The following is a 56,136-nucleotide window of genomic DNA, read 5'->3' on the forward strand; positions in this document are numbered from 1 at the left end:
GCGGATTGCGCTCGGCGCCACGGGGGCTGCGCCATTCGCCTGGAGGTCGACATGCGAGATGCGGCCGACATGCCAGAGTTGGATGAAGATCTTGCCGCCGCGCTCATGGACGCGGTCGGTGACCTTGCGCCAGCCGGCCACCTGGTCTTTGGAATAGATGCCGGGCGTGTCCTGGTAGCCCTGGCCCTGCTGCGAGACCTGGCTCGCTTCGGTGATCAGGAGCCCCGCGGAAGCGCGCTGGCCGTAATAATCGGCCGCGAGCGGACCAGGTACGAACGTGCCGGGCGCAGCACGGTTGCGCGTCAGCGGCGCCATCACCAGGCGATTGGCCAGCGTGATCGGGCCGAGCTTGTAGGAGGCAAACAATTTGGTCGGACGGCTCATGGGAATGCTTCCAGGCAATGAGAGGTCACGAACACTTGTGCATCGCGATAACAGGCGCAAGGGAGGAGCCATACGGAAAGTGCAGGCGAGCTGCGCGGCGAGCTCTGCGCAGCATGGATCATGTGCAAATTCGGCCGCGGCGGCAGATTCGATCTCCTGCCGCAGCCGCTTGCATTGTCGAGGTTAGTTCGCGCCGAGGAAATCGCGCTTGCCGATTTCGACGCCGTTGTGGCGCAAAATGCCATGGGCGGTCGTGGCGTGGAAATAGAAGTTCGGCAGCGAAAACGAGCTCAGGAATTGCTGGCCCTTCATGGTGATGGATTTGTCCGGACCGGCCGGGAAGGTGACGTCCTTGACGTCGGCCCCTTCGAACTGCTCGGGCTTGAACGACTTCACGTAATCGATGGTCTTGGCCAGCCGCTGCTTCAGCTCTGCGAAGCTGGTCTCGGTGTCGGGCGTTGCGGGCACCTCGCTATGGGTGAGCCGGGCACAGCCCTTGGCGGCGAAATCGCTGACGAGCTGGACCTGCTTCGACAGCGGCAGCATGTCCGGAAACAGGCGTGATCCGAGCAGGACGCTGGGGTCGATCTTTTTGGCCGCACAATGTGCCTCCGCCTTGGTGAGCAGGCCGGTGAGGCTGTTCAGGATTTGCAAATAGGCGGGGACGACGGCGTCGTAGAAGGACATGTGATGCTCGCTTCAATGGGAGGGAATCTCAGGAGAAAACCTGAGCGACTCACATGGGAACGTCATGGAAAAATACAATCGCGGAAGCAGCTTGTGCGATGCGAAAATTCTCCTTCGATGGCTCGTGGTGCTTTAGCCGCCACATCTCTCGCTGTCATGCCGCGCGAAGGCGGACGATCCCGTACTCCGAGACGATTGTGATTGGGCAGAGGCGCTGCGGCGTACTGGATGGCCGGCCGGAGCCTGTCATCGGGCTCGCCGAAAAAGGAGACCCGGTGGCGGGGCATGACGGCGAGTTAGGCTCTCTTATCTCACCATGCCCGCCGGCTGCGCCTGCGCCGTGCCGCCGCGCATGCGGGCCAAGAGCTCCGTGGTCGGCCAGGAATCGGCCGGCAGACCGTGCTTGATCTGCATCGCCTTGACGGCCGCGCGGCTCTGCTGGCCCAGCACGCCATCGATCTTGCCGACATTGAAGCCGGCACTCACCAGGAGCTGCTGCAATTCCTTGAGCTCGTTGAACGGCAGCTGCGCCACCGGCGCCGTTGGCTTGCGCATCGGCCGGGCGCCAGCGATGCGCGAGGCGAGATAGCCTGCCGTGGTCGAGTAGATCAGCGAGTTATTCCATTCGGTATAAGCCGCGAAATTCGGGTAGGCCATGAACGCCGGCCCAAAGCGTCCCATCGGCAGCAGCACGGAGGCGGCGAGATTGTCGTTCGGCAGCGGACGTCCGTCAGGGTAGGTGACTCCGAGCTGCGCCCATGTCGAGCGCGGCTCCCGCACGTTGAGATCGGTCTTGTCCCACGGCAGGTTTGGCGGCACCTTGATCTCCTCCAGCCACGGCTCGCCGCGCCGCCACTTCAATCCGTTGGCGATGTAATTCGCGGTCGAGCCGATCACGTCGGCTCCCGAGCGCAATAGGTCGCGCCGCCCGTCGCCGTCATAGTCGACGGCGTAGTTGACGTAATGCACGGGCAGGAACTGCGTCTGCCCGAGCTCACCGGCCCAGGAGCCGATCATCTCGTCGGGATGCAGATCGCCGCGGTCGATGATCTTCAGCGCGGCGATGGTCTCGTTGACGAACATCTCCGAGCGGCGGCAATCATACGCGAGCGACACCAGCGATTTCAGCGTCGGCAGGTTGCCCATGTTGGCGCCGAAATCGCTTTCCAGCCCCCAGAACGCGGCGATGACGGCCGGCGGCACGCCATATTCCTTCTCGGCGCGCGCGAATGCGGCCGCGTATTGCTTGATGTGCTGCTGGCCGTTCTGCATGCGATAGGGCGCGGCCATGCGGCCGGCAAATTCGGTGAAGAGCTGGCCAAACACACGCTGGCCGCGGTCACGGTTCACGATGCCCTGGTCGTAGATGAGATAGGGCGAAGCCTCCGCGATCGTGCGCTGCGATACGCCCGCAGCCATCGCCTGTTGCTTCACGTCGGCCAGGAAGCGATCGAAGCTCGCGCCATTGTGGCACGACGCCGCGCGCGGCGAGGGAGCCTTCGGCACTGCGGGCTTGGCGGGAGGTGGAAGCATTTGGGCCGAGGCGGTGGCGGAGCATGCGAGGAGCGCGACGGCCGCGATCAGAAATCGGGTCTGGACCATGGGGGTTCCGGCGGGGAAGGGGCAGGCGTGGATTCGACAGAAGTCTAGGCGAAGTGATGGCCTCAGGCCATCCTTCCTTGCCGCCCTTTCCATGCCCCGTCAGCCCAGGGAATACGAGCGGGCGTCGCACGAGGCCTAGCCGAACAGCCGCAGCAGCAGCGCCTTGCCGACCGGCAGCGCCCTCACGCCCCGATAGGCCCGAACATATTCGCCGGCATAGAACGCCCTGATCGCATGCACGCGCGTATCCATGCCTTCCTCGAAGCGCACGGCGAATCCATCCGCAGTCCATCGCACCACGATCGCCGCGATCGAGCGGCCATAGATCCGGCATTCGATCGTGCTTCCGGGCGCCGGCCGATCGGGATCGATCAGTCGGGCGCCGGTGATGGAGATGTCGGCGAGCCGCGCGAGATGCGACCGGCCATCCTGGCGCAGCAGGACCGGTTCATTGCGATTGAACCGCTCCGCCTTGCGCTTGCGCGGCTGCTCGATGCAGACGAAGCAGACCACGGTGAGAATGAGCGCGTTGTAAAGGCTCCAGGCCAGCGCCAGTCCGCCATAAGCGATGTTCTCGCCGCGAAGGTGCAGGATGAAGGCATAGGCGATGGCCGAGAGCGTGATGAGAAGGGCGGTGCCATAGAGCCGCAGCAGCGGCCATTCGACGAATCGTCTGTCGCGGTCGCCGCCTTTCGCGGTGACCTTGAATTTGTGACCTTTCGGCTTCAACAGGCCGGCCGCAACCGCCTTGAGCACGGCGGGCGCGGCGATGAGCTGCGAGACGTCCGTCATCATGGCGAGCGAACGGCCGCGCGACAGCCAGGCCATGCTGAGACCATTCCAGACATAGAACGGCAGGAAGACGCGCAATAATTCGGTGAGATCGGCCCGGACCGCCTTGATTCCGAACAGCAGGAACAGCCAGGGCACCACGAGGCCGGCCACCTTCGATGGGTAGACCGCGGCCCAGCTCATGAAGGCGTCGATCAGCGAGAGCCGATCGATCAAGGGCAGCCTTGAGTCCCGCGAGAGTGGTCCGCTGCGGCCGCGCACGATCTGCATCAAGCCGAGACACCAGCGGGCGCGCTGGGTGATGTATTCCTTCAGGCCTTCCGGCGCGAGCCCGATCGTCAGGCGCTCGTTGAGATAGATCGTGTTGAGGCCGCGTTCCTTCAGGCGCAGGGTGACGAGGTAGTCTTCGGTCACCGAGTCAGTCGGAAACCCGCCGATCTGCACCAGTCCGGTATAGCGAATGAGGGATGAGGTGCCGCAGCAAAACGCGACCCCCCAGGCGTCTTTCGCCGGCAGCAGGATGTCGAAGAAGAAGCGTTGCTCGTCGGGCCAGACGTCAGTCGCGGCAAGGTTGGTCTGGATCGGGTCGGGATTGATGAAGTGCTGCGGCGTCTGCACCACGCCGACCGAAGCATCGTCCATGAGCGAGATGGTGCGCGCGAGGAAGTCGGGCCGCGGCACGAAGTCCGCGTCGAGGATGGCCACGAAGTCGGGCCGCTCCGGCAGCGCGCCGACATGCCTGAGCGCATGGTTGATGTTGCCGGCCTTGGCGTGGTGGTTGTCGGGCCGCGTGAGATAATGGCAGCCGAGCTCGCGCGAAAGGCGCCCCAGCCAGGGCCGTCGGCCATCGTCGAGCACCCAGACGCGGTAGTTGCCGTACGCCATGCCGGTCGCGCCGATGATCGTGCGCTCGAGGATCGATCGTTCCTCGTTGTAGGTGCAGATGAAGACGTCGATCAACGGCGCGCGCGGGTCGGTGGCACGGCCATCGATCCTCGCCGCGCCCGTGCGATCGAGCGTCCGGCTCAGGAACAGCAGGGACAACGCGACTGCGACCAGCGAGGCCGCCTCCAGCAGCATGAAGGGATAGCCGATCACCGCATCAACAGTCAGATGCGGCGGCGGGAGCGTCGCCGTGACCCGCCAATAGAGATAGCGCAGCAGCAACGCCACCGACATGACGGCCAGCAGCGAGCGAGCCATCGTGCTGTCGCGCCTGAGCAGCGGCACGATCGCCATGAAGGCGCCGAGCGCAATCAGGCCAGGCGTCAGCGCCGTCGTCACGGCGTGGTCTCATGCCGGGCGAACACGACGCGGCCGGTGCGCCCCACGGTGCAAGCGCGGGCCGCAGCGTCGCGTGATGCCACGGTCACGCGATAGGGCTCCTTGCTCAGCGCATCCGGATTGATCGCGAGATTGGCGGGCGCGCCGGCGGCGCCGGCCAGATTGATCACGGTGCCGGAGATCGGCTCGCCGCCGTCATTCGGCTCGAAGGTGGCGCGGTCGCCGAGCTGCAGGTGGTTGTAGACGTTTTCGGTGACGTTGGCAGTGATGACGGCGCCGCTGCAATCGAGCACCTTGAGCAGGGGCTGGCCGGCCTGCACGTCCTCGCCCGGCGAGGTCATCATCTCCCAGACCCGCCCTGTGACCGGTGTCGTGATGTTGGCCTCTGAGAGATCCGCGAAGCGGACCTCTTCGACGATGAGCTCGTTGGCGAGCCAGGAGATCTCGGTGTCGATTCGTGCGAGGTCGGCTTCGAGGTCGCTGGCGCGCTGGCGCATCTCTTCCTCGCGCTGCACCGAGCTTGGCCGGTCGTTGTAGCTGTCGCCGAGGAACGAGCCGTTCTGTGCCGCGGCGAGCTCCACCTTGGTGGCGTCCAGCCGCTTGCGCGCACCGAGTTCGGTCTGCTGTGACACCGAGAGCTCGCGCGTCAGACGCGCCAGCTCGACGGTCGAAACGTTGCCGGATTTCGCTAGCGAGGAGGCGCGGTCGACGGCGGCGCTGGCCTCGTCGCGCCGCGCGGCGGCCGCCTCGATCGAGGTCTGGATCTCCGCAATGCGCGCCTCGAGCTGGAGCACGCGTCCGTCGCGGAATTGCGTCGCCTGCCGCGCAAGATCCTTTTGTGCGGCCTGGGCCGAGGCAAGCTTGGCAGCAAGGCTCGGCCGCTCGTTTTCAAGGCGCGATTTCTGCCGCCGGAGATCGTCGAGCCGGGTGCGATCGCTGCGCGAATTCACGACGCGCAGGACCACGGTTCCCGCGTCGAGCTTGGTCTGGTCGGTGATGCGCTGCGCAGCTGCCACACGGCCGCCGATCGGCGTACGCAAGGTGACGAGCCGGGAATTCAGCACCGCCTCGACGCTCGAATTCTCCCAGATCGCGCGTAGCGGCAGCCAGCCGAACACTGCGATGATGGCGAGCCCGATGGCAATCTTGGCCCCGCGCCGCAGATGGGGCCAGCGCGGCGGCGGTTCCGGCGCCGTTTGCGCATCGGGCGCGTGGCCGGGCTCGTCATTGGCGAACATCTGCTCGTACAGCGCCTCCTGCAAGCCCTTCGCGTCAGTCTTGCTCTCGTGAGGGGAGGGAGTGGATGCGGGGTCGACGGAAGCGGCGCGTGAGCGGTCCATCATGGCGGTCACCTTGCTGACGGGATGCCAACGGAACCGGTCAATGCACAAGAACCGTGCGCCGTGCCCGGTGAGCGCGGATTAAGCCAATGCTGCGCTTTCCAGGTTGCTAAGCGCCCACGTGTGTTTTTGCGTAAATCTCCGTCAAGGTTTAGGGGCGGGGGAAAGGCTGGCCGCACTGCCATCGATCTGCGGCCGGGCGACGCACGAACCTTGCGGTCACAGGCAGCATTCATACCTCGTTGGAGCCGGCCAGAGGCTCGCCCGCGGCCGCGCCAGGAGACGGCCATGAACTATCTTCGTACCGCAATGCTGCTCGCAGGCCTCACTGCCCTGTTCATGGGCGTGGGGTATCTGATCGGCGGTGCCTCGGGCGCCATGATCGCGCTCGTCATTGCCGCCGCGACCAATCTCTTCACCTACTGGAACTCTGACCGCATGGTGCTCTCGATGTACGGCGCCCATGAGGTCGACCGTGCCAGCGCGCCGGAGTTGGTCGGCCTCGTCGCCGAGCTTGCGGGCCGCGCCGGCCTGCCGATGCCGCGCGTGTTCCTGATGGACGAGGCTCAGCCCAACGCGTTCGCGACCGGCCGCAACCCGGAGAACGCCGCGGTGGCCGTCACCACCGGCCTGGTGAACCAGCTCAGCCGCGAGGAGCTCGCCGGCGTGATCGCGCACGAGCTGGCGCATATCAAACATCACGACACGCTTCTGATGACGATCACCGCGACGATCGCCGGCGCGATCTCTATGCTGGCGCAGTTTGGCATGTTTTTCGGCGGCAATCGCGACAACAACAACGGTCTGGGCATCGTCGGCTCGATCCTGATGATGATCCTTGCCCCGCTCGGCGCCATGCTGGTGCAGATGGCGATCAGCCGCACCCGCGAATATGCCGCCGACAATCTCGGTGCGCGCATCGTGGGACAGCCGATGTGGCTGGCGTCCGCGTTGGTGAAGATCGAGGGCGCCGCGCATCAGGTGCCGAACTTCGAGGCGGAGCGGAATCCCGCGACCGCGCACATGTTCATCATCAATCCGCTGTCGGGCCACGGCGTCGACAATCTGTTCGCCACGCATCCCTCGACCCAGAACCGCATCGCGGCGCTTCAACAGCTCGCGGCCGAACTCGGCGCGCGGTCAGCGCCGTCGCTCGGCGCTAACGAGAACTATCCGCCGCGAAGCCCGTGGGGCCGCTCCTCTTCGCGCGGTCCTTGGGGCTGATGCGGCACACCGGCTGGAAATTGCGCTCTGTTTTGTGACCTGGCGCACACAGGATCCCCGGCGCCGGTGTTAACATCCCGGCGAGACCACTTCTTCGAAAGGGGATGCGTGACCGGCCCTCTGCCGGTCACCGTCGAAGATGACCAGAGCTGCCGTACCATTGCTGATCGTCCTTTGCGTGCTTATTGGGCTGTCCACGCACATGGTCGTCAATTGCGGCGACGAGGACGATCCCGACATCTGCTCGGCCGTGATCGGCTTCTCGCCGCTGCGCGGCTCGCTGATCGCGTTCGCCTATGAGGGGCGCGGACGGATCGCGCTGCGCCATGGCGACTTCAGGCGGGCGATCGCCGATTTCGATGAGGCCATCCATCTCAATCCCAACCGCGCCTCACTCTATCGAGACCGCGCGCTGGCGCGCCGGCAGAACGGTGATCTGGAGCTTGCGATTGCGGATTATGACGAGGCGATCGCGCATGACCCCAAGCTCGCCGCGCCCTATCACCAGCGCGGTCTCGCGCTCGCCGCCAAAGGCGATCTCGACCGCGCCATCCTGAGCTACAACACGGCGGTCCGCCTCGACCCCTCGGACGCGCAGGCCCGCCTCGACCGCGGCTTTGCATTCCTCGCCCGCGGCCAGACCGACGACGCACGGGCCGATTTCGAGGCCGCGCTGGCGCTGCCGCCCGGCAAGGACGGCCGCACCCATGAGGCGGCACGTGCCAAGCTCGCCGAACTCGCCAGCGCCGAGCCGACTCGGCTCGCCGCGCCGAGAAGGTGAGCTGATTACTTCGCCTTCTTGGCTTTGGCCTTCTTCGCCTTCGCAGCCTTCTTCACCGGCTTCTCCTTCGCCGTCTTCTCCACCTTTGCCGCGGCCGGCGTGCTGGCGGCGAGGCGCATGGCGCGGGCGTAGCTGTCGGCGACGTTGTCCGCGGACATCTGGAGGCGCTTGGCGGCGGCGGTGGCCTGCTCCAGGGTGGCCTTGGCCATCATCTTGAAGCGGTCGCTGGTCTCCTTGCCCTTGGCCTTGGCGGCAAGGCCCTTGAAGCGATCCCGCCGCTGCTTGGCGCGGGTCATCAGGCCCGTATGCAGTTGTCTGGCCAGTTGCCGGATCACGACATCCAGGTCGGCGTCCGCCATGTTGTTCTATCCCCTTCGAAAACAATATCGATGCGGGCGGGACTATGCAGATCGGCCCCCACCTTGGCAATTCCCGCTGAGCCGCCATCCGCAGCTTCCGGTTTACAAAACAAAAAAGCCGCGCATTTTGCGCGGCTCTGATGTCATCTGGCGCAGGAAGCGCGACGTCAGCCTCACTTCAGCGAGGCGACCGGACCGCTTGGGGCTGCAGGGTCGGGGTCGAAGCCGAACACGCCGACCAGGTATTTGTAATAGTCCGGCAACTTTTCCTTGAGCGCCTCGCGAGACTTCGGATCGTGGAATTCGCTCTTGCCGGCCAGGAAGATGCTCGCGGTCACGGCAAAGAACTCCATGGGATTCTTCATCGCATAGGATTCCCTGGGCAGCAGGTCCTTGGACTTGGCCAGGACGTAATAGGCGATCACGCCCTTGTTGGCGTAGCCGTCCGGCAACAGCCGCGCGTGGTAGGCATGCAGGAGCTCGTGCAGCAGCACAGCGTCCTTCTCGTAACGCATCATGTCGGGCCGCAGCATGATCACGCCGAGCCCCGAATCGACCGCGAGATCGACCGCATTCGGATTGGTCCAGCGCTGCTTGTCCGGATCCCAGACCGTCAGCGTCCGGGGAGCGCTGCGCTGGATGTCCGGTGTGACCCTGCCGTAGCAGGCGGTCGCGGCACCTTCGTCGAGGCAGGCCAGCTCGCTCGCGACGATCGGAACGGTGTGGAAGAAGCGCAGCACGCGCGGCGACAGGCCGACGCCTTCGACCACGTCGATCTGGCTCTTCAGATTGCTGGTGAGCTTGTCGACATCCTTGCGGTCGCGATTCTCGGACAAATCGAACATGTAGCCGCGGTAGCTCTGGAAGCCCGGCGGCAGCGGCTGCGCTGCGTCAGTCGACGCATCGAGCGATCCGGCAATGGATGGATTGGCGAAGAGCGCGCCGACGATGGTTGCGGTCAGCAGCAACGCAATGCGCATGATGAACCCCCTGATCTCACCTCGCCCGGCAGGATAAGCCACCGTTGTTCGCGAAACGTGAGTGGGGCAAGACTAAGGCACCGATGTTGAGGCGTGCTTAATCCTTGGTTGCAGATCGCGGCGTCGGATTAGGGCGAGGTTAACCAAGCGTGGATCGGCGGCGCGCTTCGGCGTAACATCCACTCCGGGCACCAGGCCCTTACATCAGTAGCCGGAAGGAGGATGTCATGTATGCCGCCATCCGTCAGGCCAAGGCGAAAAGCGGGAGCGCTGAAGAGCTGGCGCGCCGCATCAAGGACGGCGCCGTCCCGATCATCAGCGACGTCGATGGTTTCCGCGCTTATTACGTCGTCTATGCCGGCGACGACACGGTGACCGCGATCTCGATCTTCGACAAGTTCGAACAGGCGGAGGAGGCGAACCGGCGCGCGATCGCCTGGATCGAGAAGGATCTGGCTCCGCTGCTCGCGGGACATGCGAGCGCTGCGGCCGGGCCGGTGATCGTGCATACGCTGGCGTAGGCGGCGGGGCGCGTTAGAGCTCTATCTTCAACTGGCATGCCCCGCCTTCGCGGGCGACGACAGGAGGACGTGGCGCGCGCCATTGGCCAAATGCACCCTGCGCCCCACTGCTCCCGGCTTCACAATTCCCGTGCATTCGAGAAGGCGAAACTCGACACCCGCCGCGTCGTCTCATCCAGGATCAGGGTGCGCGTGATCGGCGGCTCGGCACGCTGGGCGCAGTTTTCGCGCTCACAGAGACGGCAGTTGACGCCGATCGGCGTGCCCTCGGTCTTCTCCAGGTCGATGCCCGCAGCGTAGGTCAGGCGCGCGGCGTGACGGATCTCGCAGCCGAGGCCGATGGCGAAACGCGGTTGCGGCAGCGGGTGCGGCGCGACGGGGCGGCGCACCATCTGCGCGATCGAGAAATAGCGCGTGCCATCGGGAAGCTCGATCACCTGCTTGAGCAGGCGGTCCGGCGTGTCGAAGGTCGAGTGCACGTTCCACAAGGGGCAGGTGCCGCCGAATTTGGAGAACGGGAACGTGCCGGAGGAGAAGCGCTTCGAGACGTTGCCGGCATTGTCGACGCGCAAGAGAAAGAACGGAATGCCGCGCGCGTTGGGCCGCTGCAGAGTGGTGAGGCGGTGGCAGACCTGCTCGAAACCGGAATTGAAGCGCTGCGCCAGCACCTGGATGTCGTAATTGAGCGCCTCGGCCGCGGCGAGGAACGCCGGGTAGGGCATCATGACGGCGGCTGCAAAATAATTGCCGAGCGTGATGCGGAACAGCCGCCGCGGCGCGTCGTCGAGCGGGCCGGATCGGCCGATGATAGTCTCGAAATGCTGCGCGCATTCACCTAAGCCGAGCTGGAAGGCGAGCTGGAACGCACGGCCGGGCGGGTCGACCAGCTCGGAGATCAGGAGCTGACGGCGATGGCGATCGAACCGCCGCAGCGTCTCGCGCATCACGTCGACGGGCATGATGCGGGTCTGGATCGAATGCTTTTCGCGCAAGCGCGCGGCCAGCGCCGCGTAGAGCCCTTCGGCCGGCACGTTCAGCTCATCGCGAAGGTTTTCCGCGGCCTGCTCCAGCTCCGGGAAATAGTTGCGATTGGCCTCGATCAGTTCGCGTACGCGCTCGACCGGATTGGCCTCATAACGCGTGCCGACGTCGCGGTCGGCCATTTGCGCGGCCGCCAGCGTCTCGCCCTGGCGCGCTTCGGTATAGGCGGCATAGAGCCGTTGCAGCGCATGAGTCACGCCGGGGCAAAGCTCGGCGAGGTCGCGCAGCTCCTGCTTGGGCACGTCGATCTGGCGGAACAAGGGATCGGAGAAGATTTCGTTGAGCTCGGCGAAGAAGCGGTCCTCATCGGCAGTGGCGAGGTCGCGCAGGTCGAGGTCATAGGTCTCGGCCAGCCGCAGCAGGATCTGCGCGGTCACCGGGCGCTGGTTGCGCTCGATCAGGTTGACATAGCTCGGCGAGATCGAGAGCCCCTCGGCGATCTGGGTCTGCGACAGCCCCAATTGCTGCCGGATCCTCCGAAAGCGCGGGCCGACGAACAGTTTCTTCCCGGAGAACAGTTTCTTCCCGGAATCGACGGGCATTTCTCAGGACTCCGTAGGCATCAAGGACAGTCTTGATGACCTATAATTTACAAAATTTACAAAGTAACATGTATTACATGTTCTTATGTTACATGACATCACCAATAAGAAACAAGCCATCTATACGAAGTTTCTGTTTTCGCGTTTAGCTCCTGACACGCATTTCGCAATGCATTGTCAAGAATGTCGATGGCTCGCCATCGACCGCGAAAGGATCAGGCACATGAACTATCAGCCCCGCGGCATCAGCACCCTCCTGCGCCCGGCTTCGTATCAGAGCGAGATCGAGGCGGCTCAGGCGCTCCTTGAGACCCAGCCGACCTGGAACGGGGTGAAGGCCGAGGCCGTCGCACGCATGCGCCTGCAGAACCGTTTCAAGACCGGCCTCGATATCGCCCGCTACACCGCCGCGCTGATGCGGGCCGACATGGCCGCCTATGACGGCGACCCCACCAAGTACACCCAGTCGCTCGGCTGCTGGCACGGCTTCATCGCGCAGCAGAAGCTGATCTCGGTCAAGAAGCACTTTGGCAAGACCGATCGCACCTACCTGTATTTGTCGGGCTGGATGATCGCCGCGCTGCGCTCCGAGTTCGGCCCGCTGCCCGACCAGTCGATGCACGAGAAGACCTCGGTGCCCGCCCTGATCGAGGAGCTCTACACTTTCCTGCGCCAGGCCGACTCGCGCGAGCTCAACGATATCTTCCGCGCGCTCGACAAGGCCCGCAAGGAAGGCGACAAGGTCAGGGAGAAGGAGCTGATCGAGAAGATCGACAACTTCCAGACCCATGTCGTGCCCGTCATCGCCGACATCGACGCCGGCTTCGGCAATGCGGAGGCGACCTATCTGCTTGCCAAGAAGATGATCGAAGCGGGCGCCTGCGCGCTCCAGATCGAGAACCAGGTCTCCGACGAGAAGCAGTGCGGCCACCAGGACGGCAAGGTCACCGTGCCGCATGACGTCTTCCTCGCGAAGATCCGCGCCTGCCGCCACGCCTTCCTCGAGCTCGGCGTCGAAGACGGCGTCGTCGTGACCCGCACCGACTCGCTCGGCGCCGGCTTGACGCAGCAGATCGCCGTCAGCCACAGGCCCGGCGACATCGGCGACCAGTACAACAGCTTCCTGGATTGCGAGGAAGTGACGGCGGAGAACGCCAGGAACGGCGACGTCATCATCAACCGCAACGGCAAGATGATGCGTCCGAAGCGGCTGCCCTCCAACCTCTACCAGTTCCGCCCGGGCACCGGCGAAGACCGCTGCGTACTGGACTGTATCACCTCGCTTCAGAACGGCGCCGACCTGCTCTGGATCGAGACCGAGAAGCCGCATATCGAGCAGATCGCCAAGATGGTCGACCGCATCCGCAAGGTGGTTCCGAACGCGAAGCTGGCCTACAACAACTCGCCGTCGTTCAACTGGACCCTCAACTTCCGTTGGCAGGTCTACGATGCGATGAAGGAAGCCGGCAAGGACGTCAGCCAGTACAACCGTGCCGAGCTGATGAAGGCGGAATATGACGACACGCCGCTGGCGAAGGAAGCCGACGAGCGCATCCGCACCTTCCAGGCGGATTCGGCCAAGCGTGCCGGCATCTTCCACCATCTGATCACGTTGCCGACCTATCACACGGCGGCGCTGTCGACCGACAATCTGGCGCGGGAATACTTCGGCGAGCAGGGCATGCTCGGCTACGTCAAGAACGTCCAGCGCGCCGAGATCCGTCAGGGCATCGCCTGCGTGAAGCATCAGAACATGGCCGGCTCCGATATCGGCGACGACCACAAGGAGTACTTCGCCGGCGAAGCTGCCCTGAAGGCGGGCGGCGCCCACAACACGATGAACCAGTTCGGCTAACGCATCACGCACTTCGACAGGAGACTGACATGACCAAAGGCAGCAATTTCTGGGTGATCGGCGGCGAGTTCGGTTCGATGAACTTCCACAAGCTCGTGGAAGGCTCGGCTCAGGTCAAAGGTCCGTTCAAGACCCGCAAGGAAGCCGAAGACTGCTGGCGCGAGGTGTCGGAAGAGAGCCGCTACAAGGCCGGCGTCCGCTTCTCCATCGTGGAGGAGCCTTCGCGGGTCTCGGCCTAAGGATTCCGGCTGCCGATCTAACTAAGAAGACGTCCAAGGACGGATGGTCCCATCCAGGCCTTAGCCTGGGTGGGATCGTCTGTTTTTGGCACAGGTGAAACGTCTGTGGGCGCCGTAAGTATCTGGAATTGTGGACCCTTTGCGGGCGCTGTGGTTGCTGATAGGTTAATTCCCGTGTTTGAGGACGAGGCCGACAATGTCAGAGCCCGAAACCAGCGGGATTCATCCCAGCCAGCCGCGCCCGGTGCGGCTGCGCGATGCACTGTTGCGCGCCCGGATCGAGGCCGCCGACCGGACCGGCGTGGTCGTCGACCTCAGAGATGCCGAGGTGGCCCGGCTGGAGATCCTCAACGACGCGCTCGATCCTCTGTTCGCGCAGGTGCCGGAGCAGATCGAGCTGTTCGACCGTGGCATCAGCCAGGGCGATACGCCGAGGCTCTGGATCGACGTCGTCGCCCACATCTTGATGGGGCGTGACAAGCGGATGTACCGCTTCGTCCAGGACACCCGCTTCGGCCGCATCGTGCTCGCCGAATCGCACGACACCGCCGTTATCGTCGAGGCCGTCACCGACTATGTCGCGCGCCGCATGATCGAGCGCGAGCGCGCGATGGTGGTGCCGCCCGAGCCGAAGCCCGCCGCCGCGCCGCCGCGCCGCTCGCGCGTGTGGCCGTTCCTGTTCGGCTTCATCCTCGGCGCCGCGGCGCTGTTCGGCCTCGCTGTGCTGGCCGCCTTGCGGAGCTGGTGAGGCTCTCTCCGTCGTCATTCCCGGGCATGCGAAGCATGAGCGCCGGAATCTACCGGGCCACAGCGCATGCGGGTGAATGGATTCTCTGATGCGCAATTGCGCATCAGAGCTCGCCTGCCGCGCGCCCCCGGAAAATGACGATGGCCTCAAATCAACCGCGCATGCTTGATCTGCCCGATCTGAAATCCAGCGCCCAGGCTCCGCACCGTCTGCTCGCAGCGCCAGCCGGAATTGTCCTTTTCGATTGTGAACAGGTTATACGCCGCCGCCGGGTAACGTCCGTGCGCGAGCGCCGAGGCGGAAGGCACGCCGAGTGCGGGAATGTTGCCGTTCGGGCCCTCGAACCACATCGTCGAATGAATGTGGTCGTGCCCGTGCAGAATCAGCTCGACGCCATGCCGTTTCAACAGTGCCAGCAGCTCGGCCGCGTCCGTCATCCGCTTCTGGCGCGCGACGGATCTCAGCGGATGGTGCACCAGCAGCACGCGGAAGACGTCTTCCGCCGCGAGCCGCTCGAGCACCTCTGCGAGGGCCGCGAGCTGATCGCGCCCGAGCGTGCCCGTCGCCATCAGCGGCAGGGTCGGCACCGCCGTGGACAGGCTGATCAGCGCGAGCGGCCCGCGCCGGCGCACGGCGGGGAAGGCTGCGGTATCGGGCGTATCCGCGGCGATGTAGTGCAGGAACGTCTCGCCGAAGCGATGGCGCGTCGCGCTGACATAGGCGTCGTGATTGCCGGGAATCGCGGTGACGCGGTCGGGCGGACCGACGCTTTCGAGCCAGGCCAGGGCCGGCGCGAACTCGGCTTCCAGCGCGAGGTTGACGAGATCGCCCGTCACGGCGATGTGGTCGGGCGCCTGGGCCTTCATATCGGCGACCAGCGCGTCGAGCACCTCGCGGCGCTGGTATTTGTGCCGGTTGCGCGTCCAGTTGATGTAGCCGAGCGCGCGCTTGCCCGCGAGCTCGATCAGCCGCGGCTTCGGCAGTGGCGGCAGATGCGGGTCGGACAGATGGGCGAGCGTGAAGGGGGCCATGGCGCGCGATTGCCTCGCTATTGCTCCGCTGTAATGGCAAGGTCGCAGCCAGCGCGCAAGCGCGGCTCGAAACGGGGCGTCAAGAAGGCCTGATGCGAGAACGTCTGAACAGCATTCGACGACAATGCGAGCCGCTGCTGCGGCGTCTCTTCCATGCCTATTTCCTGCTGGTCCGCGGCATGACGCTCGGCGTCCGCGCCGTGGTGCTGGACGCCGAGAATCGGGTGTTTCTGGTCAGGCACAGCTACGTCACCGGATGGTACCTGCCCGGCGGCGGCGTCGACTTCGGCGAGACCATGGCGCAGGCGCTGCGGCGCGAACTCAAGGAGGAGGGCGACATTGATCTCACCGGGGACGCCATGCTGCACGGCATCTTCCTCAACAGCCACGTCTCCCGCCGCGACCACGTCGCCGTCTACGTCGTCAGGCAGTTCAGCCAGGACCGCCTGCCCGGACCGAACCGCGAGATCGTCGAATGCGGGTTCTTCGCGATCACGGCGCTGCCCGAGGGGACCACGCCCGGCACACGGCTGCGGATCGCCGAAGTGCTGGACGGCAAGCCGCTGATTGCGACGTGGCGATGAGGGCGGCCCGTGCTGGTGCGTGAGGGTTGTCGTTCAACAGTGCAAACCGGCGAATCAGAACACCTCTCCCGTCGGCGCTGAAAAAGGAACTGAGCATCTTTGCTGCCCGATGGACCGCGCTGCGTTCAGGTGCTATCCCGCGCGCTGACATGAGCGATCTCTCACTCGCCATCCTTCCCGAGGCCGCCGGCGACGCTCAGGCGATCGAACGGCTGCACGAACGCACCTTCGGCCCCGGCCGCTTCGTGCTCAGCGCCTACCGCATCCGCGAGCATGTCGACCATCTGCTCGAATTGTCCTTCACCGCGCGCGTTGGGACGCTGCTGGTCGGCTCGGTCAGGCAGTTGCCGATCCTGATCGGCGACACGCCGGCGCTGCTGCTGGGGCCGCTCACCGTGGAGCCGCCGTTCCGCGACCGCGGCATCGGCCGTCTCCTGATGGAGCGCGCGCTGAAGGACGCCAAGGAAAAAGGCCACGCCATCGTGCTCCTGGTCGGCGACGAAGCCTATTACAGCCGCGTCGGCTTCAAGCCGGTCGCAAAGGGCCGCGTCACCATGCCGGGTCCGGTTGACCCCGCCCGCATTCTGGTGTTCGAGCTCGTCGACGGCGCTTTCGAAGGCGTATCCGGGCGGGTTGCGCCGGACTGGAGCAAGGCGCGCGGGTAGGTGCTACGACGCTGTGAATGGGAAGCGCAGCGGCAGTGCCCATACTCTGTCATTGCGACGGCGTGAACCAGCCGGGCGAGGCCAGCCGGGGCCGCTGTGGGCCCCGACTGTATGAGCTTAGAACTTGAAGTTCGCGAATGCCCGCACGCCAATGCCGGGCATCAGCACCTCGTCCTTGGTGTAGGAAACCGAGTTGCGGATGTTCTCGTTGAGGAGATTGTTGCCGACGATGCCGGCCATCATTTCGCGCGCGCCGAACCAGTTGCGGTCGAGCTTGGTCTTGTAGCTGACCTCGGCTTTCAGCAAATTGTAGCCCGCTGTCGGCGTCTCCGCGATCACCGCGACGTTGTTCTGCGCGAAGGCGTGCAGCAGGTTGACGCGCATCAGCCAGTTGTCGTCGCGCCAGAATACGCCGCCGCCCATTCTGAGCGGCGGAATCCGCGGCACGTTGGTGCCGTCGCTGAAGGTGGCGCGGACGAAGTCGAGCTGGTTCTCGATGCCCCAGATGCCGCCCTGGAAGGCGCCGACGTCGAGCTGCGACTGGAATTCGCCACCGCGGAAATTGGCATTGCGTTGCGAATAGACCGCCTGGTTCAGCTCGCCATCTGGTCCCCCGCAGGACGCAAAGTCGTCATCGCAGGACACGCCGGTGAGGCGGCGATAGATGAAATTGTCGAAATGCGTGTAGTAGACCGTCGCCTCGAACCGGAACGGCCCCGTCGCCCTGCGCACGCCGACCTCGATCGATTTCGCGGTCTCGATGGTGAGGTTCGGATTACCGATGTCGAACGTCGCGGTCGCGTCATGGCCGCCGCGTGAAAACAGCTCGGCAGCCTTCGGCGCGCGCTCGACATATTGCGCGGTGAGGCTGCCGACCATGCCACCCGGCAGGTCCTGCAGCAGACCGATGCTGCCGCTCTTCGGCGTGAAGGACGGATTGCGCGCGATCGCCGTCTGCGGCGTGCCGTCGGGCAGGTAATCGGCGGGGAAATCAGGCGTCGTGCCGTGCAGCTCGACATGCTCGATGCGACCGGCGATCTGTGCCCGCGTCGCCTCCGTGAACTTGAACTCGTTGAAGGCGTAACCAGCAACGCGCGTGCTGTTGTTCGGGTCCCACAGGCCGTTGAACAGCGTGCCGGGATTGTCGGGGCTCGGCGCACTCAATTCCTGATGTCCGACCTGGAAGCCGAGCGCCGTCGTCACCTCGGCGAAGCGGGCATTGAACGGCATCAGCTGCACCTCGGTGCGGATCTCCTGCTCCTTGTTGGTGAAGGTCTGGCGCACGCCGTCGCTGTTGGGGTTGCCGGGATCGGCAAGGCCGATCTCGTTGTGCCGGTAGTCGGTCGCGCCGGCCCAGAAGCGGACCGCGTCGATCGCGGCCGCGTCGGGGTGGTACTCGCCTTTGACGTTGATCTTGGTCTGATGTGCGTCGATCCGCGTGTTGTGGTCGGCGCCGTCGATGCCGGGGATGTGGTAGAGCGAGTCGTTCTGCGTGATCGATGCGCCGATATAGCCGCCCTGGAAGAAGTAGGAGCCGCCGATCGAGGCGCCGTCCGAGCGCGTCGCCGAGTTGGGCTGACGGCCGTTCACCGGGCGCGACTGGTCGGTCAGATAGGGATAGCTCGGGATATAGTAGTCGGAGGTCGTGCGGCCATAGGCGTCGGCATGGAATGCAAAATTGCCGCCGCCCGTGTCGAGCAGCACGCCGCTCTCGACGCCGCGATCGACCGAGCTGAACGCGGTGCGCGTCTCGGCGGTGACGCAAGGAGCGGTCGCGGCGCTCGCGAGCGGGGCCTTGGCCGGCATGCCATAGCTCTGGAATGAGGGCGCGCACGCAGGCATCGCGTCCGGAATCCGGTTGTTGGTGGCGCTGACGACGCCGCCGATCGAGGTCGAGCCGTAGCGCAGCGCCGCCGGCCCGCGCACCACTTCGATCTGGTTGGTGGCGAGCGGATCGACCGGGACGAAATGGTCCTCACCGAGATCGGAGGCGCCGCCGGCATTGGTGCCGTTCTCGACGATGCCGACGCGGTTGACATCGAGACCCCTGATGATCGGCCGGCTGGAGGCGCCGGGTGCGAAGCTCGAGCCGGTGATGCCGGGCTTGGAGAACAGGAGATCGCCGAGCTGGCCGCCGCCCTCGCGGCGGATCTCCTCGTTCGGCACCACGGTGACGGTAGCGAACTGGTTGGTCACAACAGGCAGCACGCCCTGCTGCGGCGCGGCGGGCGCGGACGCCGCGGGCGTCGCTTCCGCCGTTTGTTGGCGGCTGCGCACTCGCGCGGTCCGCGTGCCGCGGCCTGCGGTGCGGGAAGGCACCACCGCTCTGCGCACGATCGGGCTCGGCGCCGTCACGGTGACGGCGGGAATCTCGGTCGACGACTTGTCCTCGGCCGACTGGGCCAAGGCTGGTGTGGCGGCGGCCCCGAGCAGGAGCAGGCTTGCTCCGCCAAGACGCTGCGCGCGTCGCGATTGAAATGACATGGTCCTGATTCCACTCAGGCGCCGTCCGCATGATTGTATTGTCTGCTGATCGGAGGCGGCCTGCCGTCGCGGTGCGACGGAATTCGACTTCAACTTCTCCCCAGGCATTCGCCGACATTTAGCGAGGCTGGGCGTGATCAAGCGTTGGAGGTCAGGACGCGGGAGGGGCGCGGGGCTGGAATGCCGTGCCGGCGGATTTCAGATGGATGAATTCGGCGCCGGTGGTGCGGTGGAGCAGTTCGATCGCTTGCGGCAGCAGCAGCACGGGCGACGTCGCGAACACAATTGTGCCCGCCATCGCGACGACGGCGCAGATCGCGCAATTGTCCTCGCCCGGATGCTCGCGGTCGGGACCGGCCGGCGATTGCGTCTGGACTGCGGCGCGGCCCATCGCAGCAGCGCCCTTGGCGCTGTCCTTGGCGCCGTCGGTCTGCTGGAGCGAGGATTGGGCGAGGGGCGCGGCCCGCGCGAACCAGTGGCTGTGGCCGAACGTCAGCGCGAACTGCACCAGCATCGCGAACAACGCGAGCCGGGCAGCATGCCTCACATTCGACCGAAACCATTTCATCCGAAAACGCCCCACACCGCGCGGCCAATCCCCTGCCATCGCGGCGTTACAATGTAACATCGCCCGATCGGACGGTGGATGTCAACGCCGGCCGGATCGGCGCACGCAGGGCCGCGAGCCGATGTGTCGTTCCGGCAACTAGAGTGGGATGGAATTTTAGTTGAACTGCGCGCCCAGAACTCGAAGCACCTCTCCCCGCGGGGGAGAGGTGAACCCCGAACACCAACCGAGCCTAATTTTTTCGCGCTCCAGGAGATCAGCGCCCTTCGCGGACCCAGGTCGCGGCGAAGGCGCCGAGCAGCAGCAGCAGGCCGATCACCCCGGCGAAGATCGGCAGCACACCGACGCCTTTGACGACGCTGGCGTCGCGCATCCGCACGCCCATCCAATTGTCGCCGTGGAAGACGCTCGCAGAGCGCACCGGCAGGATGCGCGGCAGCTCGACGCTGGTGCCGTCGACCACGCGCACGGCGTTGCCGCCGGTCGCCTGCGTGAGCGGCTTCAGGGTTTCGGCGGTGGAGGTGACTTCCGAAAACTCCTTCGGATTGGTCGGGCCGACATTGATCAGCGCCTTCAGCGTGCCGTCGGTGGCCTGCCACAGGCCGAGCTCGTTCGCGGGCAGGCTGGCGCGCCACTCGCCGGGATCGCCAGGGCTGAGCGTCAGGTCGTGCGACACGCCCGACGGCGAGGTTACGTTCACCGGCTGGACGCTGTCTGACATGGTCTGGCGCACCACGACGAGATCCTTGCCCTGCACCTGAAGGCGCAGCGCTTCTTCGTCGAGATCCGGCTGCTTCATCAGCCAGTGCGACATCCGCCTGAGCAGGTCGAGATGCGGGCCGCCGCCCTCATAGCCGCGCGCCCACAGCCAGATGTGATCGGACAGCAGCAGCGCGACGCGGCCCTCGCCGAAACGCGACAGGAACAACAGCGGCTTGCCATCGACGCCGGTCATGACCGGCGGGTTGATCGCATTGCGGGTGTCGACGGTGCGGAAGAATCGGCTCCAGCGTGGCGGCTCGCTGGCGGAGCCCTCCAGCCCGCGTGTGACCGGATGGCGTTTGCCGATGTCAGACAGGTGCGCATAGAACGGCTTTTCCGTCACGCCGACCGGCTCGGCCGGCAGCACCGAATCCAGCGGCGTGCGCCAGATGCTGGTGTTGGAGGCGTAGTCAGGGCCGGCCGAGACCAGCACCGCGCCGCCCGAGCGGACATAACGTGCGATGTTGTCGAAATAGGCGATCGGCAGCACGCCCTGGCGAGCGTAGCGGTCGAAGATGATCAACTGGAATTCGTTGATCTTCTGCTGGAACAGCTCGCGGGTCGGAAACGCGATCAGCGACAATTCGTTGATCGGCGTGCCGTCCTGCTTCTCCGGTGGACGCAGGATGGTGAAATGCACGAGATCGACGCTGGCGTCGGACTTGAGCAGATTGCGCCAGGTGCGTTCGCCGGAATGCGGCTCGCCCGAGACCAAGAGCACGCGCAGCTTGTCGCGTACGCCGTCGATGGCGACAACCGCGCGGTTGTTCACCGGCGTCAGTTCGCGTTCGAGGGGCGAAGCCTCGATCTCGACGATGTTCGGGCCGGCATGCTTGATGTCGACGTCGACGCTTGCGGCCTGGCCGCTCGATAGCGTGCGCTCGTTGATGACCTCGCCGTCTCTGCGGACCGTGACCTTGGCGCGCTCGCCGGTGACGCCCTGGTCGTCGAGGCGGTAGCTGATGGTCTGGGTCTGCCCGACGATGCCGAAGCGCGGCGCCGCCGTGATTGCGATGCGGCGGTCGCGCTCGTCCTTCTGCCCGGTCACCAGCGCATGCACCGGCGCCTGGAAGCCGAGCGCGGTTGCGTTCGCCGGAATGTCATGGACCCGGCCGTCGGTGATCAGGAACGCGCCGGCGACGCGGTCGACCGGCACGTCCGACAAGGCCGAGGCGAGGGCGCCGAACAGTTTCGTGCCGTCGGTCTCGCCGTCGGCCTGTCCGGCATCGACGACGCGGACTTCGAGGCCCTTGATCTTCTTCAGGCTGTCGACCAGCGCCTCCTGCGCCTGCGCGGCCTCGCGATTGCGGTTGCCGAAATTCTGGCTCGGACTCTTGTCAACGACAACCGCGGCGACCGAGGTGAGGGGATCGCGATCCTCCCGGGTGAAGGAGGGATTGGCGAGCGCCAGCAGGAACAGCGCCAACGCGGCGACGCGCACGGCCGCCCCCCGCGCGCGCGCCAGCAGCAGCACCAGCGCGACCACGACGATCGCGGCCAGGGCGAGCCAGAGAACGATCGCGGGAACGAGCGGCGTGAACGCGATGCCGTAATTCATATCGATCCTATTGCCCCAGCCGTTCGATCAGCGCCGGTGCGTGCACCTGGTCGGCCTTGTAGTTGCCGGTCAGGGTGTACATCACGATGTTGGCGCCGGCGCGGTAGGCGAATTCGCGCTGGCGGGTGTCGCCGCCAGTCACTGGCAGCATGGCCTGGCCGTCGGGCCGCACCGCCCAGGCACCGGCAAGGTCGTTCGAGGTGATGATGATCGGCGAGACGCCGTCGCCGCCGCGCGCCGGACGCTGCGCGCTGTCCTCGTCCTCATCGCGCGGCAGGGTCTCGACCCAGGTCTGGCCGGTGACGAAGCGGCCGGGGAAGTCGCGCAGCAGGTAGAAGGTCTTGGTCAGCACGTGCTCGCGCGGCACCGGCTCGAGCTCGGGCACGTCGAGCGAGGACAGGATCTCGCGCAGCGTCTGCATGGCCGGGGTCTGCGCGGCACCGTTCGCGCCGGGCGGTGCTTCGATCGCATCGCGGGTGTCGAACAGCACGGTGCCGCCCTGCTTCATGTAGGCGTCGATCTTGTTGATGGCATCCTGCGGCGGCTTGGGCGCACCGGGCACGATCGGCCAGTAGATCAGCGGAAAGAAGGCGAGCTCGTCGCGCGCGGGATTGACGCCGACGGGATCGCCGGCCTCAAGCGCAGTGCGCTGCGCCAGGAACAGCGTCAGCCCGTTCATCCCCGCCTTGACGATGGAATCGACGTCGGCATTGCCTGTCACGACATAGGCGAGGCGGGTCTGCGACACCGCCTTCATCGCGAACTCGTCCGTGATGCCGTCGGCGCGCGAGGGCGCCGGCGAGAGCGACGCGAGGCCTGCAAGCACGATACCGAGCACGATCATCGCTGGCGCGGCGCGGCGGCGCAGCAGCGCGGCGATGCCGCCGCCGAGCAGAGCGACGATGACCGCGTCGATCAGGAACAGCGCAAGCGCCGTCGACAGCAGCCAGCCGCGCAAATCGCGCGGCTCGGCGTTGGTGTAGGTGGCGTGCCGGGCGCGCAGGCTCGCGGTGTTCAGGGCGGCGATACGGTCGGAGGCGGCAAGCGTGTTCACGGCGAGCGGTCCTTCGGCCGGACCATAGAAGCCCGGCGGATGATCGGGTGTGGCGCGGTCGCGATAATCCGCGGGCAGCGGTTTTGCGGTGGCCGGCGGCGGGCCGAAGGCGCCGAAGCCGTCGAGGATGTGCAGCGGCGCCACCGTCTCGGCGGTGGTCTCGGCTGCGACCCCGGCGCCGGGCTTGGCGGTGTAGCCGGACATGTCGACGACACGCCGCAGCATTTCGACGAAAGTGCCTGACATCGGCAGATCCGACCAGCGCATGTCGGCGCTGACGTGGAACAGGCTGACGAGGCCCTTGCCGCGATGCTCGCCGGTCACCAGCGGCGTGCCGTCCTCCAGCGAAGCCCAGCTCTTGGTGGCGAGCACCGCGTCGGGCTCGGCTAACACCTGGCGGCTCACGGTGACGTCCTTGGGGACCACGACGCCAGCAAACGGCCCGTCGGCGGCGAAGGAGGCGAGATGCTGCGGCTTCTCCCAGGTCAGGGTGCCGCCGAGCGTGCGGCCGCCCTTGCGCAGCTTGACCGGCACGAGATCGTCTTCGGCCTGCGCCAGGCGGGGGCCCGCGAACCGCACCAGCACGCCGCCCTGGTCGATCCAGGCGTTGAGGCGCTCCCGCAGCTCGGGCGCGATGGTGCCGACATCGGCCAGGATGATCATCGGCAGCTTCTGGTCGAGGAATTGGGTGATGCCCTGCTGCGGCGAGCCCCTGTCGGCGAGCCGCACGTCTGCGAACGGCGCCAGCGCGCGGGTGAGGTAGAAGGTCGGCGCCAGCAGCGGCTGCGCGGTTTCGCTGGTCGAACCCGAGACGATGCCGATGGCGCGGCGGCGCCAGCGCTTGTCGAGCAGCTGCACTGCGCCGGCGGAGCGCTCGCCGGATATTTCGAGCCGCGTGATGTCGTTGCGCAGCTCGACCGGCAGATCGAACGCTGCGTCGGTTTCCTTGTCCTGCGGGCCGAACGAATAACGGGCTTCTCCGATCGGCGAGGCCTTCTGGTCCAGCGCGCGCACGGTGCCGACGGCAATGCCACTGTCGGTGCGCAGCACCTTCACGGTCATCCTGGCAGCGGCGTTCTCGGCCGCGACCAGCGCCAGCGGCGCAGAGGTACCGCCTTCGAACACAGTCAGGTTGCGATCGCCGACAGTCTTGCCGAGGCCGGCCACGAATTCTTCGCCGCGGCCGGTGTCGACGCCGTCAGACAACCACGCGACCTCGCAGTCGCCGGTCGTTTTCAGGAAACGGTCGATTGCCGCCAGGGTCTCGACGCGATCGATCGAATAAGGCTTCGGGGCGAGCTGGCGCAGCGCCACGCGCGCCGCACCCGCCGGCATCAGGGTGATGTCGCGGTTCGGCTCCGACAGCGGCACCAGCGCGATAGCGCGGCGATCGTTGTCGGCGTTGGCGATCAGCTCATCGGCGGCCCTGATCCTGATGTCCCAGTGCGACGCCGCGCTCCAGCCATCGTCGAACATGATCATCAGCGGCGCCTTGCTGCCGGCGGCGCCCGTTTGCGGATTCCAGATCGGGCCGGCGGCGGCGAAAATGACGAGCGCCGCAGCTAGGAGCCGCAACGCAGTCAGCCACCATGGCGTCCGCGAGGGCGTCTCTTCGCGCGGCGCGATGTCGAACAACAGCCGCGTCGGCGGAAATTCGATCCGCCGCGGCCGCGGCGGCATCACCCGCAGCAGCCACCACAGCACGGGCAGGCTGACGAGGCCGATCAGGAGCAGCGGTTCGGTGAAGGCGAGCGGCAATCCTATCATGCGGCCGGCCCCGCCTTGATCGTCGCGATGCGGGCGCCCGACTTGCTCACCTGCATGCCGGCATGCAGGAACAGCAGCAGTTCGGCGGCCGAGCGGTCGGTCGCGTGCGTGGTGAACAGCCAGTCGAGCTTGTTGGTCTCGGCGCGGATCTGGTCGCGGTGCAGCGCGAGCCGCGCGGTGTAATCCTGTGCCCAGCTCTCGGCGCGGCCGGCGGTGATCACGCCGAAGCCTTCCGGCTCGACGAACTCGACGCGGCCGGAGTACGGAAACGACTCTTCGGCGGGATCGACGATCTGCACCAGGGTGCCATGCGCGCCGGAGCCGGACAGCCCTGTGAGCGTCGTCCTGATCTCGGAGATCGGAGACCAGAAATCCGACAGCACGATCGTCTCGGCGAGCGCCGACGGCACGAAGGACGGCGGCAGGCTGAGGCGTTCGGCGTCGTCATGCAGCATCGCTTGCGCCATCTTGTCGATCACGCTGCGGCTCGCGGTCGGCGCCATCAGTCCGGGAATGCCGACGCGTTCGCCGCCGGAGACGAGCAGCTCGGCCAGGGCGAAGGCGACGATCAGCGTGCGTTCGAGCTTGGACTCGCGCGCGGTCTTCGACGCGAAGGCCATCGAGGGCGAGCGGTCGGGCCAGATCCAAACCGTGTGCGCGGCTTCCCATTCCTGCTCGCGGACGTAAAGATGGTCGTCACGCGCCGAGCGGCGCCAGTCGACGTTCTGCGACGGCTCGCCCGAGACGAAGCGGCGGTATTGCCAGAAGCTTTCGCCGGAGCCGGCACGCCGTCGGCCGTGCAGGCCGTGGATGACGTTGGCGGCGATACGGCGGGCCTCGAGCACCAGGCGCGGCAGCGAAGCGGCGAGCGTACGGCTTTCGCCATCGGCACGTCGGATCGCGATGATCTCCCTCGCTGTGTGCCCGTTCTCTGCCGCCATCAACCAATCCGTGTCTTCAATTGCCGGATCACGTCCGGAATCGTGCGGCCTTCGGCGCGCGCCTGGAAGGTCAGCGCCATGCGGTGCTTCAGCACGGGCTCGGCGAGGTCGAGCACGTCATCGATCGAAGGCGCGAGACGGCCGTCGATCAGCGCACGCGCGCGCACGGCCAGCATCAGCGATTGGCTGGCGCGCGGGCCGGGGCCCCAGGCGATGAACTTGCCGGCTTCGCCGCTCTCCACGCCCGGACGGGCCGAACGCACCAGCGACAGGATCGCCTCCACCACAGAATCGCCGACCGGCAGGCGCCGGATCAGCCGCTGCGCGACGATCAGCGCATCGGCGCTCATCGAGCCCCTGGCCAGCGTCTCCTCGGCGCCGGTGGTCTCGAACAGGATGCGGCGCTCGGCATCGCGATCGGGATAGTCGACGTCGATCTCCATCAGGAAGCGGTCGAGCTGCGCCTCGGGCAGCGGATAGGTGCCTTCCTGCTCCAGCGGGTTTTGCGTGGCGAGCACGTGGAAGGGCTTGGGCAGGTCATGGCGCGCACCCGCAACCGTGATGTGCTGCTCCTGCATCGCCTGCAGCAGCGCCGACTGCGTGCGCGGGCTGGCGCGGTTGATCTCGTCGGCCATCAGCAGCTGCGCGAACACCGGACCCGCAATAAAGCGGAAGGCCCGCTTGCCCGCGGTGCTCTCATCTAACACCTCGGCGCCGAGAATGTCCGACGGCATCAAATCGGGCGTGAACTGGATGCGCTTGGCGTCCAGGCCCAGCGTGACGCCGAGCGTCTCGACCAGCTTGGTCTTGGCGAGACCGGGCACGCCGATCAGCAGCGCATGACCGCCGGAGAGGATCGTAACCAGCGTGTTCTCGATCACGCGATCCTGGCCGAAGATGACCGACGCGATCGCCTCCTTCGCCGCGCGAATCTGGCTAGATACCTGCTCGGCCGAACGGACGATTCCGTCTTCGAGTTTCTCGACACTTTCCGCCATTCGCTCGCTCCTTCAGCCTGTCACGCGGCTTGCCTGCGTCGTCACCTCGGCACATCGCGTCAGGTCATCACGCCGGATCATGGGCCTATGCTAGACTTGCAGGAAGGCCATGTATTCGTTGAATTAACCTATCCCCACCTTATCGGCTTCGGGTTATGTACGGCATCACGAAGTGGCGACCTCGCACATCGGATTAATCCGGAGTGGAACCGCACACCCGAAAACAACGTAGACCTGCACCAATCGTGCCAAGGACAAAGTCAGGGCAAACCATGGCGAACCAAGGGCAGAGTGCCGATCGCGGCCTTGAAGGGCTGACTGCCGCCGCCAAAAGTGCTGCCAATGCCGAAGGTGCCACGAAGGGGCTGCCTCCGGTGCATCTGTGGAATCCGCCGTTTTGCGGCGATCTCGATATCCGAATCGGCTCTGATGGTACTTGGTTCTACATGGGGACGCCAATCGGGCGTCACGCGCTGGTCCGCCTGTTCTCGACCATTCTCAAGCGCGAGGGCGACAAGCATTTTTTGGTCACGCCGGTGGAGAAGGTCGGCATTCGCGTCGACGACGCGCCGTTCATGGCGGTCGAGATGCTCAAGGAGCGCGAGGGTGGCCATCGCGTGCTGCGCTTCCGCACCAATGTCGACGACTGGGTGACCTGCGACGCCGCGCACCGGCTGCGTTTCGAGCAGGCGAGGGACGGCGGGCTGACGCCATACTTGCACGTCCGCGCCGATCTCTGGGCCAAGGTCACCCGCGCGCTCTATTACGATCTGGTTGACATGGGCGAGGAGCGGATGGTCGATGGCCAGCCGATGTTCGGCGTCGAGTCGGCCGGCGAATTCTTCGCCATGGCCGACGCTGAGCAGGTGAGGGCCGCGCTTTGAACAAACCTATCCTGCAGAACGATCCGGTCGCGCTCAGCGCGGCGGATTTCTTCGCCCGCTCCAGGGCCAAGCTTGATTTCGACGTCCCGCCCGGTCTCTATGATCCGAACATCATTCCCGCCTCGGGCGATCCCGGCACCGACAGGATGCTCGAGATCATCGCGCGCGAGCAGCCGGTACGGCCGGCGGCGGTCCTGATCGCAGTGGTCGACCATCCCGAGCCGACCATCCTGCTGACGCAGCGCTCGGCGCATCTGAACGACCATGCCGGCCAGATCGCCTTTCCTGGCGGCAAGATCGACGCGACCGACTCCTCGCCGCTCGATGCGGCGCTGCGCGAGGCCGAGGAGGAGATTGGGCTGTCGCGCGACTTCGTCGAGCCGATCGGCTATCTCGACCTCTACGGGACCGCGTTCGGCTTCCGCATCCTGCCGACAGTGGCCAGGGTGCGGCCGGGCTTCGAGCTCACGATCAATCATTCAGAGGTTGATGACGCATTCGAAGTGCCGCTATCCTTCCTGATGAACCCGGTGAACCATCAGGTGCACAGCAAGGAATTCCGCGGCATGGAGCGTTCCTATTACGCGATGCCATTCGCGGAACGCTACATCTGGGGTGCGACGGCGGGAATGCTGCGTGTGCTGTATGAGCGGATCTATTCGTCATGATCCGGACGGTTCTGACCGAGATCGGAATCTTCCTTATTCCCTTTGCCATCTATGCGCTGTTCCTGGCCGCCACCCGATCCGGCCTGTTCGCGCGATCGTCCTGGCCGGTCACCATCGTTGCGCGCCTTGCCCTGGTGGCGATCGCGCTGGTGATCGCGGGGCTGGTCGGCCTTGCACATTTCTCCGGCGCCGGACCGGACTCGACCTACGTTCCCGCGCATATCGAGAACGGCAAATTCGTGCCGGGCACGGAAAAATAAGGGCTGGACGATGAGCGCGGAGCCGTTACTCGCCAATGCGCCCTGGCTGACCGCAGGCGGGACCGGGCGCGTCCTGCGATTGCTGGGCGCGAATGGCGAGGAGGCGCGGGTGGTCGGCGGCGCGGTGCGCAACGCGCTGCTCGGTCTCTCACCCGGTGACATCGACATCGCGACTACCGCGTTGCCGGACGAAGTGATGCGGCGTGCCAAGGCCGCCGGCATCAAGAGCGTGCCGACCGGGATCGACCACGGCACCGTCACGCTCGTCATCGACGGGCATCCCTATGAAGTGACGACGCTGCGCGAGGACACCGAAACTTTCGGCCGCAAGGCCAAGGTCGCGTTCGGCCGCGACTGGGTGAAGGATGCCGAGCGGCGCGACTTCACCATGAACGGCCTGTCCGTCGATGCGGGCGGCGTCGTGCACGACTATGTCGGCGGGATTGCGGATGCCAGAGCGCGCCGCGTGCGCTTCATCGGCGATCCCGGCCAGCGCATCGCCGAGGACTATTTGCGCATCCTGCGTTTTTTCCGCATCCACGCTGCCTTCGGCGCCGGCGAGCCAGACCGCGACGGCTATCTCGCCTGTATCCGGGCACGCGCGGGCCTTGCGAACCTCTCGGCCGAGCGGGTGCGCATGGAGATGCTGAAGCTGCTGGTCGCCGGCGGTGCATCCGCGGCCGTGCTGGCCATGGCGGAGGGCGGATTGCTGCAGGCGCTGACCGGAGGCGTGGTCTATACGGGGCCGCTGTCGGCGATGATCGCAATCGAGCGCGAGCTCGGCCTCACCGCAAGCAGCACGCGGCGCCTGGCCGCGCTGACGGTCGCGGTGACCGAAGATGCCAAGCGCATCGCCGCGCGCCTGCGGCTCTCCAATAGCGAGACCAAGGCGCTGGATTCGATGGGGCATCGCTGGTGGCGCTTGGCCGCCAAGAACGAGCCGAAGGCGCGGCGGCTGCTCTACCGGCTCGGCGCAGAGCGCTATCAGGAACGCGTGTTGCTGGCCTGGGCCCGGGCCGGTGGCGACGTCGGATCGTCGCGCTGGCGCGCGCTCGCCGAGCTGCCGCAGCGCTGGACTGCGCCGAAATTTCCGTTGAAGGCGGCCGATTTCATCGCGCGCGGCATGGCGGAAGGACCTGCGCTCGGACATGTCTTGACGCTCGCCGAGGACGCTTGGCTTGCGGCGGATTTTCCACTAGAGCAAGCCGCGCTCGCTGCCATCGCCGATCAAGCTGCCGCCCGCGTCCGCCGCGACGAGAGAACGTGACCATCGTTTCAGGCTTCGCCGACATCCCGATTTACCAGCTCCTGCTGGTAGCAACGATGGCGTTGTTGGCTTCGATCATCGGTGGTCTTGCCGGCTACGGCACCGGCGCTTTGATGCCGCTGGTGCTGGTGCCGATGGTCGGCGCTGAGCCGGTGGTGCCGATCATCGCGATCTCCGCGATCTTCACCAATCTCAGCCGCGCGATAGCTTACTTGCGCTATGCCGACCGCCGCCGCGCTCTGATCGTGCTCGCCTGCGCGGCGCTGACAACCGCGCTCGGCGCCTACGGTTACACGCGCCTGACCAATGCGGGCGCGGCGCTCGTGATCGGCACCATGCTTATGCTGAGCGTGCCGCTGCGCCGCGTGCTGCGCCGCCGCGAGGTCAGGATCGGCGACACCGGCCTTGCCGCCGGCTCCATCGGTTACGGCGTGCTGGTCGGCGGCACCTCGGGCTCCGGCGTGATCCTGCTGTCGCTGCTGATGGCCGCCGGCCTCGAAGGCGGAGCCGTGATCGCGACCGATGCGATGATCTCGCTCGGCACCGGCCTGATCAAGATCTCGGTGTTCGGCCTTGCCGGCGCGGTGACCGCGCAGGTGCTCGCGCTTGCGCTGCTGATTGGCGCGATTGCGATCCCCGGTGCGTTCCTCGCAAAAGCCTTCGTCGAGCGGATGCCGGTGTACATCCACACCGCGATCTTGGACGTCGCGGTGATCAGCGGCGGACTGGTGATGATCTCTGCCGCTGCAAGGCAGCTCGTCGCGTAGATGACCCCGGCCCAATTGCCGCGCCTGGACCGCGGATCACCTCGAATGCGAGGACTAGCGCGTCTGATAGAGATAACCGGCGCGCTGGCCGCCAATTTCGTGTCTGCCCCGCCAAAAAGGGGTAGAGTGCTCAAGGGTCACATCTGAGGAGCAACAACATGACCCCACCCCCCGAGCTGGTTCCAGCTAAGATCGACCGGCATGTCTTCGCGATCATGCCCGACACGATGCCGCCCCGGGATCCCGATGACGACGAAGAGGATGAGGAGGAAGAGGAGGAAGAGGAGGAAGAGCAAGACGAGGACGAGAACCAAACCGACGAACCGCCGGTCGTGCGCGAGCCGGATGAGGACTAAGCAGGACGCCTAGACGTAGCCTGAGCTTCGGTGAGTGCGTTCCTCGGCCTAGGTGCGGCACGCCGGTGCGTCCGGCGGCTTTCAGAGTCGGTCTGATTCCGAGAGCACCGGCAGACGCTGGATGGGCCACGGTTCTCGGCGCAGCAATCTAGCGGCGTTCGCGGGTAGAGGAGATGAGCATGACTCTCATATGGCTTGGTGTGCTCCTTGTTTTCGGCGGCGTACTCCAAATGGCATTTCAGCCCATCTGGCGAGGCCGATTCAGCGGTGGGAAATGGCTTCGCTCCGGGCGTGACACGCTGGAGCCTGAAAGGCCCGGTAGCGGCTTCGGCGTCAAATCGAACTGGCCCGGACTCGTGATGGTCGCGCTTGGCGGCGTTTTTTTGCTGGCCGGAGCTGCCTTCTGAGTTGAAAACGAATGCCGCGGGCGTTTGGTTATCTGCCGCACCAACGTGCCAGAGCCATCTCTTCCTGGCCCTAAGCTGCCCAACGCGCGAGCCGTTGCCATGTCGGCTGATCGAGGGAGACCGAACATCGAGCGATGAACGTGCTGACCGCAGCTTTTAACCCTGTTCAGACCTCGCGGGGCAAGCTTACCGCCTGCGCGTCTTGGTACCTCATAATGGTTAGCTCCCCCCACGAACGCGAACTGGACTTCACTTGGCGGGATCATCCCTCGACACACGAACCCAAAGAGGAGACTCCAAGATGCGTAAACTCCTTTTTGCGTCGCTGTTCGCCGCCGGTTTGGTACTGCCGGCATGGGCTGAGGACGCGGGCACGATCAAAGTCCACAGCGGGTGGAAATTGATCCAAGAACGCGTAGACAAAGGATTTGCCTACGGGACCCTGTGGGGGATCACCTTCAACGACGCTGGCAGCGGTCCTCTGCACATGGCACCTGCTTCTGGGACGTATAGTCTTACACAAGAGACCGGTAAGGGTGAGGGCGAACTCACTTGGGGCACCGGCGATGACCAACTAAAGGGGCCGTTTACCATCACGGTTACTGACGGTAAGGCAAAAGGCGAGAACACCGTCAAGGGAACTGGAAAACTTTCCGGAATAACCGGCGGCCCATTTGAGTGTGCTTTTGTGGGCAAGCCCGAAGATCAGCAGGCGTGGTGTACGGAGGTGTTTAATCGGAAATAGGCGGCACGATCTTCTCAATTCTTCGGTAAGGGCCGGTCCTCACCATGTCTGCCGGTCCGCTTGCCGCCGCTGACCCGGCTGTTAATTGATGCGGTGCATGAGTCGGGGTGATGCCGGATCGAAATGGTGGAGCGACGGCCGGTTTTGCTTCACAAGCGGCACAGTGCAGCCGATCATCTGCCCGCTATGGCTTACTCTCTCGGAGAGGCTGCATGGGTCAGTGAAACTTATCGCCACGATCCAGTTTCGCAACAATTTGCGCGATCCGTCTGGCGCGCGTCTCGGGCTTCCTCGCTGTATGAAGGCGATAGTAGATTGAATAGAGATTTCTGCGATCGAGCGTCGCGAAGAACGCTTTCGCCGCAGGCATGTCCTCCAAGGCGTCAAGAAAGTCTTGCGGGATAGTCATGTCCGCTGAGCCCGCGTATGCGGTGTCCCATCGTCCATCCGACTTGGCCGCTTCGACCTGAGCCAATCCAGCGGGAAGCATCCGCCCTTCAGCGATCAGGGTTGTTGCGTGACGGCAGTTCTTGGCCGACCAATTGGAATTCACCTTCCTCGGGGTAAGTCGTTGCAAGTACGACGTGTCGTCGAAAGGTTTCATCTGGCCATCGATCCAACCGACGCGGATGGACTCAATAACGCAATCGTTCCACGTCACAGACGGCACGCCCGTGTCTGATTTGAAGATCCGCACCCAGAGTTCGGTCGCAGTGCCATGGTGCTTCTCAAGCCAGTCCCCAAGCTTGGATGTGTTCTTAAATGCCAACGGGGCTTGCTGCTTTTTGCGAACCATAGGCAACTCTACCACGTAGGCAGCAAAGCCTCCATCTGCGGACAACAAAGCCCAGTGGCAAGCTCTCTTGGCTGAGGTCTGTTGTGGCCCTAAACTGCCCAACGCGCGCGGCGTTGCCATTTCGGCTGTTTGAGGGAGACCGAACGTCGAGCGATGGACGTGCTCGCCTGCGCGGCGCTGACGACCGCGCTCGGCGCCTACGGTTACACGCGTCTGACCAATGCGGGCGCGGCGCTCGTGATCGGCACCATGCTGATCCTGAGCGTACCGCTGCGCCGCGTGCTGCGCCGTCGCGAGCTCAGGATCGGCGATACCGGCCTTGCGGCCGGTTCGGTCGGCTACGGCGTGCTGGTCGGCGGCACCTCGGGCTCCGGCGTGATCCTGCTCTCGCTGCTGGTGGCCGCAGGCCTCGAAGGCGCCGCGGTGATCGCTACCGATGCGATGATCTCGCTCGGCACCGGCCTGATCAAGATCTCGGTGTTCGGCCTTGCCGGCGCGGTGACCGCGCAGGTGCTCGCCTTTGCGCTGCTGGTCGGCGCGATTGCGATTCCCGGTGCGTTCCTCGCAAAAGCCTTCGTCGAGCGGATGCCGATCCACATCCACACCGCGATCCTCGACGTGGCGGTGATCACGGGCGGACTGGTGATGATCTCTGCCGCTGCAAGGCAGCTCGTCGCGTAGATGACGCCGCTCACCGGGGATTGGTGCATGGACCGGGGATCGAACTTCCTCCGAGCGTGTACTCACAAAAGTCGGCTTCCGAGCCCAAACCGAAAGTCGCCCCGCTTGGCCATCATCGGCGGCTTATGGCCCAACCGAGACATTGGCGCCTTCCGATAAGGTTCGTCGCGCCACGGCGTGGAGCTCGTGCCTCTGGAGAGTAGCCTATCTTCCCGGACCTGCTCTGGCCTTCGGATACTCGCTCCTTTGGTGTCGCCACAATTGCTGTGCTCGGCCGACGCTGGTGGGTTGCGGTCAGGGACGCGCGCAACGACTTGTGGCGTCCTAAAGGACGCCCTGCAATGCTTTCGGTCAAATTGGACGCGACCTAAACGCGCACGCCCGCCCAGGTCCCATTGCGTCCCATTGCCACTAATTCCCGGAACGACTGTCCACACTGGTGGTTACCTGCAAGCCGTTCGCTCGCTCACCAGCAAAGGAAGTCGGCGCTTGCTCGACCTCTGGTACAAGAACGCCGTGATCTACAGCCTCAACGTAGCCACCTACAAGAACGGCAACGGAGACGGGATCGGCGATTTCAAGGGACTAACCGAGCAGCTCGATCATATCGCTCAACTCGGCGTAAATTGCCTGTGGTTGCTTCCATTTTATCCCAGTCCCGGACTAGACCACGGCTACGATGTCACGGATTACTACAACATCGCGCCGGCACTCGGAACGTTGGGCGATTTCGTCGAATTCAGTCATCAGGCCCGACTGCGCGGATTGCGGCTGATAGTCGATCTTCCCATCAATCACACTTCGGACAGGCACCCATGGTTTCAGCAGGCTCGCGCCGACCCGTCGTCGCCGTTTCGGGAATATTACGTCTGGTCAACCAGCGAACCCGAAAATAGCACAGAAGGCGTCGTATTTCCCGGGTTTCAACTCAGCGTCTGGACTTACGACCTCTGCGCGCGCTCGTGGTATTATCACCGGTTTTACCAACATCAACCTGACCTCAACATAGCCTGCGCTGCCGTCCGCGAAGAAATCTTCAGGATCTTCGGCTTCTGGCTTGAACTCGGTGTTTCGGGATTCCGAATAGACGCTGCACCGTTCGTCGTGGAGGAAATACGTCCAGATCGTCCGGCGAAGCGTCGGTATGAGTTTTTCGCCGAGCTCCGCAATTTCCTGTCCTGGCGCAAAGGTGATGCGGTGTTGCTGGCGGAAGCAAATGTAGCTCCCACGGAGCTTCAGCATTATTTTGGCGATGGATCGCGGATCCACATGCTATTTGCGTTCCTACTGAACCAGCACTTGTTCCTTGCACTTGCACGGGAAAGTGCCGAACCGCTGCGGCGCTGCATGAGCCAGCTGCCCCGAATTCGCACACTGGGCTCAATTTCTACGCAATCATGATGAGCTGGACCTCGGCCGTTTAACTTCTGAAGAGCGCGACGAAGTTTATGCTGCATTCGCTCCAACCCGCAAAATGCAGCTTTACGGACGGGGAATTCGGCGGCGGCTCGCCTGCATGTTCGGAAACGATCGCCGCCGCATCGAGCTGGCATTCAGCCTGCTGTTCAGTCTTCCTGGTACACCGGTCATTTACTACGGCGACGAACTGGGAATGGGCGACGATCTGACGCTTCCTGAGCGATGGCCTGTCCGTACGTGCATGCAATGGACGGACGACGAAAACGCCGGATTCTCCACGCGGCCGGGGAATCGTTTGCTTCATCATGTGATCCGCGAGGGCCAATACGCACCAGCCAACGTGAATGCGATTGCCCAGCAACGCGACCCGGATTCGCTGTTCAATTGGTTGCGGCGTCTGGTCGAAATGCGCCAGTCGTGCCCGGAGATCGGCTGGGGTGAATGCACCGTACCCGAAAGCAACTGTCCCGCTGTCTTGATCCAACATTTCGTTTGGCAAGGCAAATTCGTGCTGGTGCTGCACAATTTATCACAGACGAGCTGCAGCACGGAGATCTGGGATATTCCGAAGGGACGGAAGCTGACCGATATATTCGGTAACCGAATTTACGATTCCAACCTTACCGCCGACGCCACTCTTATCGAGCTTGATGGCTATGGCTATCGGTGGTTTCGCCTCGACTGAGCCAGTGAGCAGCATCCTCGGCGATTACGCCCGCTCGCCGATGCTGCGGCTGGCATTCTTTGGGCGCAGGGCCGCCAATGAACACTGGAAGCGGCTGAACTTTGTTGAACGATCTCTCGCAGCTAACCTCATCGATAAGCCCCACGGCAAGAGGGCCTCGATTGAGGCCCTTTGCGGAGAGCACCGCCTAGCACCAGCTTCAGTCGGCGGGATCAAATCCGCCGTCACCCCATGAGCGCCCGCCGATCAATTCAGCCGGCACTCACGGTTGGAAATGTTCTGATGCGCCGCCTGGCGTTACAGGCCACCTCGTCCTTCCCAGTAGGTGGGTGTCCCATAATACCGGTGGGTTCGTGTTTCCCAGTCTCGATCCTGCAAGGAATCATCGCTGAACTCAGGCGCGTCCCTCAGCTGTTGCTCTGTGATGTTGGTTCGAAAACCGCCAAGCGACGTGTCATAGGTCAGAGCACTCCAGGGAATGGGGTAGTGGCTATGACCCAAGCCAACAAATCCGCCGAAGCTCATGACTGCATAAGCCACTCGGCCTGACACCTTGTCGATGATGAGGTGATCAATCTCACCGATATTCGTCCCATCTGCTCCATAAACCTCGGTTCCTTGAATGTCCTCGCTTGAGATGCAGTGATGATCCGGATGAGCTGTTGCGCGGGCCATGACTTTGCCTCCTTGATAGGTGGTTTTGCCCTCTTAACTCGGCCGCCACGGGGGCGTTCCTACCTTAGAACATCGTGTCGCAGCTCGATCACCAACCGAACCACGGCTCATATCGGTTGTAAAAACCTAGCCCTGGTCGCTCCGAGGGGCAGGCGGTGCGTGCGATGCGTATGGCGTCTTCCGGCCTTCTCCGCCGTGAGCCGAGAAGCGCCAAGTACGATCCTGGTTCGTAACAGGGCTGAAACAAGCGCGCCGGTAGACTGTGCGTTGGCGAGAGGGGCTTCGGAAAGCGGGCTTGCCCGAATAACCCGCTGCGCGGTGACCGCTTCTGCGTCCACAGCTGAATAGGTCGATAGCTCAGCGCAGACCTACTACCGGAGCCAGATACGACCTTACTGTTGTGATCTCAAACCGAGATTTCTGACCCGAAGCACATGAGCCTTGGGAGGGTACACGACAGCCGAACCCGTCGAACTGCGCCAGGCACTGACAGGAGCGCATCGACATTCATGTGAGTTCTTAGCCGGTGTTTCTGACCGCCTCAGCCAGAATGGCGTAAAGCTGCTGCTTGCTGAGTTCCTTGGGCTGCGGCCTCTTTGCCGTACTCGACGACACCTTCTGTGCGACTGGACGGGCGCAGGCTGCCGATGATGTCGGCCTCAGTTTCGGGGGCGGCCTTATCTTGGGCCGTGCCGTAGGCGGCTTGCGGCCGCGCTTCAGGCTCAGACGGGTCAGCATGCCGCAGACTGCGTTACGGCTGCACCCGAGACGGCGCGCAATCTGCGCCGCGCTCTGTCCTGCGGACCAGAGCCTTTTGAGCAGCGCTATGTCTTTCGCATCCCAGCCCATGGGAGATACTATAGCGCCGACTGCCAGATGCAGGCTAGTCTAGTCATCGTCCGGCTCGCGCACGACTGCTGGTTCGTCAGCGTCATCTTCTTCATCGTCGTCTTCGTCCTCCTCATCCTCCTCGTCGGGATCCCGGGGCGGCATCGCGATGCCCATAAGCATCAGCGGTGTCCAGCCGATCGCTGTGGTGGAAAATGCTTCGGAGGTGTGTTGCTTCATGTCGTTGCTGCTCCTCGAAAAGCACGCGCAGTCGAATATTCCTGACGGGCGGCACACGGATGTTCAGGGTGCGATCGTTGCAAGCCCGAGGGTGACACCAGGTCAATGACCAGAGCAGGGGGCGGCATCCGCCACGCAACTGGTGATGTTTGCCGCTACTTTATGCCCGAAGACCCATCAGACTCGATGTTCACCAAGACCTCGCCGGTGGTGACTTCGGGAACCCCAAGATCGAGATCATGCAGACTCGCCTGCACAAACGCCAGTATCTTGGCGTTCGCTGCGTTGGCGCTCTCCCGGTCGTCAAATATCATCACGGCGATACCAACGCCGTCGCCCGCATCCAGCACATGGTAAGATCTGAATCCGTGCGATTGCCTGAGGATCTCACCTACGCCGCTCTTGGCGCGACGAGCGGCGTCCGCCACCGAGCGAACCTTGGTGTACTTGCGAATGACCATGTACATGGGGCCACCACGCGCTACACGCCCCCTCGCATCAAAGCATATCGGCCCCGGTCGGACTAGGGCCGACTTCCGGGACGGGCCACAGCGTCCGGTTGGGCGGACTGGGCGACGCGCCTTTTCCAATGAGCCATCCTCGCCCCGCGAGTGGGGGCGAGGTGCTGAGGCTCAGGAGCCCTCGAACTTGAACGATACGTTGAGCTTGGCGCGATAAGCCTCGACTTTTCCCTTGTCATCCAGTTGCATGTCGAGCTTGACGACCTCTGCAATGCGAAGATCTCGGAGAGATTTTGCAGCTTGCTCGACCGCATTGGCGGCCGCCTTCTCCCAGGAGTCGGTGCTGGTACCGACCAGTTCAATGACCTTGTAGACGCTATCGGGCATGTCGTCCTCCTATTCGGTAGGAGCAGGAAATCTAACACCAGAATATCGATGCTGATACGTCTCGGGCATGCTCCCGGAGCCGGGAAGGGACAAACTGCATTTGGCGAGGGCGGCTCTTGGCCGAGCTAACCTGCCGTACCAGCGTCATTATGTCCGCTCAGAGCGGGTCGCCGGAAAAGGGTCCTGTCGGCTGTCACTTTCCTGTTTGACTCCTAGAGATATCGGAGGTTTGGCGCGCGGGGGGCGGGCATCTTTGTTGCGAATCCAGGGCAATGCGTTTGCTGGCGGAGGCGCAATTGCAATAGGGTTCGCATAGAGCGGATGCACTCGACCACCGCAACGCGCTGTGAGCGGCGGGATCAATGCAGTGCACGCCGACAATCGCGCGCACGCTTGAGGTCGGCCGTTTCGGTTCCTTCGTCAAACCAATCGCAGATCGGTTCTAGCAGCGTGCGCGCCTCATCAATCCTTCCTTGCCTCCGCCAGAGTTCTGCGAGGCTTGTGGCGGCGCGCAACTCCAAGGATTTGGCGCTTTGACCACGCGCCACTTCAATGGATCTCCTAAGATGAGACTCGGCGTCGCCGACTTTCGATGGGACGAGCGATAGGAGAATTTGGGCTTTTTGCCGGTGCAATTCCGACTCCCATGCCCTGCCTGTCACATCACCTACGCCGGCCAGAAGCCCCTCGATCAATGATAGTGCGCGTTCATTCTCGCCGACCTTGGCGTCAATCTCTGCCAGCCAGCTATTCATCATTGGCAGCATGAAACCGACACCGTTTTGCCGCGCTTCATCGATTCCCAGTGCGATGTCGGATCGGGCCTCCTCGATCCGGCCAAGCTCGCCGACAGCCCGGCCTCGAGAAATTCTCGATAAAATCGCGTACAGCGAAAACCGCTGTTCTTGTGACATTTCAAAGCTGCTCTGTGCGTTTTCGAGAGCGCGAGCGGCGTCCCCGCGCAGCAGGTGCACGACAGAGGTCATGTAATGAGCAAATGCCACTGTGTACGGGTGAGCAAGATCCTGAGCCAGGGCGAGCGCTTCTGATACGCGCGAAAGGGCTCGATCGGGATAGCCGAGAAACCACAAGTCCCAGGACTGAAGCAGCAGTGAAGCCGCTTGAGGCTCCACCACGTAAAGCTGATGAAGAGGCTGTCTTCCTTCGCTGATCGAGAGCCTGATCGTCTCTTCGAAATGGTTCGCTGAGGATTGGAAGTCCCCGATGGTCAACAACGTGCTGCCCATCACTCTGTGAGCCACCATCGCCAGCACGGGGTCAGACAAGTCTCGTGACCGCAACAGAAACTCATCGGCCATGCTGAGGGCCTCATCATTCCTTCCACCCATCCATGAGTGTCCCCACAACCCAAACAGGGCCTGGAAATATTCAGGGATGTCGCCGAGACGCAGGCATAATGCGCGGGCTCTGGAAAACGCTTCGCGTGTTTCCGTGGAGGCATATCCTTTGACGGCGATAAGCGGTATCCCCAGCGCCAATTGAACCTCGGTCTCTTGTTTGGTCCGCTCGGGGGTTTCGGGCAGCGTTTTCAGAAGCTCAAGCGCACTTCGAAAACTGGCAATCGCTTCGATGTTGGCGGAGTGCGCGAGTGCGCGCTGCCCGGATTTGAACCAATAACGGATAGCTGCACTGTGATTGCCTGCTTCCTGATGATGATACGCCAGGACTTCGGTCTGATTTTCCGCAAGCTCCGGAAACTGATGCTCCAGGACTGTGGCGATCTCGGCGTGGATCTGCTGTTTTTTGCTCCTGAGCAGGGAATCGTAGATCGCATCGCGCAGCAACACATGTTTGAACGCGAACCGGAGGGAAGGCGAAATGTCGACTCGATATACGATGTCAGCCTGTTCGAGCAGCGAGAGTGCTGTCAGCATTTTATCTTCGTCGAGTTGCGATACAGCCGACAAGAGATCATAGGAGAACTCGCGCCCAATCACCGCCGCAATCATTGCAAGTTTGCGACTTGGCGCAACGCGGTCGAGCCGCTCCATCAATGCGTCACTCAGCGTGTCCGGAACCCTGAGCAATGCAGCTTGTGCCGTCCGCTCGGACGCACCTCGACCGAGTACAGGTGCGCTCAACATACTGTTTGTCAGTTCCTCGATGTACAGCGGGACGCCATCGGCTTTTTCGATAATCTGGTCCAGCAGCGGTTGAGGCATTCTCCCGCCCCTCAACAGACCTCGAATCATCGCCTTCACTTCCGCCTGCGATAGTCGAGTCAGCGAGTGCACGGAGATATTCGCATGAGTGATCCACGCAGGGCGGAACTCCGGCCGGCAGGACACGACAAGCAGCACGCGGGCGTGGCCGATCCGGCTGATAATCAAGTCAAGCAGCTCAACCGTCGACGGATCGAGCCAGTGTGCATCCTCAAAGATGCAGAGCGTCGGCCCTTGGACGGAGAACGCCAACAGCATATCGACAAGCGTGCTTATGGTTCTGTTCTTTATTTGCTGCGGGGTCAGGCCGGATAGTTGGAGGTGATCATGCACGGGGATGGATAGCAGTCTGGCGACCAGCAGGACCGGCCCGGTGGAATTATCGGGAAGGTAAGCCCTGAGCTTGGCGAGCTTGTCTGCATCAGGCTCGCGCGCTGTTATTTGGGCCAAATGTTGGATCTGCTCGATGACGGGGAAGAACGCGCTCTGATTGTGGTAGGGCGAGCACTGATGATGCAGCAAAATATGCGGTTCCTGCTGAATATGCGATTTCAACTCGTGGAGCAGCCTCGACTTTCCGACTCCCGGGATGCCCGAGAGGAGTATGACTTGGCCATCACCCTCCTTGACCTTCTGCCACCTGTCGAGCAGCAGGCTCAGTTCGCTTGAGCGTCCAATGAGCGGAGTTAGAGAGCCCGCATGCGCAGCCTCGAAGCGGCTGACCGTGTATTTAGCCGCCAGCACGCGATACAAATGAACGGGCTGAGTCACACCCTTGAGTTCCTGGATCCCCAGGTCCTGAAAATCAAAAGCCGCCGATATGAGACGCCTCGTTGTCTCTGAGATGAGTACCGTATCTGGAGCGGCAAGGGCCTGCAGGCGCGCCGCAATGTTCGGCGTCTCCCCCACCGCGTCCATCGACCACCTGCCGCTGTCTCCAATGTCACCGACAACAACCGGTCCAGAGCAAACACCCACTCGACAAGACAGAGGAACCGGACCTGAAATCTTCGGGACCCCGGACGCGATCTCCAGTGCGGCGTGAACAGCACGAATGGCGTCATCCTCGTGAGCGGAGGGCCAGCCGAAAAATGCCATGACGCCATCGCCGAAATAGCGGGCCACCTCACCGCCATACCGCCCGATCGCGGTGCTGCATTCCTCACGGTATGCGTCGATGAGTTTTTGGAGATCCTCAGGGTCCAGCTTCTCCGAGAGCTGTGTAGAAGCCACAAGGTCGCTGAACAGCACCGTGATCTGACGGAATTCAGGTTCGCGATGCTGCGCAACGGAGGGCGACGCCGCAGCCACTCTTGAACCCACAAGCGTTGCGCCGCCGAGCTGGCCTGAAGCGGTCAAGGCTTCAATCGCCCTAAGCAGCTTCTTGCGGTGGCCTAAGGACGAAACTCCAATTTGCTTGAGATCATTTTCCGTCAGGTCCGGAAGGACGGAATACTCGATGTTGTTTTCCGCGAAGGCTTGGGCGTACTCGCCTAGACCGTGTCTGGCCAGCCACTCGGCTAAGTCGGTGTTTGTCCTCGTCATCGAAGAGGTCCTCCTCTTAACCGCCGTAGGACCCCTTATTCTATCTCACCACGGAGGCGCCGGAACAGTGCGTGGTTGCGCGCTCAGGCCCAGCAAAACCGCGATGATGTCGCGCTGTTCCGCTCAAGCCGCGGGGCGAGCGCTGCAATCTTCGTCTTCTGAAGGCCCTGAACTGAGACCGTATGGGAGCGCTTCTCCGATCGCCTGTCGAAGCTCGTCGACCATTTCGGCTTCGGATTTATGGAGTTCGTGATTATAGCCTTCCGCCAGGATCAGGGCCGATTCATACGTCTCCTGAACGACTGCGATACGGTCATTCGCAGGAAGGGACGCGACGAACTCGATGGTATCTTTGACGTGTGTGGCCTCACTCCCGAGAGAGCTGTGGCTTCTGAGGAAGCGGGTCGCATCGACGCCGTCCGGACACAGCGCCTGGACCTTCTCGACGTCCGCCTCCTGCTTGAGCGCGGCGATGCGCTCCAGGCAGTAGGAGTACCCTATACAGCCGATCGGGTAGTCCTGCGAGCAAAGGTCATCAAAGCGCTTGCAGAGCGGCTTGATCCCCTGCGGGATGAAATTGGTGACGAGTCGCTCGGCTGGTAAACCGAGCGCGCGCAGGTCCTTGAGCGCGAGGCGATCGTGACCAGACTCCTCGCGTGCACGTTCTTCAAGGTAGGCAGCGACCTCGGGCCTGCCCAGCTCCTCGAAGCGGCTGGCGGCGCGCCGCAGATTTCGAGGCGTATCGACAGAGGTGTGATAGGCGCCGACCAGGGCCACTACATAGCCGGTGAGCGTCTGCTCCGGACGCGCGAGGCGTTTTTCAATCGCGGCAAATCCGAGATTGATCGCGCCGTCGAGCAGCCCGATCGTGCTGCCCGCCGTACCCATGCCCATCATCGGCATCGCGAATGGATCTACATTCCCTTTCGTCCCACCCGTCGTGTGGAACCAAACCTGTCCGGAGTCGCGAGCAATGATTGAAATATCACCCGTGACGTTGACCCACTCCGTCCTCAACCGCGTCATTAGAAACCTCCCAACCTGCAGTGCTCAGCAGGACCGTCTGTCTGCCGTTGCCACTTCGGACAGCTTCAAGCTGGAGACGGAGCGCGCCGCCCCTCGAACCGAACGGTAACAGCGCTAGATACCGTTGGGTGTACAAGACATCAGCAAGCGAGCCGTTTCCAGAAGTGACTGGCCGGGTCGAGGGGTCACGCGGCTTTTGTTCGGCAGCACAAAAACGACTTCATCAGGGTTTTGCATCGTGTAGTGACTATCGTGCTCTTCTTCCGTGATGATGACCGCGCGGTTCAGATAGATACCTCGCGCCGCGAGTGCGACTTTGGCTCGGTTCGCGGCGGCGGCTGTCACGGTAGTGTTGTCCGCCTCCCGTTCCAGCAACGAATTTCGGAAATCGTCTTCGACCCACGCGTCGACGATCAACTGTGCGAGGGAATCGTTGGGGCCGAAGGAGAAGGTTGGAACCGTCACCTCTGTCGGAGCTGCCGCGCCTCTCAAAACGACATTCTTTTTAATGGCCATGATCAGCCCTCCTTCATTAAACAGGCTCGGCATCTCGCCGCCCGCATCTTTTAAATGCAATATATTTTTTGCAGTTTAATTGTATAACCTTAGGATGGCAAGTTAGAATAGCGAGCACTGCCGCATGCTTATAAGTCCATCGTGCCAGTCCGGGGGACCACGCTGGCGATGGTTTCGGTTTGATCAGCTCCAAACGAATTGGAAACAAAATTTAAATATCGAGCGCGCCTTTAACGGGCGCTGCGATTTAAACGTCGGCCGATTGCGGCACGCTTTGTTGCTCGAAATTGGGAATGCATAGGCCCCCGGCCTCTCCAATCTTCCTCCATTCGGAGCTTGTCGAGAAATTGGTCGAAGTCCTATCCAAAAGCGCGAGGCCAACGACGAGCACTCGCATCTGACCAGCGCGCGCTCTTAGGTGTGCTTATTCCTCGTCGTCCTCGTCTTCATCCTCGTCGTCTTCGCCGTTCTCTTCCTCTTCCACCTGCACGAGCGTGGCCAGCGGCAGCGTCTCGCGGAACAGATCGCCTTCCATGCCCATCCAGAGGCAGAGCACGTCGTTCTCCTTCACCTCCGCAACCGTTAGCGGCTGACCGCCGGATTTCAGCATCACGACATCGCCGGCCTTCAATTCCATGGATTGTCCTTTCGAGTTGATCGACCCGGACGCGAGGCTAGCAATTTGTCATGACATCCGGAAAACGGCGGATGAGACCGCGCGTGCCGTGCAGAAACGCTCAGATGCCGGGGCCGCTGGCTAGGGGCCCTTCATCGCAAAGGCCGCGACGATGCCATCATGCCCCTGTTTTGCCCGGCGTGTCAAAAGGATTTCGTAAAAATCGAAAGTTGAGTTTGCGTTTGCCGTAAGTCCTTGAATTCGCAGCAGCGCCTACTGTGCATGGGGTTGTTTTTCGATATTTTTGTTTTCGCCTTTGGTTACTCCGGCAGGAGCTCGGTCAGCGAACGGATGATGCGGTCGGGTCGGACGATCGAGCCTTCGGGCAGGCCGTCGCCATGCACGTCGATCCAGATCGAATAGATGCCGAGGCGCTGCGGCGTCACGACTTCCCATTCCAGATTGTCGCCGATCATCCAGGTGTCCTTCGCGGTGACGCCGAGCGCCTCCATCGCATGCAGATAGGCGCGCTCCTCGGGCTTGCCGAAGCCGTGCTCGCCCTCGATCTGGATGTGGTGGAAGCGGTGCGCGAGCTCGAAGCGCTCGACCTTGGCGCGCTGGGTGTCGGCGGCGCCGTTGGTCACCAGCGCGAGCTTGATGCCGAGCGCCTTCAACTGGTCGATCGCCGCATGCGCACCGGGAAAGACGAACATCTCCTCCTCGCGATAGGCGGTGAAACGGTCGGCGAGGCGAATGGCGAGGTCATCGGGCAGGGCGCGATGGCCGGCGGCCGCGAGCGCGGCAAAGCCGCCCTTGACCGTGAGGTGGCGGGCCTCGGCAAGCTTCAGCCGCCATGCGGCTTCCGCGTTGGCCCAGAAGTTTCGCGCGAACGTCAGCACCGCGGTCGCCACCAGCGGCGGCGGCAGCGGCGCGAGTTCTTCGGCGAACTCGGCCGTGATCGTATTCCAGGCGATCTCAGGCCGGCCATAGGCCGACAGGATGGTGTCGTCCATGTCGATCAGCATGGCGCGAGGGAGCGGCGGCATTGCAAGCTTCATGGCCATTTCACTTCCGGCGGCAGCGACGAAAGGATCGAATCCACGTTGCCGCCGGTCTTGAGCCCGAAAATGGTGCCGCGGTCGTAGAGCAGGTTGAACTCGACATAGCGACCGCGCCGGATCAATTGCTCCTCGCGATCCGCCGCGGTCCAGGCTGTCGCGAAATTGCGCCGGATCAGTTCGGGATAGATCTGCAGGAAGGCGCGGCCGACATCCTGGGTAAAGGCGAGGTCGGCGTCCCAGTCGCCGCTGTCGTGCCAGTCGTAGAAGATGCCGCCGATGCCGCGCGCCTCCTTCCGGTGGGGCAGGTAGAAATATTCGTCGCACCACTTCTTGTACTTGTCGTAATCGGCGACGCTGCTGTGCTGGTTGCAGGCCTGTTTCATCGCGGCGTGAAAGGCGATGCTGTCGGCATCGTCCTGCGTGCGCCGGCGCTCCAGCACCGGCGTCAGGTCCGCGCCGCCGCCAAACCAGGCTTTGGTGGTGACGACGAAGCGCGTGTTCATGTGCACGGCGGGCACGTGCGGATTGCGCAGATGCGCGATCAGCGAGATGCCGGAGGCCCAGAATTTTGGATCCTCCGCGGCGCCGGGGATTTGAGCACGAAATTCAGGGGCGAATTCGCCATGCACCGTCGAGCAATGCACGCCGATCTTCTCGAACAGACGGCCATGCATCATCGACATCACGCCGCCACCTCCGGCCGCGCCGGAATGATCGGTGCGCTGCCAGGGGGTGCGCTTGAAACGGCCGGCTTCGCCCGGATAGAGGCTTGGCGGGACGTCCTCTTCCAGCTGTTCGAAGCTCGCGCAGATGTCGTCGCGCAAGGCTTCGAACCACGCGCGCGCGCGGGCCTTGCGGTCTTCGATCAGGGTCGGATCCATTATCGCGGTCATTTCGTCAGCCCTTGCGGACGCCAAACAGGTGCGGCTCTCGTTGCAATTGTCGCCGTGGATGCTGACGCGGGTGAGCTTTGCATCTGTCCGTCTACCAAACCTATCTGATGCCGAGCGACTTATGCGTCTGCACGCTGAGCCGCCATTGCGGATGGCGCAGGCAATAGTCGATCGCGCGTGCGGTGTTCTCGGCGACCTCGGGTCCGTCCATCGGTTGGAGCGAGAAGCGCTCGAAGGCGAGGCCCTCGAAGGTCTCGGGCGGGGCGAGCACCTGCGGATAGACCAGCTTCAGCTCATGGCCGCGCCGCAAAACGAGCTCGCTGCCGCCCTTGGGGCTGACGCAGATCCAGTCCAGCCCCTCGGGGGCTGCAATCGTGCCGTTGGTCTCGACGCCGATCTCGAAGCCGCGGGCGTGCAGCGCGTCGACCAGCGCGGCATCGACCTGGAGCAGCGGCTCGCCGCCGGTCAGCACCACGTAGCGGTTGTCGGCCGATGCGATCCATTGCGCGGCGATGGTGTCGGCGAGTTCCGCGGCCGAGCCATAGCGGCCGCCGAGCGTGCCGTCGGTGCCGACGAAATCCGTGTCGCAAAATTTGCAGGTCGCCTCGTTGCGATCCGCCTCGCGGCCGCTCCAGAGGTTGCAACCGGCAAAGCGGCAGAACACGGAGGCGCGCCCGGCATGGGCGCCTTCGCCTTGCAGGGTCAGGAAGATTTCCTTGACCGCGTAACTCAAGTCTCTCTCCTCAATCGTTTGGGCCTTCAGGGGTCCGGAGCTGACGCAGCGCCTCGCCGGCGGCCATCGCCGCACTCATGGCCACATTGAGCGACCGCAGGCCGGCCTTGATCGGAATCACCAGCCGCGCATCCGCGGCCTCGAGCACCGCGTCGGTGACGCCGGCGCTCTCGCGCCCGAATAGCAGGATGTCCGACGTCTGGTAACGAAAATCACGGTAGTCGGTCGCACCTTTGGTGGTGAACAGCAGCAGGCGACAGCCTTGTGCCGCACGCCAGTCCTCGAACCTCGCCCAGGAATCGTGCCTGACGATGCTGACATGGTCGAGGTAGTCCATTCCCGCCCGGCGGAACGTCCGATCGGAAGCGGGGAACCCAGCCGGCTCGATGATATGCGCGGCCACGTTCAGACAGGCGCAGAGCCTGAGAATCGTGCCGGTGTTCTGGGGAATGTCGGGCTGGAAAAGAGCTATCTGCATGGGCTGTGCGGGGCTGGTTGCGGCCGGAAATGTCTCAATAAAACATCGCTCGTCCGGGAATTCGTGCATTGCACGCTCCCGCGCCGATAGCGGGCTTGCGCTCGCCCGGCAAGGGTGCCAATAGAACGATTCTGGACTGCTGTTTCACCTGTTTAGGTGCGAGCACGCAAAGTTCTGCCGCCGCGGGGGGGGGCCGCGGGCGCCGGCAGCCTTTCCGGGGACCTCATGGGCGCCCCCCGGAGCGGTTCCACCGGCCGCATAAGAAGAAAGGGTTGGAATCGTGACGACAGCGTCTTCGGCGGACCATCCGACACGCCGTGATTTCTTATTCGTTGCAACGGGGGCCGCCGCAGCAGTAGGGGGCGCGGCCGCGCTCTGGCCCTTCATCTCGCAAATGAATCCGGATGCCTCGACCATCGCCGCCGGTGCGCCAATCGAGGTCGATCTCAGCCCGATCGCCGAAGGCCAAGACATCAAGGTGTTCTGGCGCGGCAAACCGATCTACATCAGCCACCGCACCAAGAAGCAGATCGACGAAGCGCGCGCCGTCAACGTGGCGAGCCTGCCCGATCCGCAGAGCGACGAGGCCCGGGTCAAGTCCGGCCACGAGCAGTGGCTGGTCGTGATCGGCATCTGCACCCATCTCGGTTGCATCCCGATCGCTCATGAAGGCAGCTACGACGGCTTCTTCTGCCCCTGCCATGGGTCGCAGTACGATTCGTCCGGCCGCATCCGCCAGGGGCCCGCGCCCGCGAACCTGCCGGTGCCGCCGTACCAGTTCGTTTCCGACACCAAAATCCAGATCGGCTGAGCCTCGGACCGACGTCCGAAGCTTCGTGCCGTCTCGTCGTACTATTTCCTCAGGATCGCATCATGAGCGGACCATCCGACTACCAGCCGAGCAATCCGGCCCTGCAATGGATCGAGCGGCGTCTGCCGATCTTTGGTCTCATCCATTCCTCCTTCGTCGCCTATCCCACCCCGCGCAACCTGAACTATTGGTGGACCTTCGGCGCCATCCTCTCCTTCATGCTGGGGATGCAAATCCTCACCGGTGTGATCCTGGCGATGCACTACACGCCGCATGCCGATCTCGCCTTCAAGTCGGTCGAGCTGATCGTCCGTGACGTCAATTACGGCTGGCTGCTGCGCAACATGCACGCGGTCGGCGCCTCGATGTTCTTTGTCGCCGTCTACGTCCACATGTTCCGCGGCCTTTACTACGGGTCGTACAAGGAGCCGCGCGAGGTGCTGTGGATCCTCGGCGTCATCATCTATCTGCTGATGATGGCCACGGGCTTCATGGGCTACGTGCTGCCTTGGGGCCAGATGAGCTTCTGGGGCGCCACCGTCATCACCAATCTGTTCTCTGCCATTCCCTATGTCGGCGAGAGCATTGTGACGCTGTTATGGGGCGGCTATTCGGTCGGCAACCCGACGCTGAACCGCTTCTTCTCGCTGCACTATCTGCTGCCGTTCCTGATCGCGGGCGTCGTCGTGCTCCACGTCTGGGCGCTGCACGTCGCCGGACAGAACAACCCCGACGGCGTCGAGCCGAAGACGGAAAAGGACACGGTGCCGTTCACGCCGCACGCGACCATCAAGGACATGTTCGGCGTCACCTGCTTCATGCTGCTCTACGCCTGGTTCATCTTCTACATGCCGAACTATCTCGGCGATGCCGACAACTACATCCCGGCGAACCCGGGCGTGACGCCGCCGCACATCGTGCCGGAATGGTATTACCTGCCGTTCTACGCGATCCTGCGCTCGATACCGAACAAGCTCGCGGGGGTCATCGCGATGTTCGGGGCGATCATCATCCTGTGCTTCCTGCCCTGGCTCGATAGCGCCAGGACGAAGTCATCGAAGTACCGTCCGCTGGCCAAGCAGTTCTTCTGGATCTTCGTTGCGGTCTGTATCCTGCTCGGCTATCTCGGCGCGCAGCCGCCGGAGGGCATTTACGTCGTTGCCGGCCGGGTCCTGACGTTCTGCTACTTCGCCTACTTCCTGATCGTGCTGCCGCTGCTCGCGCGCATCGAAAAGCCGCGACCGGTACCGAATTCGATCTCGGATGCGGTGTTGGCCAAAACCGGGAGCAGGTCGACCCCGATGGTGTCGACCGCGATAATGCTGGCGCTCGCCGGTTCGTTGTTCGCGGGCTCGATCGACAGCGCGAAAGCGTCCGAGGGTGGCGACCAGCCGCCGTCAATCAAATGGTCGTTCTCGGGCCCCTTCGGTAAGTTCGACCGCGGCGCGCTCCAGCGCGGCCTGAAGGTCTATAAGGAGGTCTGCGCCAGCTGCCACGGCCTGTCCTACGTCGCCTTCCGCAACCTCGCCGAGCCCGGTGGGCCCGGCTATTCGGTGGCGCAGGCCTCGGCGTTTGCTTCCGAGTACAAGGTCAAGGATGGCCCGAACGATGCCGGTGACATGTTCGAGCGTGCGGGCCGGCCGGCGGACTATTTCCCCTCGCCATTCCCGAACGAGCAGGCGGCGCGTGCCGCGAATGGCGGCGCGGCGCCCCCGGACCTGTCCCTGATCACCAAGGCGCGTTCTTACAAGCGCGGCTTCCCCTGGTTCATCGTTGACTTCTTCACCCAGTACCAGGAGCAGGGTCCGGATTATGTCGCGGCCGTGCTTCAGGGCTTCGAGGACAAGGCCCCCGAGGGCGTCACCCTCCCGGAAGGCTCCTATTACAACAAGTACTTCCCCGGCCACGCCATCAAGATGCCGAAGCCGCTCAGCGATGGCCAGGTCTCCTATGACGACGGCTCGCCGACCACCGTGGCGCAATATGCCAAGGACGTCACCACGTTCCTGATGTGGACCGCCGAGCCGCACATGGAAGCGCGCAAGCGCCTCGGTTTCCAGGTGTTCGTGTTCCTGATCATCTTCGCGATCCTGATGTACTTCACCAAGAAAAAGGTCTGGGCCGACTCGCACTGAGCGGCGCGAGCCGAAACGGGAGAAGAAGCCCCCCGCGAGGGGGCTTTTTTTGGATGGTCAAGGGCTCGCGCTACGCGCGTCCTGGAATGACGCGAGTGTGGATTGCGCCGCGCGCTCTCAGCGGCCAAAATACCGCCAATCGCTCCCTCAGAAAACGCGTCGGAGGACACCATGGGAACCACCATCACCTTCAAGCGCCCGGACGGCAAGGACGCCTCCGGCTATCTCGCCAATGCCGCGCGCGGCAACGCGCCGGGCGTGGTCGTGATCCAGGAATGGTGGGGCCTGTCGGACCAGATCAAGGGCCTGTGCGACCGCTTCGCGCTCGCCGGCTTCGATGCGCTGGCGCCCGATCTCTACAAGGGCAAGGTGGTGCCCTATCACGACACGGACAGCGCCAACAACGAGATGAACTCGCTCGACTTCATGGACGCCACCACGCAGACGGTGCGCGGCGCCACGCAATATCTGTCGCGCAACGGCGCCAAGGTCGGGCTAACAGGCTTCTGCCTCGGCGGCGCCGTCACCATCATCGGCGCGACCAAGATCCCGGAGCTCGCGGCCGGCGTCGTGTTCTACGGCATCCCGCCGGAGCAGGCGGCCAAGCCCGCCGACGTCAAGATCCCGCTCCAGGCCCACTTCGCCAACAAGGACGATTGGTGCACGCCGGAGCTGGTCAATGGATTCGAGAAGGCCATGAAGGCTGCCGGCAAGTCGCTGGAGCTGTTCCGCTATGACGCCGAGCACGCCTTCGTCAACGAGCAGCGCCAGGCCGTGCACGACCGCGAAGCCGCCGAGCTCGCCTGGGGCAGGGCGACGGAGTTTTTCCGAAAACATCTGGGGTAGGTGGAGCGCCATCAGTCGCGCCACATTTTCGATGTCCCGGCGAAGGCCGGGACGCATAACCCCAGGAGGGGTTATGGCGCGAGCTTGTAACCACTAGTCTTCGTCAAACCAATTCATGTGGCTATCGATCCCGGCCCTTCGGCAGGATGACGGCGGAGGTCGAAGTCGGAGCGCCCCGTATCCCACAGCGCTGACCATCAGGCGGCCACCACGTGACCGCCCTTGACGGCGCCCCCGCGCCATGGTGAGTATCGACCCCATGAGCACCGCCGTCCGCGCAGCCCGTCTCTGGTGGCGCACCTCCTAACGAGGTGGCCGGTGCGATTTTCCTTTCCTAAATCGTCTGAGGTCGCCCACGCAGTGCGGCGGCCTGATCGTTTGTCCTGTGTGGCGTTCCCTCGGCAAGTCTCGTAAGAGGACCACATGAACAGGACAGTCTTTGCCCTCCCGCCCAGAAGTGACTACGTGACCCGTGCAGGTCTTGCGATCACGCGCATGACCGAGCAGTTCACCGGCGGCGCGAGCCGGCTCGACGATCTCGTCAGCCTGCTCGACCGTCGCCGCGGCGTGGTGCTGTCCTCGGGCACGACCGTGCCTGGCCGCTACGAGAGCTTCGATCTCGGCTTCTCCGACCCGCCGCTGAAGCTCGAGACCGTCGGTGTCAATTTCAAGCTGGAGGCGCTGAACGGCCGCGGCCAGGTGCTGATCGCCTTCCTCGCTGAGGTCCTGCGCGAGCCCTGCGTGGTGATCTCGGAGAAGACGGCGACGCGCCTTGCCGGCCACATCATCCGTGGCGACGCCCCGGTCGAGGAGGACCAACGTACCCGGCGTGCCAGCGTGATGTCGCTGGTGCGCGATCTCGTCGCGGCCTTCTCCGCCAATGACGACGGGCTGCTCGGCCTGTTCGGCGCGTTCGCCTACGACCTCGTGTTCCAGATCGAGGACCTCGTGCAGAAGCGGCCGCGCGAAAGCGACCAGCGCGACATCGTGCTCTACGTGCCCGATCGCCTGCTGGCTTATGACCGCGCCACCGGCCGCGGCGTGGTGCTCACTTACAATTTCGCCTGGAAGGGCAAGTCTACCGAAGGCCTGCCGCGCGAGACCGCCGACAACCCGTATCTGAAGACGCCGCGGCAAGGATTTGCCGATCACGCCCCCGGCGAATATCAGGCCACGGTCGAGACGGCGCGCGCAGCCTTCGCCCGTGGCGATCTGTTCGAGGCGGTGCCGGGGCAGCTCTTCGCTGAGCCCTGCGACCGCTCGCCGGCCGAAGTGTTCCAGCGCCTCTGCGTCATCAACCCGTCGCCTTACGGCGCGCTGATGAATCTCGGCGAGGGCGAATTCCTGGTGTCGGCCTCGCCGGAGATGTTCGTGCGCTCGGACGGACGCCGCGTCGAGACCTGCCCGATATCAGGCACGATCGCGCGCGGGCTCGATGCGATCGGCGACGCCGAGCAGATCCGCCAGCTCCTGAACTCGGAGAAGGACGAGTTCGAGCTCAACATGTGCACCGACGTCGACCGCAACGACAAGGCGCGCGTCTGCGTGCCCGGCACGATCAAGGTGCTGGCGCGGCGGCAGATCGAGACCTACTCAAAGCTGTTCCACACCGTCGACCACGTTGAGGGCATGCTGCGTCCCGGCTTCGACGCTCTCGATGCCTTCCTCACCCACGCCTGGGCGGTGACCGTGACCGGCGCGCCAAAGCTCTGGGCGATGCAGTTCGTAGAAGATCACGAACGCTCGCCGCGGCGCTGGTATGCCGGCGCGATCGGCGCGGTAAATTTCGACGGCAGCATCAACACCGGCCTCACCATCCGCACCATCCGCATGAAGGATGGCCTCGCCGAGGTGCGCGTCGGCGCGACCTGCCTGTTCGATTCCGATCCCGCCGCCGAAGATCGCGAGTGCCAGGTCAAGGCCGCCGCGCTGTTCCAGGCGCTGCGCGGCGATCCGCCGAAGCCGCTCTCGACCTTCGCGCCCGATGCAACCGGCTCGGGCAAGCAGGTGCTGCTGATCGATCACGACGACAGCTTCGTGCACATGCTCGCCGACTATTTCCGACAGGTCGGCGCCAGCGTCACCGTGGTCCGCTATGTGCATGCGCTCGACATGCTCAAGCAGAAGAGGTGGGACTTGCTGGTTCTGTCGCCGGGCCCCGGCAGGCCGGAGGATTTCGCAATCAAGACGACCATCGATGCGGCGCTGGAGAAGAAGCTGCCGGTGTTCGGCGTCTGCCTTGGCGTGCAGGCGATCGGCGAATATTTTGGCGGCGAGCTCGGGCAGCTCACCCATCCCGCCCACGGCCGGCCCTCGCGGGTGCAGGTGCGCGGCGGGCGGCTGATGCGCAATCTGCCGAACGAGATCGTCATTGGCCGCTATCACTCGCTATTTGTCGAGCGCGACAGCATGCCCGAAGTTCTGAGCGTGACCGCCAGCACTGAGGACGGCGTCGCCATGGCGCTCGAGCATAAGACCCTGCCGGTCGCCGGCGTGCAATTCCACCCGGAATCGCTGATGTCGCTCGGTGGGGAGGTGGGTTTGCGAATTGTCGAGAATGCGTTCCGGCTGGATGCGGGAGCGAATTGAGTGCAGGATATTTCATATTCGTCATTCCGGGGCGGCTCGAAGAGCCGAACCCGGAATCTCGAGATTCCGGGTTCGCGCTTTGCGCGCCTCGGAATGACAACTGAGATGTGAGACACCGATGACCTTTGACCACGATCTGAAGGCCAGCGTCCGCACCATCCCGGACTATCCGAAGCCAGGAATCATGTTCCGCGACATCACCACGCTGCTCGCGGACGCGCGCGCGTTCCGCCGCGCGGTCGACGAGCTCGTCAATCCCTGGGCCGGCAACAAGATCGACAAGGTTGCCGGCATGGAGGCGCGCGGCTTCATCATCGGCGGCGCAGTGGCGCATCAGCTCTCGGCCGGATTCGTGCCGATCCGGAAAAAGGGCAAGCTGCCGCACACCACCGTGCGCATCGCTTACTCCCTCGAATATGGCATCGACGAGATGGAAATGCATGTCGACGCGATCCAGCCCGGCGAGCGCGTGATCCTGGTCGACGACCTCATTGCCACCGGCGGCACCGCGGAAGGCGCGGTGAAGCTGTTGCGCCAGATCGGCGCCAATGTCGTCGCCGCCTGCTTCATTATCGACCTGCCCGAGCTCGGCGGCGCTGCCAAGCTGCGCGCCATGGACGTGCCGGTGCGCACGCTGATGACGTTCGAGGGACATTGAGCAATATTAGGCTTGGTGATTCCAGGCTACGACCGCTGCAGGATCAAGCTGAGTTCGAGTTCGCGGAACGCAATGTAATTCCGCCGGGTCCACTGGTGCAGCTCGGTCGAGGCGTCCTTTTCCTGGCGCAAATAGCCGGTGAAGGAGAAGTTCAGCCGGTCGATATAGGTCTTGAGGAAGCCCGGCAGCGCCGGCAGTCGGAACAGCCGGCCGCCGGCCATCGCGGGCGGCAGCTCGCCGCGCACGATATATTCGTTGTCCACCGTGATCAGGTTCACGCGCGGGATTTGCCCGCGCAGCATCTCATGGCCCCGCGCCGAGGCGCGGTCGGTATCGGCGACGAACAGGATCTGAGGCGCGACGTGGCGGCGGGCCGCCTCCTTAAGCAGGCCGATCTCCTCGGTCATTTTGAAGAACTCGTCGAAGGCGTGGAAGCCGAGGTCGATCACCTTGGCAAGGCCGTCATCGACGATGACGCGGTCCATCAGCTGCATCTTGCCGTAGGTGTCGATCACGTCCGCGGTCTCGGTGACAGCAGGCAAGTAATCGAGCAGCGACGGCTCCTTCAGGTTGACGTCAAAGGCCGCGACGTTACCGTTCTTGAGCAGCAAGAATTCGGCGAGCAGCCGCGCCAGCAGGGTCTTACCGACCTGCGGGCGGGGCGAGCATATGATGTAGACGGGTGTCGCGGGCATCACGAACTATTATCTGAGCGAACTCGCCGCCCAATCCAGCCGTATCAGCCTCGCTTGCGCAACTATTTTTCGCTGTTGCGGGTGGCGGATTTCGAACCGACGATGTCGGTCAGCCGGATCCGGTCGAACTCGCTCCAGACATTTGCCAGCCAGTGCCGGACATAGCCGCGCAGCACGAACGAGTAGTTCGCGGCGTCGTCGTTGAGGCCCTTGTTGGCGACGAACTTCAGGAACGGAACGGAGGAGACCTCGACCTGCTCATAGGCCATTTCGTTGAGCTTGGGGATGGTCAGCTCAGTCGCGTCCTTGATGCGGTGGAAGTAGGAATTGTAGGTCGCCTGGTCCCACTGGAAGAACTGGGTGTCGTTGATGAAGTTCTTCACCAGGAAATATTTCGCGCCGCCCATGAAGCCCGCGGTCTCCGCAATCTCCTCCAGCGAGGCGATCGAGGGCCCGAGGATGTGGAACACGGCAAAGGTAATCTGGCCGGCCTTGGCTGCGTCGAGGAAGCCGATGTCGCGGAGCGAAGCCAGCGCTGGCGAGAGCAGGCCGGCGCGGACGTCGATCACGGTCACCGACGGGCTCACCGCGTTGAGCGTATCGAAAATCTTCATCTGATCCGACGTCGTCGTCATGTCGACGATCTCGGTGATGTCGGGGTGGAAGCGCTTCAGGGTTCCGCGCGGCGACTCCGTGTCGAACGCCCGCGTCGGCACGTTGTTGGCGGAAAAATAATCGAGCAAGGTACGCGACACCGTGGTCTTGCCGACCCCGCCCTTGTCTGCGCCCACCACAACCACTGCCGGCTTTGCCATTGCTGTCCCCTAACGCGCCCCCGATCGCGAGGTCGCAATCGGCCGGGCCCCAAATCGATGTCCCGAGTCTGCTGTTGGGCGCGAACATGGCAGAAACAAGGGAGAATTCAATTCCGGAGGCCCCAGTTACGGCAAATCCCGAGGTTTTTCCCAATCGCGGAGAAACTCGCCGCGCATGGCCGGAATCAGGTGCTCAATGACGGCCCCAAGGACCCATAG

Annotated in this window: 53 protein-coding genes and 2 pseudogenes (2 of these 55 running past the window's edge); 23 read left to right on the plus strand and 32 right to left on the minus strand. The window is 63.8% G+C overall.

Going from position 1 to position 56,136, the window contains the following annotated elements; translation table 11 throughout:
* The 5 genes from IVB01_RS31780 to IVB01_RS31800 all read right to left on the minus strand — a co-directional run.
* Positions 1–384 carry the 5' portion of an alkene reductase gene (locus IVB01_RS31780; protein ID WP_247279580.1) on the minus strand. Its footprint begins 717 nt before the window's first position, so only the first 384 of its 1,101 coding nucleotides appear in the window; the start codon lies at positions 382–384; the stop codon falls past the left edge of the window.
* Positions 385–567: 183 nt separating this feature from the next.
* Positions 568–1,071, minus strand: a complete 504-nt coding sequence (locus IVB01_RS31785) for a DUF1993 domain-containing protein (RefSeq protein WP_247279581.1) — start codon at positions 1,069–1,071, stop codon at positions 568–570.
* Positions 1,072–1,377: 306 nt separating this feature from the next.
* Entirely contained in the window at positions 1,378–2,673 is a 1,296-nt protein-coding gene (locus tag IVB01_RS31790) for a lytic murein transglycosylase (RefSeq protein WP_247279582.1), read from the minus strand.
* Between the two features lie 135 nt (positions 2,674–2,808).
* Positions 2,809–4,749: a glycosyltransferase gene (locus IVB01_RS31795; protein ID WP_247279583.1), complete on the minus strand. Its 1,941-nt coding sequence runs from the start codon at positions 4,747–4,749 to the stop codon at positions 2,809–2,811.
* On the minus strand, positions 4,746–6,092 hold the full coding sequence (locus IVB01_RS31800; protein WP_247495171.1) for an HlyD family secretion protein: 1,347 nt from the start codon (positions 6,090–6,092) through the stop codon (positions 4,746–4,748). Before IVB01_RS31800 ends, IVB01_RS31795 begins: the two co-directional genes overlap by 4 nt.
* Positions 6,093–6,377: 285 nt before the next feature.
* Between IVB01_RS31800 and htpX the strand changes: the two genes are divergently transcribed.
* A complete protein-coding gene (gene htpX / locus IVB01_RS31805) occupies positions 6,378–7,313 on the plus strand; it encodes a zinc metalloprotease HtpX (RefSeq protein ID WP_247279585.1) in 936 nt (311 codons plus the stop codon).
* A gap of 139 nt (positions 7,314–7,452) precedes the next feature.
* Positions 7,453–8,094 (plus strand): tetratricopeptide repeat protein, encoded by a 642-nt coding sequence (locus IVB01_RS31810; RefSeq protein WP_247415682.1) that lies wholly within the window; start codon positions 7,453–7,455, stop codon positions 8,092–8,094.
* A 5-nt stretch (positions 8,095–8,099) separates the two neighbouring features.
* Here the strand turns inward: IVB01_RS31810 and IVB01_RS31815 are convergent, their stop codons facing one another.
* A complete protein-coding gene (locus IVB01_RS31815) occupies positions 8,100–8,453 on the minus strand; it encodes a hypothetical protein (RefSeq protein WP_247495172.1) in 354 nt (117 codons plus the stop codon).
* Between the two features lie 173 nt (positions 8,454–8,626).
* On the minus strand, positions 8,627–9,433 hold the full coding sequence (locus IVB01_RS31820; RefSeq protein ID WP_247495173.1) for a hypothetical protein: 807 nt from the start codon (positions 9,431–9,433) through the stop codon (positions 8,627–8,629).
* Positions 9,434–9,660: 227 nt separating this feature from the next.
* Between IVB01_RS31820 and IVB01_RS31825 the strand changes: the two genes are divergently transcribed.
* Positions 9,661–9,954, plus strand: coding sequence for an antibiotic biosynthesis monooxygenase (locus tag IVB01_RS31825; RefSeq protein WP_247279589.1), 294 nt, complete (start codon positions 9,661–9,663; stop codon positions 9,952–9,954).
* Positions 9,955–10,073: 119 nt separating this feature from the next.
* Here the strand turns inward: IVB01_RS31825 and IVB01_RS31830 are convergent, their stop codons facing one another.
* Positions 10,074–11,537 carry a short-chain fatty acyl-CoA regulator family protein gene (locus IVB01_RS31830; RefSeq protein WP_247279590.1) on the minus strand — a complete coding sequence of 488 codons (1,464 nt, stop codon included), beginning with the start codon at positions 11,535–11,537 and terminating at the stop codon, positions 10,074–10,076.
* 223 nt (positions 11,538–11,760) lie between these two features.
* On the opposite strand from IVB01_RS31830, the gene IVB01_RS31835 reads away from it, so the two are divergent.
* From IVB01_RS31835 to IVB01_RS31845, 3 genes are all read left to right on the plus strand, one after another.
* Entirely contained in the window at positions 11,761–13,392 is a 1,632-nt protein-coding gene (locus IVB01_RS31835; RefSeq protein ID WP_247279591.1) for an isocitrate lyase, read from the plus strand.
* A gap of 29 nt (positions 13,393–13,421) precedes the next feature.
* A complete protein-coding gene (locus tag IVB01_RS31840) occupies positions 13,422–13,631 on the plus strand; it encodes a hypothetical protein (protein ID WP_247279592.1) in 210 nt (69 codons plus the stop codon).
* 196 nt (positions 13,632–13,827) lie between these two features.
* Positions 13,828–14,379 (plus strand): hypothetical protein, encoded by a 552-nt coding sequence (locus tag IVB01_RS31845; protein WP_247279593.1) that lies wholly within the window; start codon positions 13,828–13,830, stop codon positions 14,377–14,379.
* A 146-nt stretch (positions 14,380–14,525) separates the two neighbouring features.
* Here the strand turns inward: IVB01_RS31845 and IVB01_RS31850 are convergent, their stop codons facing one another.
* Positions 14,526–15,410 carry a metallophosphoesterase gene (locus IVB01_RS31850; protein WP_247279594.1) on the minus strand — a complete coding sequence of 295 codons (885 nt, stop codon included), beginning with the start codon at positions 15,408–15,410 and terminating at the stop codon, positions 14,526–14,528.
* Positions 15,411–15,502: 92 nt separating this feature from the next.
* Here IVB01_RS31850 and IVB01_RS31855 point away from each other — a divergent pair, with 92 nt between their 5' ends.
* Complete coding sequence (locus tag IVB01_RS31855) at positions 15,503–15,994, plus strand: NUDIX domain-containing protein (protein ID WP_247279595.1); 492 nt, start codon at positions 15,503–15,505, stop codon at positions 15,992–15,994.
* A 149-nt stretch (positions 15,995–16,143) separates the two neighbouring features.
* Positions 16,144–16,659, plus strand: coding sequence for an N-acetyltransferase (locus tag IVB01_RS31860; protein WP_247495174.1), 516 nt, complete (start codon positions 16,144–16,146; stop codon positions 16,657–16,659).
* Between the two features lie 117 nt (positions 16,660–16,776).
* Here IVB01_RS31860 and IVB01_RS31865 read toward each other — a convergent pair whose 3' ends face one another.
* The 6 genes from IVB01_RS31865 to IVB01_RS31890 form a co-directional block, all read right to left on the minus strand.
* Positions 16,777–19,143, minus strand: a complete 2,367-nt coding sequence (locus IVB01_RS31865) for a TonB-dependent receptor (protein ID WP_247279597.1) — start codon at positions 19,141–19,143, stop codon at positions 16,777–16,779.
* 151 nt (positions 19,144–19,294) lie between these two features.
* Positions 19,295–19,711, minus strand: coding sequence for a DUF2946 family protein (locus IVB01_RS31870; protein WP_247279598.1), 417 nt, complete (start codon positions 19,709–19,711; stop codon positions 19,295–19,297).
* A 256-nt stretch (positions 19,712–19,967) separates the two neighbouring features.
* Positions 19,968–22,031: a hypothetical protein gene (locus tag IVB01_RS31875; RefSeq protein WP_247450112.1), complete on the minus strand. Its 2,064-nt coding sequence runs from the start codon at positions 22,029–22,031 to the stop codon at positions 19,968–19,970.
* 7 nt (positions 22,032–22,038) lie between these two features.
* Positions 22,039–24,852 (minus strand): DUF4159 domain-containing protein, encoded by a 2,814-nt coding sequence (locus tag IVB01_RS31880; protein ID WP_247279600.1) that lies wholly within the window; start codon positions 24,850–24,852, stop codon positions 22,039–22,041.
* A complete protein-coding gene (locus tag IVB01_RS31885; protein WP_247279601.1) occupies positions 24,849–25,793 on the minus strand; it encodes a DUF58 domain-containing protein in 945 nt (314 codons plus the stop codon). Before IVB01_RS31885 ends, IVB01_RS31880 begins: the two co-directional genes overlap by 4 nt.
* On the minus strand, positions 25,793–26,791 hold the full coding sequence (locus IVB01_RS31890) for a MoxR family ATPase (RefSeq protein WP_247279602.1): 999 nt from the start codon (positions 26,789–26,791) through the stop codon (positions 25,793–25,795). The genes IVB01_RS31885 and IVB01_RS31890 overlap by 1 nt, the downstream gene beginning before the upstream one ends.
* A 272-nt stretch (positions 26,792–27,063) precedes the next feature.
* Between IVB01_RS31890 and IVB01_RS31895 the strand changes: the two genes are divergently transcribed.
* The 8 genes from IVB01_RS31895 (at position 27,064) to IVB01_RS31930 (ending at position 32,145) form a co-directional block, all read left to right on the plus strand.
* The gene (locus tag IVB01_RS31895; protein ID WP_247279603.1) at positions 27,064–27,675 is read left to right on the plus strand and encodes a DUF1285 domain-containing protein; all 612 of its coding nucleotides are present in this window, start codon (positions 27,064–27,066) and stop codon (positions 27,673–27,675) included.
* Positions 27,672–28,343 carry a CoA pyrophosphatase gene (locus IVB01_RS31900; protein WP_247279604.1) on the plus strand — a complete coding sequence of 224 codons (672 nt, stop codon included), beginning with the start codon at positions 27,672–27,674 and terminating at the stop codon, positions 28,341–28,343. Before IVB01_RS31895 ends, IVB01_RS31900 begins: the two co-directional genes overlap by 4 nt.
* The gene (locus IVB01_RS31905) at positions 28,340–28,603 is read left to right on the plus strand and encodes a DUF6111 family protein (RefSeq protein ID WP_247279605.1); all 264 of its coding nucleotides are present in this window, start codon (positions 28,340–28,342) and stop codon (positions 28,601–28,603) included. Before IVB01_RS31900 ends, IVB01_RS31905 begins: the two co-directional genes overlap by 4 nt.
* A gap of 10 nt (positions 28,604–28,613) precedes the next feature.
* On the plus strand, positions 28,614–29,870 hold the full coding sequence (locus tag IVB01_RS31910; RefSeq protein WP_247279606.1) for a CCA tRNA nucleotidyltransferase: 1,257 nt from the start codon (positions 28,614–28,616) through the stop codon (positions 29,868–29,870).
* Positions 29,867–30,637, plus strand: coding sequence for a sulfite exporter TauE/SafE family protein (locus tag IVB01_RS31915; RefSeq protein WP_247279607.1), 771 nt, complete (start codon positions 29,867–29,869; stop codon positions 30,635–30,637). Before IVB01_RS31910 ends, IVB01_RS31915 begins: the two co-directional genes overlap by 4 nt.
* A 158-nt stretch (positions 30,638–30,795) precedes the next feature.
* Complete coding sequence (locus IVB01_RS31920; RefSeq protein ID WP_247279608.1) at positions 30,796–30,993, plus strand: hypothetical protein; 198 nt, start codon at positions 30,796–30,798, stop codon at positions 30,991–30,993.
* A 179-nt stretch (positions 30,994–31,172) separates the two neighbouring features.
* Positions 31,173–31,400 carry a hypothetical protein gene (locus IVB01_RS31925; RefSeq protein ID WP_247279609.1) on the plus strand — a complete coding sequence of 76 codons (228 nt, stop codon included), beginning with the start codon at positions 31,173–31,175 and terminating at the stop codon, positions 31,398–31,400.
* A gap of 301 nt (positions 31,401–31,701) precedes the next feature.
* Positions 31,702–32,145: a hypothetical protein gene (locus tag IVB01_RS31930; RefSeq protein WP_247495175.1), complete on the plus strand. Its 444-nt coding sequence runs from the start codon at positions 31,702–31,704 to the stop codon at positions 32,143–32,145.
* Between the two features lie 217 nt (positions 32,146–32,362).
* Here the strand turns inward: IVB01_RS31930 and IVB01_RS31935 are convergent, their stop codons facing one another.
* On the minus strand, positions 32,363–32,941 hold the full coding sequence (locus IVB01_RS31935; RefSeq protein WP_247279611.1) for a YdeI/OmpD-associated family protein: 579 nt from the start codon (positions 32,939–32,941) through the stop codon (positions 32,363–32,365).
* 144 nt (positions 32,942–33,085) lie between these two features.
* Between IVB01_RS31935 and IVB01_RS31940 the strand changes: the two are divergent.
* Both IVB01_RS31940 and IVB01_RS31945 read left to right on the plus strand, forming a co-directional pair.
* A pseudogene (locus tag IVB01_RS31940) lies at positions 33,086–33,622 on the plus strand (sulfite exporter TauE/SafE family protein); the annotation flags it as partial.
* A gap of 489 nt (positions 33,623–34,111) precedes the next feature.
* Positions 34,112–35,726: pseudogene (locus IVB01_RS31945) on the plus strand (alpha-amylase family protein).
* Positions 35,727–36,023: 297 nt separating this feature from the next.
* On the opposite strand, the gene IVB01_RS31950 reads toward IVB01_RS31945, so the two are convergent.
* From IVB01_RS31950 to IVB01_RS32010, 13 genes are all read right to left on the minus strand, one after another.
* Positions 36,024–36,401 (minus strand): PRC-barrel domain-containing protein, encoded by a 378-nt coding sequence (locus IVB01_RS31950; protein ID WP_247279614.1) that lies wholly within the window; start codon positions 36,399–36,401, stop codon positions 36,024–36,026.
* Between the two features lie 519 nt (positions 36,402–36,920).
* Complete coding sequence (locus IVB01_RS31955) at positions 36,921–37,250, minus strand: GcrA family cell cycle regulator (protein WP_247279615.1); 330 nt, start codon at positions 37,248–37,250, stop codon at positions 36,921–36,923.
* A 39-nt stretch (positions 37,251–37,289) separates the two neighbouring features.
* A complete protein-coding gene (locus tag IVB01_RS31960) occupies positions 37,290–37,469 on the minus strand; it encodes a hypothetical protein (protein ID WP_247279616.1) in 180 nt (59 codons plus the stop codon).
* A 155-nt stretch (positions 37,470–37,624) separates the two neighbouring features.
* Positions 37,625–37,936 (minus strand): hypothetical protein, encoded by a 312-nt coding sequence (locus IVB01_RS31965; RefSeq protein ID WP_247279617.1) that lies wholly within the window; start codon positions 37,934–37,936, stop codon positions 37,625–37,627.
* Between the two features lie 165 nt (positions 37,937–38,101).
* Positions 38,102–38,317, minus strand: coding sequence for a dodecin family protein (locus tag IVB01_RS31970; protein ID WP_027529685.1), 216 nt, complete (start codon positions 38,315–38,317; stop codon positions 38,102–38,104).
* Between the two features lie 359 nt (positions 38,318–38,676).
* Complete coding sequence (locus IVB01_RS31975; protein WP_247279618.1) at positions 38,677–42,045, minus strand: adenylate/guanylate cyclase domain-containing protein; 3,369 nt, start codon at positions 42,043–42,045, stop codon at positions 38,677–38,679.
* Between the two features lie 123 nt (positions 42,046–42,168).
* Positions 42,169–43,071, minus strand: a complete 903-nt coding sequence (locus IVB01_RS31980) for a hypothetical protein (RefSeq protein ID WP_247279619.1) — start codon at positions 43,069–43,071, stop codon at positions 42,169–42,171.
* A gap of 114 nt (positions 43,072–43,185) precedes the next feature.
* The gene (locus tag IVB01_RS31985) at positions 43,186–43,587 is read right to left on the minus strand and encodes a hypothetical protein (RefSeq protein WP_247279620.1); all 402 of its coding nucleotides are present in this window, start codon (positions 43,585–43,587) and stop codon (positions 43,186–43,188) included.
* 424 nt (positions 43,588–44,011) lie between these two features.
* Positions 44,012–44,224 (minus strand): DUF2158 domain-containing protein, encoded by a 213-nt coding sequence (locus IVB01_RS31990; RefSeq protein WP_247279621.1) that lies wholly within the window; start codon positions 44,222–44,224, stop codon positions 44,012–44,014.
* 299 nt (positions 44,225–44,523) lie between these two features.
* Positions 44,524–45,267: an HAD family hydrolase gene (locus IVB01_RS31995; protein ID WP_247279622.1), complete on the minus strand. Its 744-nt coding sequence runs from the start codon at positions 45,265–45,267 to the stop codon at positions 44,524–44,526.
* Entirely contained in the window at positions 45,258–46,145 is an 888-nt protein-coding gene (gene hemF, locus IVB01_RS32000; protein ID WP_247279677.1) for an oxygen-dependent coproporphyrinogen oxidase, read from the minus strand. Before hemF ends, IVB01_RS31995 begins: the two co-directional genes overlap by 10 nt.
* 112 nt (positions 46,146–46,257) lie before the next feature.
* Positions 46,258–46,890 (minus strand): 7-carboxy-7-deazaguanine synthase, encoded by a 633-nt coding sequence (gene queE, locus IVB01_RS32005; protein ID WP_247279623.1) that lies wholly within the window; start codon positions 46,888–46,890, stop codon positions 46,258–46,260.
* A gap of 10 nt (positions 46,891–46,900) precedes the next feature.
* Positions 46,901–47,368: a tRNA (cytidine(34)-2'-O)-methyltransferase gene (locus tag IVB01_RS32010; RefSeq protein ID WP_247279678.1), complete on the minus strand. Its 468-nt coding sequence runs from the start codon at positions 47,366–47,368 to the stop codon at positions 46,901–46,903.
* Between the two features lie 280 nt (positions 47,369–47,648).
* On the opposite strand from IVB01_RS32010, the gene petA reads away from it, so the two are divergent.
* The 5 genes from petA to IVB01_RS32035 all read left to right on the plus strand — a co-directional run bounded on the left by petA (position 47,649) and on the right by IVB01_RS32035 (position 54,407).
* Positions 47,649–48,179, plus strand: coding sequence for a ubiquinol-cytochrome c reductase iron-sulfur subunit (gene petA / locus IVB01_RS32015; protein WP_211407456.1), 531 nt, complete (start codon positions 47,649–47,651; stop codon positions 48,177–48,179).
* Positions 48,180–48,241: 62 nt separating this feature from the next.
* On the plus strand, positions 48,242–50,314 hold the full coding sequence (gene fbcH, locus IVB01_RS32020) for a cytochrome b/c1 (RefSeq protein ID WP_247418003.1): 2,073 nt from the start codon (positions 48,242–48,244) through the stop codon (positions 50,312–50,314).
* Positions 50,315–50,485: 171 nt separating this feature from the next.
* The gene (locus IVB01_RS32025; protein ID WP_247279625.1) at positions 50,486–51,160 is read left to right on the plus strand and encodes a dienelactone hydrolase family protein; all 675 of its coding nucleotides are present in this window, start codon (positions 50,486–50,488) and stop codon (positions 51,158–51,160) included.
* 423 nt (positions 51,161–51,583) lie between these two features.
* On the plus strand, positions 51,584–53,749 hold the full coding sequence (locus tag IVB01_RS32030; protein ID WP_247279626.1) for an anthranilate synthase component I: 2,166 nt from the start codon (positions 51,584–51,586) through the stop codon (positions 53,747–53,749).
* A 118-nt stretch (positions 53,750–53,867) separates the two neighbouring features.
* Positions 53,868–54,407, plus strand: coding sequence for an adenine phosphoribosyltransferase (locus IVB01_RS32035; RefSeq protein ID WP_011085277.1), 540 nt, complete (start codon positions 53,868–53,870; stop codon positions 54,405–54,407).
* 26 nt (positions 54,408–54,433) lie between these two features.
* On the opposite strand, the gene IVB01_RS32040 is transcribed toward IVB01_RS32035, so the two are convergent.
* From IVB01_RS32040 to IVB01_RS32050, 3 genes are all read right to left on the minus strand, one after another.
* The gene (locus tag IVB01_RS32040) at positions 54,434–55,102 is read right to left on the minus strand and encodes a hypothetical protein (protein ID WP_247279627.1); all 669 of its coding nucleotides are present in this window, start codon (positions 55,100–55,102) and stop codon (positions 54,434–54,436) included.
* 62 nt (positions 55,103–55,164) lie between these two features.
* Positions 55,165–55,917 carry a hypothetical protein gene (locus IVB01_RS32045; RefSeq protein WP_247279628.1) on the minus strand — a complete coding sequence of 251 codons (753 nt, stop codon included), beginning with the start codon at positions 55,915–55,917 and terminating at the stop codon, positions 55,165–55,167.
* A 193-nt stretch (positions 55,918–56,110) separates the two neighbouring features.
* Positions 56,111–56,136: the end of a M48 family metallopeptidase gene (locus IVB01_RS32050; protein WP_247279629.1), read on the minus strand. 1,210 nt of this gene lie beyond the right edge of the window; only the last 26 of its 1,236 coding nucleotides appear in the window; its start codon lies beyond the right edge, outside the window — the gene reads right to left on this strand; the stop codon is at positions 56,111–56,113.

It is taken from the genome of Bradyrhizobium sp. 164, from assembly GCF_023073715.1.
Taxonomy (GTDB): Bacteria; Pseudomonadota; Alphaproteobacteria; order Rhizobiales; family Xanthobacteraceae; genus Bradyrhizobium.

Bases quoted from the DNA above. Each gene is read 5' to 3' on its own strand.
- IVB01_RS31785 (WP_247279581.1), bottom strand. From the start codon at position 1,071: ATGTCCTTCTACGACGCCGTCGTCCCCGCCTATTTGCAAATCCTGAAC.
- IVB01_RS31790 (WP_247279582.1), bottom strand. From the start codon at position 2,673: ATGGTCCAGACCCGATTTCTGATCGCGGCCGTCGCGCTCCTCGCATGC.
- IVB01_RS31800 (WP_247495171.1), bottom strand. From the start codon at position 6,092: ATGATGGACCGCTCACGCGCCGCTTCCGTCGACCCCGCATCCACTCCC.
- htpX (WP_247279585.1), top strand. From the start codon at position 6,378: ATGAACTATCTTCGTACCGCAATGCTGCTCGCAGGCCTCACTGCCCTG.
- IVB01_RS31810 (WP_247415682.1), top strand. From the start codon at position 7,453: ATGACCAGAGCTGCCGTACCATTGCTGATCGTCCTTTGCGTGCTTATT.
- IVB01_RS31815 (WP_247495172.1), bottom strand. From the start codon at position 8,453: ATGGCGGACGCCGACCTGGATGTCGTGATCCGGCAACTGGCCAGACAA.
- IVB01_RS31820 (WP_247495173.1), bottom strand. From the start codon at position 9,433: ATGCGCATTGCGTTGCTGCTGACCGCAACCATCGTCGGCGCGCTCTTC.
- IVB01_RS31825 (WP_247279589.1), top strand. From the start codon at position 9,661: ATGTATGCCGCCATCCGTCAGGCCAAGGCGAAAAGCGGGAGCGCTGAA.
- IVB01_RS31830 (WP_247279590.1), bottom strand. From the start codon at position 11,537: ATGCCCGTCGATTCCGGGAAGAAACTGTTCTCCGGGAAGAAACTGTTC.
- IVB01_RS31835 (WP_247279591.1), top strand. From the start codon at position 11,761: ATGAACTATCAGCCCCGCGGCATCAGCACCCTCCTGCGCCCGGCTTCG.
- IVB01_RS31840 (WP_247279592.1), top strand. From the start codon at position 13,422: ATGACCAAAGGCAGCAATTTCTGGGTGATCGGCGGCGAGTTCGGTTCG.
- IVB01_RS31845 (WP_247279593.1), top strand. From the start codon at position 13,828: ATGTCAGAGCCCGAAACCAGCGGGATTCATCCCAGCCAGCCGCGCCCG.
- IVB01_RS31850 (WP_247279594.1), bottom strand. From the start codon at position 15,410: ATGGCCCCCTTCACGCTCGCCCATCTGTCCGACCCGCATCTGCCGCCA.
- IVB01_RS31855 (WP_247279595.1), top strand. From the start codon at position 15,503: ATGCGAGAACGTCTGAACAGCATTCGACGACAATGCGAGCCGCTGCTG.
- IVB01_RS31860 (WP_247495174.1), top strand. From the start codon at position 16,144: ATGAGCGATCTCTCACTCGCCATCCTTCCCGAGGCCGCCGGCGACGCT.
- IVB01_RS31865 (WP_247279597.1), bottom strand. From the start codon at position 19,143: ATGTCATTTCAATCGCGACGCGCGCAGCGTCTTGGCGGAGCAAGCCTG.
- IVB01_RS31870 (WP_247279598.1), bottom strand. From the start codon at position 19,711: ATGAAATGGTTTCGGTCGAATGTGAGGCATGCTGCCCGGCTCGCGTTG.
- IVB01_RS31875 (WP_247450112.1), bottom strand. From the start codon at position 22,031: ATGAATTACGGCATCGCGTTCACGCCGCTCGTTCCCGCGATCGTTCTC.
- IVB01_RS31880 (WP_247279600.1), bottom strand. From the start codon at position 24,852: ATGATAGGATTGCCGCTCGCCTTCACCGAACCGCTGCTCCTGATCGGC.
- IVB01_RS31885 (WP_247279601.1), bottom strand. From the start codon at position 25,793: ATGGCGGCAGAGAACGGGCACACAGCGAGGGAGATCATCGCGATCCGA.
- IVB01_RS31890 (WP_247279602.1), bottom strand. From the start codon at position 26,791: ATGGCGGAAAGTGTCGAGAAACTCGAAGACGGAATCGTCCGTTCGGCC.
- IVB01_RS31895 (WP_247279603.1), top strand. From the start codon at position 27,064: ATGGCGAACCAAGGGCAGAGTGCCGATCGCGGCCTTGAAGGGCTGACT.
- IVB01_RS31905 (WP_247279605.1), top strand. From the start codon at position 28,340: ATGATCCGGACGGTTCTGACCGAGATCGGAATCTTCCTTATTCCCTTT.
- IVB01_RS31910 (WP_247279606.1), top strand. From the start codon at position 28,614: ATGAGCGCGGAGCCGTTACTCGCCAATGCGCCCTGGCTGACCGCAGGC.
- IVB01_RS31920 (WP_247279608.1), top strand. From the start codon at position 30,796: ATGACCCCACCCCCCGAGCTGGTTCCAGCTAAGATCGACCGGCATGTC.
- IVB01_RS31925 (WP_247279609.1), top strand. From the start codon at position 31,173: ATGACTCTCATATGGCTTGGTGTGCTCCTTGTTTTCGGCGGCGTACTC.
- IVB01_RS31930 (WP_247495175.1), top strand. From the start codon at position 31,702: ATGCGTAAACTCCTTTTTGCGTCGCTGTTCGCCGCCGGTTTGGTACTG.
- IVB01_RS31935 (WP_247279611.1), bottom strand. From the start codon at position 32,941: ATGGTTCGCAAAAAGCAGCAAGCCCCGTTGGCATTTAAGAACACATCC.
- IVB01_RS31950 (WP_247279614.1), bottom strand. From the start codon at position 36,401: ATGGCCCGCGCAACAGCTCATCCGGATCATCACTGCATCTCAAGCGAG.
- IVB01_RS31955 (WP_247279615.1), bottom strand. From the start codon at position 37,250: ATGGGCTGGGATGCGAAAGACATAGCGCTGCTCAAAAGGCTCTGGTCC.
- IVB01_RS31960 (WP_247279616.1), bottom strand. From the start codon at position 37,469: ATGAAGCAACACACCTCCGAAGCATTTTCCACCACAGCGATCGGCTGG.
- IVB01_RS31965 (WP_247279617.1), bottom strand. From the start codon at position 37,936: ATGTACATGGTCATTCGCAAGTACACCAAGGTTCGCTCGGTGGCGGAC.
- IVB01_RS31970 (WP_027529685.1), bottom strand. From the start codon at position 38,317: ATGCCCGATAGCGTCTACAAGGTCATTGAACTGGTCGGTACCAGCACC.
- IVB01_RS31975 (WP_247279618.1), bottom strand. From the start codon at position 42,045: ATGACGAGGACAAACACCGACTTAGCCGAGTGGCTGGCCAGACACGGT.
- IVB01_RS31980 (WP_247279619.1), bottom strand. From the start codon at position 43,071: ATGACGCGGTTGAGGACGGAGTGGGTCAACGTCACGGGTGATATTTCA.
- IVB01_RS31985 (WP_247279620.1), bottom strand. From the start codon at position 43,587: ATGGCCATTAAAAAGAATGTCGTTTTGAGAGGCGCGGCAGCTCCGACA.
- IVB01_RS31990 (WP_247279621.1), bottom strand. From the start codon at position 44,224: ATGGAATTGAAGGCCGGCGATGTCGTGATGCTGAAATCCGGCGGTCAG.
- IVB01_RS31995 (WP_247279622.1), bottom strand. From the start codon at position 45,267: ATGGCCATGAAGCTTGCAATGCCGCCGCTCCCTCGCGCCATGCTGATC.
- hemF (WP_247279677.1), bottom strand. From the start codon at position 46,145: ATGGATCCGACCCTGATCGAAGACCGCAAGGCCCGCGCGCGCGCGTGG.
- IVB01_RS32010 (WP_247279678.1), bottom strand. From the start codon at position 47,368: ATGCAGATAGCTCTTTTCCAGCCCGACATTCCCCAGAACACCGGCACG.
- fbcH (WP_247418003.1), top strand. From the start codon at position 48,242: ATGAGCGGACCATCCGACTACCAGCCGAGCAATCCGGCCCTGCAATGG.
- IVB01_RS32025 (WP_247279625.1), top strand. From the start codon at position 50,486: ATGGGAACCACCATCACCTTCAAGCGCCCGGACGGCAAGGACGCCTCC.
- IVB01_RS32030 (WP_247279626.1), top strand. From the start codon at position 51,584: ATGAACAGGACAGTCTTTGCCCTCCCGCCCAGAAGTGACTACGTGACC.
- IVB01_RS32035 (WP_011085277.1), top strand. From the start codon at position 53,868: ATGACCTTTGACCACGATCTGAAGGCCAGCGTCCGCACCATCCCGGAC.
- IVB01_RS32040 (WP_247279627.1), bottom strand. From the start codon at position 55,102: ATGCCCGCGACACCCGTCTACATCATATGCTCGCCCCGCCCGCAGGTC.
- IVB01_RS32045 (WP_247279628.1), bottom strand. From the start codon at position 55,917: ATGGCAAAGCCGGCAGTGGTTGTGGTGGGCGCAGACAAGGGCGGGGTC.